46 protein-coding genes, 1 tRNA gene, 4 pseudogenes and 1 riboswitch are annotated in these 56688 nt (G+C 72.1%); of the genes and pseudogenes, 32 read left to right on the top strand and 19 right to left on the bottom strand.

Going from position 1 to position 56688, the window contains the following annotated elements:
* Positions 1-204 precede the first annotated feature (204 nt).
* A pseudogene (locus ABZZ79_RS21380) lies at positions 205-471 on the top strand (hypothetical protein); the annotation flags it as partial.
* A gap of 95 nt (positions 472-566) precedes the next feature.
* Here the strand turns inward: ABZZ79_RS21380 and ABZZ79_RS21375 are convergent.
* Entirely contained in the window at positions 567-764 is a 198-nt protein-coding gene (locus ABZZ79_RS21375) for an antitoxin (RefSeq protein ID WP_356690977.1), read from the bottom strand.
* A gap of 140 nt (positions 765-904) precedes the next feature.
* Here ABZZ79_RS21375 and ABZZ79_RS21370 point away from each other — a divergent pair, with 140 nt between their 5' ends.
* The gene (locus ABZZ79_RS21370) at positions 905-1666 is read left to right on the top strand and encodes an HNH endonuclease family protein (RefSeq protein WP_356690975.1); all 762 of its coding nucleotides are present in this window, start codon (positions 905-907) and stop codon (positions 1664-1666) included.
* A 53-nt stretch (positions 1667-1719) separates the two neighbouring features.
* Positions 1720-2463: an N-acetyltransferase gene (locus ABZZ79_RS21365; RefSeq protein WP_356690973.1), complete on the top strand. Its 744-nt coding sequence runs from the start codon at positions 1720-1722 to the stop codon at positions 2461-2463.
* A 15-nt stretch (positions 2464-2478) separates the two neighbouring features.
* On the opposite strand, the gene ABZZ79_RS21360 is transcribed toward ABZZ79_RS21365, so the two are convergent.
* Together ABZZ79_RS21360 and ABZZ79_RS21355 are read right to left on the bottom strand one after the other, a co-directional pair.
* A complete protein-coding gene (locus tag ABZZ79_RS21360) occupies positions 2479-3279 on the bottom strand; it encodes a hypothetical protein (protein WP_356690971.1) in 801 nt (266 codons plus the stop codon).
* A gap of 158 nt (positions 3280-3437) precedes the next feature.
* Positions 3438-4124 carry a hypothetical protein gene (locus ABZZ79_RS21355; protein WP_356690969.1) on the bottom strand — a complete coding sequence of 229 codons (687 nt, stop codon included), beginning with the start codon at positions 4122-4124 and terminating at the stop codon, positions 3438-3440.
* 218 nt (positions 4125-4342) lie between these two features.
* Between ABZZ79_RS21355 and ABZZ79_RS21350 the strand changes: the two genes are divergently transcribed.
* The 15 genes and pseudogenes from ABZZ79_RS21350 (at position 4343) to ABZZ79_RS21280 (ending at position 22622) form a co-directional block, all read left to right on the top strand.
* Positions 4343-6577 carry an N-6 DNA methylase gene (locus ABZZ79_RS21350; protein ID WP_356691174.1) on the top strand — a complete coding sequence of 745 codons (2235 nt, stop codon included), beginning with the start codon at positions 4343-4345 and terminating at the stop codon, positions 6575-6577.
* A 218-nt stretch (positions 6578-6795) separates the two neighbouring features.
* Entirely contained in the window at positions 6796-7485 is a 690-nt protein-coding gene (locus ABZZ79_RS21345; RefSeq protein ID WP_356690967.1) for a hypothetical protein, read from the top strand.
* Positions 7486-7523: 38 nt separating this feature from the next.
* Positions 7524-9008 (top strand): serine/threonine-protein kinase, encoded by a 1485-nt coding sequence (locus ABZZ79_RS21340; RefSeq protein WP_356691172.1) that lies wholly within the window; start codon positions 7524-7526, stop codon positions 9006-9008.
* Positions 9009-9178: 170 nt separating this feature from the next.
* Positions 9179-9826 (top strand): SurA N-terminal domain-containing protein, encoded by a 648-nt coding sequence (locus ABZZ79_RS21335; protein ID WP_356690965.1) that lies wholly within the window; start codon positions 9179-9181, stop codon positions 9824-9826.
* Between the two features lie 229 nt (positions 9827-10055).
* Positions 10056-11105 carry a nucleoside triphosphate pyrophosphohydrolase gene (locus ABZZ79_RS21330; RefSeq protein ID WP_356690963.1) on the top strand — a complete coding sequence of 350 codons (1050 nt, stop codon included), beginning with the start codon at positions 10056-10058 and terminating at the stop codon, positions 11103-11105.
* A 17-nt stretch (positions 11106-11122) separates the two neighbouring features.
* Positions 11123-12454 carry a cytochrome P450 gene (locus tag ABZZ79_RS21325; protein ID WP_356690961.1) on the top strand — a complete coding sequence of 444 codons (1332 nt, stop codon included), beginning with the start codon at positions 11123-11125 and terminating at the stop codon, positions 12452-12454.
* Between the two features lie 199 nt (positions 12455-12653).
* Positions 12654-12989 (top strand): annotated as a pseudogene (locus ABZZ79_RS21320) (transglycosylase family protein); the annotation flags it as partial.
* Positions 12990-13010: 21 nt separating this feature from the next.
* Positions 13011-13703 carry a LysM domain-containing protein gene (locus ABZZ79_RS21315; RefSeq protein ID WP_356691170.1) on the top strand — a complete coding sequence of 231 codons (693 nt, stop codon included), beginning with the start codon at positions 13011-13013 and terminating at the stop codon, positions 13701-13703.
* 184 nt (positions 13704-13887) lie between these two features.
* A riboswitch (cyclic di-AMP (ydaO/yuaA leader) is annotated at positions 13888-14066 on the top strand.
* 3 nt (positions 14067-14069) lie between these two features.
* Positions 14070-14780: a transglycosylase family protein gene (locus ABZZ79_RS21310; RefSeq protein ID WP_356690959.1), complete on the top strand. Its 711-nt coding sequence runs from the start codon at positions 14070-14072 to the stop codon at positions 14778-14780.
* Between the two features lie 985 nt (positions 14781-15765).
* Entirely contained in the window at positions 15766-17052 is a 1287-nt protein-coding gene (gene eno, locus ABZZ79_RS21305) for a phosphopyruvate hydratase (RefSeq protein WP_356691168.1), read from the top strand.
* Between the two features lie 136 nt (positions 17053-17188).
* Positions 17189-17665 carry a septum formation initiator family protein gene (locus tag ABZZ79_RS21300; protein ID WP_356690957.1) on the top strand — a complete coding sequence of 159 codons (477 nt, stop codon included), beginning with the start codon at positions 17189-17191 and terminating at the stop codon, positions 17663-17665.
* Between the two features lie 30 nt (positions 17666-17695).
* Positions 17696-18298 carry a DUF501 domain-containing protein gene (locus ABZZ79_RS21295; protein ID WP_356690955.1) on the top strand — a complete coding sequence of 201 codons (603 nt, stop codon included), beginning with the start codon at positions 17696-17698 and terminating at the stop codon, positions 18296-18298.
* Positions 18295-19236 (top strand): Ppx/GppA phosphatase family protein, encoded by a 942-nt coding sequence (locus ABZZ79_RS21290; RefSeq protein WP_356690953.1) that lies wholly within the window; start codon positions 18295-18297, stop codon positions 19234-19236. Before ABZZ79_RS21295 ends, ABZZ79_RS21290 begins: the two co-directional genes overlap by 4 nt.
* A 447-nt stretch (positions 19237-19683) precedes the next feature.
* On the top strand, positions 19684-21072 hold the full coding sequence (locus ABZZ79_RS21285; RefSeq protein ID WP_356690951.1) for an NAD(P)/FAD-dependent oxidoreductase: 1389 nt from the start codon (positions 19684-19686) through the stop codon (positions 21070-21072).
* Positions 21073-21326: 254 nt separating this feature from the next.
* A complete protein-coding gene (locus ABZZ79_RS21280) occupies positions 21327-22622 on the top strand; it encodes a cyclopropane-fatty-acyl-phospholipid synthase family protein (RefSeq protein WP_356690949.1) in 1296 nt (431 codons plus the stop codon).
* Between the two features lie 63 nt (positions 22623-22685).
* On the opposite strand, the gene ABZZ79_RS21275 is transcribed toward ABZZ79_RS21280, so the two are convergent.
* Positions 22686-25223, bottom strand: a complete 2538-nt coding sequence (locus ABZZ79_RS21275) for an FtsX-like permease family protein (RefSeq protein WP_356690947.1) — start codon at positions 25221-25223, stop codon at positions 22686-22688.
* Positions 25223-25993, bottom strand: coding sequence for an ABC transporter ATP-binding protein (locus tag ABZZ79_RS21270; protein WP_356690945.1), 771 nt, complete (start codon positions 25991-25993; stop codon positions 25223-25225). The genes ABZZ79_RS21275 and ABZZ79_RS21270 overlap by 1 nt, the downstream gene beginning before the upstream one ends.
* A 500-nt stretch (positions 25994-26493) precedes the next feature.
* On the opposite strand from ABZZ79_RS21270, the gene ABZZ79_RS21265 reads away from it, so the two are divergent.
* Both ABZZ79_RS21265 and ABZZ79_RS21260 read left to right on the top strand, forming a co-directional pair.
* Positions 26494-26576: transfer RNA gene (locus tag ABZZ79_RS21265), tRNA-Leu, on the top strand.
* A 401-nt stretch (positions 26577-26977) separates the two neighbouring features.
* Complete coding sequence (locus ABZZ79_RS21260) at positions 26978-27856, top strand: Bax inhibitor-1/YccA family protein (protein WP_356690943.1); 879 nt, start codon at positions 26978-26980, stop codon at positions 27854-27856.
* Positions 27857-27962: 106 nt separating this feature from the next.
* On the opposite strand, the gene ABZZ79_RS21255 is transcribed toward ABZZ79_RS21260, so the two are convergent.
* Positions 27963-28193, bottom strand: coding sequence for a DUF4287 domain-containing protein (locus ABZZ79_RS21255; RefSeq protein WP_356690941.1), 231 nt, complete (start codon positions 28191-28193; stop codon positions 27963-27965).
* 124 nt (positions 28194-28317) lie between these two features.
* Between ABZZ79_RS21255 and ABZZ79_RS21250 the strand changes: the two genes are divergently transcribed.
* Complete coding sequence (locus ABZZ79_RS21250) at positions 28318-28623, top strand: hypothetical protein (protein ID WP_356690939.1); 306 nt, start codon at positions 28318-28320, stop codon at positions 28621-28623.
* Positions 28624-28765: 142 nt separating this feature from the next.
* On the opposite strand, the gene ABZZ79_RS21245 is transcribed toward ABZZ79_RS21250, so the two are convergent.
* The 4 genes from ABZZ79_RS21245 to ABZZ79_RS21230 all read right to left on the bottom strand — a co-directional run bounded on the left by ABZZ79_RS21245 (position 28766) and on the right by ABZZ79_RS21230 (position 33497).
* On the bottom strand, positions 28766-29554 hold the full coding sequence (locus ABZZ79_RS21245; RefSeq protein ID WP_356690937.1) for a hypothetical protein: 789 nt from the start codon (positions 29552-29554) through the stop codon (positions 28766-28768).
* Positions 29555-29827: 273 nt separating this feature from the next.
* The gene (locus ABZZ79_RS21240; RefSeq protein WP_356690936.1) at positions 29828-31048 is read right to left on the bottom strand and encodes an acetyl-CoA C-acetyltransferase; all 1221 of its coding nucleotides are present in this window, start codon (positions 31046-31048) and stop codon (positions 29828-29830) included.
* A gap of 40 nt (positions 31049-31088) precedes the next feature.
* Positions 31089-32255, bottom strand: a complete 1167-nt coding sequence (locus ABZZ79_RS21235) for an acyltransferase family protein (RefSeq protein WP_356690934.1) — start codon at positions 32253-32255, stop codon at positions 31089-31091.
* Positions 32256-32462: 207 nt separating this feature from the next.
* Positions 32463-33497 (bottom strand): SGNH/GDSL hydrolase family protein, encoded by a 1035-nt coding sequence (locus ABZZ79_RS21230; protein ID WP_356690932.1) that lies wholly within the window; start codon positions 33495-33497, stop codon positions 32463-32465.
* 149 nt (positions 33498-33646) lie between these two features.
* Here ABZZ79_RS21230 and ABZZ79_RS21225 point away from each other — a divergent pair, with 149 nt between their 5' ends.
* On the top strand, positions 33647-35035 hold the full coding sequence (locus ABZZ79_RS21225; RefSeq protein ID WP_356690930.1) for a cystathionine beta-synthase: 1389 nt from the start codon (positions 33647-33649) through the stop codon (positions 35033-35035).
* Positions 35036-35506: 471 nt separating this feature from the next.
* Here ABZZ79_RS21225 and ABZZ79_RS21220 read toward each other — a convergent pair whose 3' ends face one another.
* A complete protein-coding gene (locus ABZZ79_RS21220; protein WP_356690928.1) occupies positions 35507-35941 on the bottom strand; it encodes a hypothetical protein in 435 nt (144 codons plus the stop codon).
* Positions 35942-36160: 219 nt separating this feature from the next.
* On the opposite strand from ABZZ79_RS21220, the gene ABZZ79_RS21215 reads away from it, so the two are divergent.
* Positions 36161-37003 carry a MurR/RpiR family transcriptional regulator gene (locus tag ABZZ79_RS21215; RefSeq protein ID WP_356690926.1) on the top strand — a complete coding sequence of 281 codons (843 nt, stop codon included), beginning with the start codon at positions 36161-36163 and terminating at the stop codon, positions 37001-37003.
* Between the two features lie 124 nt (positions 37004-37127).
* A pseudogene (locus tag ABZZ79_RS21210) lies at positions 37128-37680 on the top strand (hypothetical protein).
* A gap of 7 nt (positions 37681-37687) precedes the next feature.
* On the opposite strand, the gene ABZZ79_RS21205 reads toward ABZZ79_RS21210, so the two are convergent.
* From ABZZ79_RS21205 to ABZZ79_RS21185, 5 genes are all read right to left on the bottom strand, one after another.
* Positions 37688-38062 carry a hypothetical protein gene (locus ABZZ79_RS21205; protein ID WP_356690925.1) on the bottom strand — a complete coding sequence of 125 codons (375 nt, stop codon included), beginning with the start codon at positions 38060-38062 and terminating at the stop codon, positions 37688-37690.
* A 13-nt stretch (positions 38063-38075) separates the two neighbouring features.
* Positions 38076-38567 (bottom strand): roadblock/LC7 domain-containing protein, encoded by a 492-nt coding sequence (locus tag ABZZ79_RS21200; protein WP_356690924.1) that lies wholly within the window; start codon positions 38565-38567, stop codon positions 38076-38078.
* Between the two features lie 34 nt (positions 38568-38601).
* Complete coding sequence (locus ABZZ79_RS21195) at positions 38602-39423, bottom strand: transcriptional regulator (protein WP_356690922.1); 822 nt, start codon at positions 39421-39423, stop codon at positions 38602-38604.
* A complete protein-coding gene (locus ABZZ79_RS21190) occupies positions 39420-39821 on the bottom strand; it encodes a hypothetical protein (protein ID WP_356690921.1) in 402 nt (133 codons plus the stop codon). The genes ABZZ79_RS21195 and ABZZ79_RS21190 overlap by 4 nt, the downstream gene beginning before the upstream one ends.
* 168 nt (positions 39822-39989) lie before the next feature.
* Positions 39990-41390 carry a diaminopimelate decarboxylase gene (locus ABZZ79_RS21185; RefSeq protein ID WP_356691166.1) on the bottom strand — a complete coding sequence of 467 codons (1401 nt, stop codon included), beginning with the start codon at positions 41388-41390 and terminating at the stop codon, positions 39990-39992.
* A 736-nt stretch (positions 41391-42126) separates the two neighbouring features.
* On the opposite strand from ABZZ79_RS21185, the gene hutU reads away from it, so the two are divergent.
* The 4 genes from hutU to hutI all read left to right on the top strand — a co-directional run bounded on the left by hutU (position 42127) and on the right by hutI (position 47697).
* The gene (hutU, locus tag ABZZ79_RS21180) at positions 42127-43845 is read left to right on the top strand and encodes a urocanate hydratase (protein ID WP_356690920.1); all 1719 of its coding nucleotides are present in this window, start codon (positions 42127-42129) and stop codon (positions 43843-43845) included.
* A 62-nt stretch (positions 43846-43907) separates the two neighbouring features.
* Positions 43908-45110: an allantoate amidohydrolase gene (locus tag ABZZ79_RS21175; RefSeq protein WP_356691164.1), complete on the top strand. Its 1203-nt coding sequence runs from the start codon at positions 43908-43910 to the stop codon at positions 45108-45110.
* Positions 45107-46468, top strand: a complete 1362-nt coding sequence (locus ABZZ79_RS21170; protein ID WP_356690918.1) for a formimidoylglutamate deiminase — start codon at positions 45107-45109, stop codon at positions 46466-46468. Before ABZZ79_RS21175 ends, ABZZ79_RS21170 begins: the two co-directional genes overlap by 4 nt.
* A gap of 56 nt (positions 46469-46524) precedes the next feature.
* Positions 46525-47697, top strand: coding sequence for an imidazolonepropionase (gene hutI, locus ABZZ79_RS21165; RefSeq protein ID WP_356690916.1), 1173 nt, complete (start codon positions 46525-46527; stop codon positions 47695-47697).
* 33 nt (positions 47698-47730) lie between these two features.
* On the opposite strand, the gene ABZZ79_RS21160 is transcribed toward hutI, so the two are convergent.
* The gene (locus ABZZ79_RS21160; RefSeq protein ID WP_356690914.1) at positions 47731-49632 is read right to left on the bottom strand and encodes an RICIN domain-containing protein; all 1902 of its coding nucleotides are present in this window, start codon (positions 49630-49632) and stop codon (positions 47731-47733) included.
* A 384-nt stretch (positions 49633-50016) separates the two neighbouring features.
* Entirely contained in the window at positions 50017-50943 is a 927-nt protein-coding gene (locus ABZZ79_RS21155) for an RNA polymerase sigma factor SigF (RefSeq protein ID WP_356690912.1), read from the bottom strand.
* A 237-nt stretch (positions 50944-51180) separates the two neighbouring features.
* Between ABZZ79_RS21155 and ABZZ79_RS21150 the strand changes: the two genes are divergently transcribed.
* The 3 genes and pseudogenes from ABZZ79_RS21150 to ABZZ79_RS21140 form a co-directional block, all read left to right on the top strand.
* Positions 51181-51558, top strand: a complete 378-nt coding sequence (locus tag ABZZ79_RS21150) for an STAS domain-containing protein (RefSeq protein ID WP_356690911.1) — start codon at positions 51181-51183, stop codon at positions 51556-51558.
* A 172-nt stretch (positions 51559-51730) separates the two neighbouring features.
* Positions 51731-52234 (top strand): ATP-binding protein, encoded by a 504-nt coding sequence (locus tag ABZZ79_RS21145; RefSeq protein WP_356690909.1) that lies wholly within the window; start codon positions 51731-51733, stop codon positions 52232-52234.
* Between the two features lie 690 nt (positions 52235-52924).
* Positions 52925-53416: pseudogene (locus ABZZ79_RS21140) on the top strand (hypothetical protein); the annotation flags it as partial.
* 84 nt (positions 53417-53500) lie between these two features.
* Here ABZZ79_RS21140 and ABZZ79_RS21135 read toward each other — a convergent pair.
* The gene (locus tag ABZZ79_RS21135; RefSeq protein WP_356690907.1) at positions 53501-54997 is read right to left on the bottom strand and encodes an oligopeptide:H+ symporter; all 1497 of its coding nucleotides are present in this window, start codon (positions 54995-54997) and stop codon (positions 53501-53503) included.
* A 560-nt stretch (positions 54998-55557) separates the two neighbouring features.
* On the opposite strand from ABZZ79_RS21135, the gene ABZZ79_RS21130 reads away from it, so the two are divergent.
* Complete coding sequence (locus ABZZ79_RS21130; RefSeq protein WP_356690905.1) at positions 55558-56235, top strand: response regulator transcription factor; 678 nt, start codon at positions 55558-55560, stop codon at positions 56233-56235.
* The last annotated feature ends 453 nt before the right edge of the window (positions 56236-56688 follow it).

Genomic DNA, 56688 nt, shown 5'->3' with positions numbered 1-56688 from the left:
TCGGCAGGCCGGGGTTTCCACGGGCTGGCGGTTTCCACAGGCCGAGCGCTTTCCACAGGCCGGGGGTTTTCCACAGGCCGGAGATGCGGTCGGGGCCCTGTGGTTGGCTGAGGGAGCAGCGAACGGGGGTACGCCATGAGTGAGCACGTGGAAGTAGAGGGTGCCGGCGCCGAGGCCAATGGTGGCGGTGGGGCGGTCGGCGTGGGGCGCCCGCCGGCCGCGGCGAACGCGGCGCTGGCGTGGCCCGAGGCTCCGCACCTCCAGCACGCGGACGGCACGGCGACCGACGAGGGCCGCGAGTTGCGCCGCCGTGTGGACGAGGACACCGACCGCTTGGCCGCCGGGCCCTGGATATCGCTCGGCCCCCGGCACACCGACCGCCTCGCCGAACTCCTGGGCGACCACTGGGCCGCGGTGCTGTCGTCCGGGCTGCTGCCGTCGGAGACGACGCTGGGGATCGGCAGGGTGTAGCGGGCGCCGGGAGCGCGAGTGCCGCGGCGCCGCGGCCCGGAGCCCGAGGGCCGGGCCGTCCTGACGCCGACGGACGGATCCGTGAGGCTCTGCCCCTACGGCTGTTGCTGCTGGTCGGGCGGGTTGTCGCGGTCCATGCCGAGCCGCTGCTCCGCCTGCTGCTGAGCGGAGTCGACCTGACTCTCGTACTTGTTGCCCGTCCTCTCGTTGGCCTTGCGTTCGGCCGTGTCGGACATGTCCTTGGTCTTGTCCTGGGCCGACTTGTTGTGCTTGAACCTGTCGAAGATGCCCATCCAGAGCTCCTTCCGAGGGGGACTCAGAACCGACGATACGCCCGACTTGTTCGGTATGTGCACTTAGGGCGTATCTGGTCTGGACCTCTTGCCCGCTACGGTGGCGTGGCAGGCAAGGGTGTTCCAGGGGAGGGCGCACAGTGACACGTCCAAGGGGTGGAGGCGTCGCCGCGGCGGCGGTGGCGGCTGCCGTGTTCCTGGTCTCGGGGTGCGAGGGCCTCGGCGAGGACGGTTCTTCCGCCGGATCCGGATCGACCGCCTCGGACGGACGGGCCGTCACTCCGTTGAGGAACCCGGACGGCACGAAGTCAGGGCTGGCGCCCGTGACGACCGGGACGGACAAGGAAGCGGCCCGCCGGCTCATCGAGGAGCTGGTCACGAAGGGGCGGGGGCCGAAGACGGGATACGACCGTGACAGGTTCGGCTACGCGTGGATGGACACGGCGGACGGGGTGCCGCTGGCGAGGAACGGCTGCGACACACGGAACGACCTGCTGCGACTCCACGGACGGAACATCCGGTTCCGCGCCGGTTCCGACTGCGTGGTCGTGTCGATGGACCTGTACGACCCTTACACCGGCAAGGACATCGCCTGGAAGAAGGCGCACGCCACCGAGGTGCAGATAGACCATGTGGTGCCGTTGTCGTACGCCTGGCAGATGGGCGCCGCCCGCTGGGGCAAGGACAAGCGGCAGAGGTTGGCCAACGACGTACTGAACCTTCTGCCGGTCTCGGGGCCCACGAACTCCGCCAAGCGCGACTCGGGCCCGGCCGCCTGGCTGCCGCCGAACAGGGCGATCCGCTGCTCCTACGCGGTCCGCTTCGCACAGGTGGCCCTCAAGTACGACCTCGCCGTGACGGCGGCTGACAAGGCGATGATGCTTGGGCAGTGCCAGGACTGACGGCACCCGAAAATCCGTTTCCCGCCGCTCCGGCGCCTGCCTACCGTGGCCCCATGGACGTGAAGGTATCGAGTCTCGCCGACCGCCCCGAACTGCTGGAGCCGCTGTTCGAGATGGCGGACACCTGGCCGGAGTTCGTCACGCAGGACATGGTGGGGAACGCGCACTACGGGCGGGTCGCCACGGAGTTCCCGCGGTTCGTGCTGGTTGCCGAGGACGGGCGCGGTGAGGTGGTCGCGCATGCCTTCAGTGTGCCCTTCGCGCTGGACGCCGAGGGGCGGGGCGAACTGCCCGCGCGCGGCTGGGACCAGGTGCTCGTCTGGGCCTTCTCCGACCTGCGCCGCGGTGCCGAGCCCGACACGGTGAGTGCCATATCAGTCGTCGTCGCGCCCCACGCCCAGGGCACGGGCCTGTCCGGCCGGATGCTCACCGCGATGCACGACAACGCCCGCGCGCTCGGCTTCCGCCAGGTCGTCGCGCCCGTACGCCCCAACGCCAAGCACCTCGAACCGCGCATCCCGATGCGGGAGTACGCCTTCCGGGTGCGCTCCGACGGTCTGCCGCACGACCCCTGGCTGCGGGTGCACGCCCGCGCGGGCGCCGCCGTGGAGTCGGTGGCGCCCGCGTCGATGACCGTGGCGGCCTCGCTGGAGGAGTGGCGCCGCTGGACCGGCCTGCCCTTCGATGCGGAGGGCGAGGTGGAGGTGCCGGGCGCGCTGGCCCCGGTGCGCTGCTCGCTCACGCACGGGCACGCGGTGTACGTCGAGCCGAACGTCTGGATGCGGCGGGTGTTCTGAACCCGTCGGCGGCCTTCAGCCGAGGTTGTCGAGGTCGAGGATCTCGCCCTCGGGCTTCTGTGCCGCGACCGGCTTGTCGTAGTCGCTGAAGAGGAGGCTGCCCGCGTCGTCGGCGGACTGGTTGTCGAGGCGCAGGACGTACGGCTCGCCCTCGGTGGCGACGTACAGCGTGGCGCTCTCCTTGCCGTCCTTCTCCTGGAGGGCCAGAGCCGGGCTGCCGCCGACGGTGGTGGTGCCGCCCCTGGTGGCGGAGGAGGTCCCGCCGGCCGTGTCGGCGTCCTCGCCCAGAAGGGTGTCGAGGTCGCAGAGGTCGCCGATCTCCGAGGCCTCGGAGTCCTCGGCCGACGTGGTCCAGGTCCCGGCGAGCATGTCCACGGCCGCGTCGACGTCCTCCTCGGGCTCGCCCTTCATCTGGGCGCGCAGGAACGCCTCGTCGTAGCGCATGTACACGGTGTCGCCGGTCTTGATCAGGTCGGTCTTCCCGCCGTCGGCGCTCAGCGTGCCGGCGCAGTCGCCCCTCTTGTCCAGAGCGAGGTCGATGGTGAGCGGACCGCCGGTGGCGTCGTCCTGCATGTCGCCCTTCACCCGCACCGACCGGGCGCCCGTGGTCGCCTCGAAGGCCTTGTCCGCGATCTCGCCCGCGGAGAGCCCGGCGAACGGCTCCTTCGTCTCGGCCGCGGGGGAGGCGGACGAGGCGGACGGGGTACCGGCCTTGTTCGAGCTGTCGGCCTTGTCGCTGTCGCCGCCGGAGCAGCCGGTGAGGACGACGGCGGTCGTGGCGGCGAGGCAGAGGGCGGCAAGAGCGTTACGGGACATGGTTGTTCCTCGGGGGTGGGTGACGCGGTGTGCGGTGAAGCGGGGCGGGGCGGCGCGCGGTCGCGCCACGCCCCGCGTGCGGGTCGTGCTCCGGCCCCGCGTGCGGGCCGTGCTCCGACCCTCTGAGGGCCCGGATGCTCCGGGACCGCCGGGTCCGGTCAGGCCTTCTTCCAGTCCTGGCAGCCGGAGGTCTTGAAGTAGGCGTCCGAGGCGGCGATCGTCACGACGGCGGTGCCGGAGACGTTGTTGTTCGCGAGGATCGAGTCGATGGAGTGCTCGGCGTCCTTGGTGCGCTCCCAGTAGCACATGTCGTCCTTGTTGCCCGTGGACTTGTACGTGCCCGGGGCGATGTCGACGCCGACCTTGAACATGCCCCCGTCGCCGGCCATCGAGGTCGCCGCCTTCCCGCCCTCGGCGTTCGGGTCGACGGCCTCCCAGTCGCCGCAGTCGCTGGACGTGAACAGCTTGTCGGTCGGCTTGACGGTGACGTAGCCGGTGCCGCTGACGTTGTCGTTCGCCAGCAGGGAGTCCATCTCGCCGGAGGCGTCCTTGGCGCTCTCCCAGTAGCACATGGCGTCGGTGTTGCCGGTGCTGCGGTAGGTCCCGGGCTCGATGTCGCTGCCGACCTGGTAGTCGCCGTCGCCGTCGAGGGAGGGCTTCTCCGGCTCGGCGGCCTTCGCGCCGCCCGGCTTCTTCTCGGCGGAGGCGGAGGTGCCCTTGTCGTTGCCCTTGCCGGACGAGCCGCTGTTCCCGCCGGCCCCGCTGTCGCCGGCGTTCGCCGAGACGGCGCCGATGACGACGACACCGACGACCGCACCGAGCGCGATCTTGCCCTTCATGCCCATGGCTGTTCCCCTCCCGCAGCGGTGACCGCCTCCGATCGGCAGCCCCTCGTTCGCTGGGTCAATAAGAGCATGTGCTGTGAACCGAGTCAACAAAATGCATTGGGTTGGTTGTGTACACGGGCGTGAATCCTGCACTCTTGCGTATAGCTCGTGAATCGGGGGGTCTTGCGGACCTCGGTATGCTCGACGCCACACACGGACGAGGAGAGCGCATGCCGGTGCAGGACAACGCGACAGAGGTCACGGCCGCCGGGATCGCACGGCTCGCCGGTGTCGGCCGCGCCGCCGTGAGCAACTGGCGCCGCCGCCACACCGACTTCCCGAAGCCCGTCGGCGGCACCGAGACCAGCCCTTCCTTCGCCCTCGCCGAGGTCGAGACCTGGCTGCGCCGCCAGGGCAAACTCGCCGAAGTACCCCTGCGCGAGCGCGTCTGGCAGCAGCTCGCCGGCCACCCCGGGGGCCCGGTCGCCGCACTCGCGCACGCCGGCTGCGTCCTGCTCCTCATCCACGACCGGCCGACCGTCTGGCTGGAGGTGAGCGCGGGCTCCGACGAGCGCCTGGCGGCGATGCTGCCGGAGGCGCTGCGGCAGGTGCTGGTGGCACGGTTCGGGGCGGGCGCCGAGAACGCCGCTGTGAACGCCGCTGTGAACACCTCACCCTCACGAGGGAGTGCGACGGGTGTTCACACCGCGGTGGCGGGCACTTCCGGTGGCGGCCCGGCAGCCGCTGTGAACACCACACACCCTGTGAACGGTGGCCGGACTGTCGACACCGGTCGCCCCGGGAGCGGCGGCCGGCCCGTGAGCAGCGGCCGCCCCGTGAACACCGCGGGCGCCGTTCACATCCCCACCGGCCCGGAGATCCTCCCCTCCGCCCCCCTCCTGCGCGGCGCGGCCGAACTGGCCGCCGAGCTGGGCGCCCGCCAGACCTTCGAGTTCCTGCTCGGGCGCCACCTCGACGCCAACCCGCGCCAGTACACCCTCACTCCCGCAGAACTCGCCCGCCTGATGGCCGAGCTCGCCGGCCCCGCCCGCACCGTCCTCGACCCGGCCTGCGGCACCGGCGCCCTGCTGCGCGCCGTCGCCGACCGCCCGGACCAGGAGCTGTACGCCCAGGACAGCGCGCCCGAACTGGCGGCGCTCACCGCCCTCCGGCTCGCCCTGCACACCCACGCCGCCGTGCGCGGCGCCGCGGGCGACACCCTGCGCGCCGACGCCTTCGCCGAGCTGCGCGCCGACGCGGTCGTGTGCCACCCGCCGTTCAACGAGCGCAACTGGGGCCACGACGAACTCGCCTACGACCCGCGCTGGGAGTACGGCTTCCCCGCCCGCACCGAGTCCGAGCTGGCCTGGGTCCAGCACGCGCTCGCCCGGCTGCGTGAGGGCGGTACCGCAGTGCTGCTCATGCCGCCCGCCGCCGCCTCCCGCCGTTCCGGCCGCCGGATCCGGGCCGACCTGCTGCGGCGCGGCGCGCTGCGCGCGGTCCTCGCCCTGCCCGTCGGCGCCGCGCCGCCCTACAACATCCCCCTGCACCTGTGGGTGCTGCACCGGCCCGGCCGTACGCCCGCGCAGCCCGAGGTGCTGCTCGCGGACGCCGGGCAGTTCGCCGGCGAGGGGCGCGGCGGGCCCGACTGGCGCGCGGTGCAGGAGGCGGTGCTCGACGCCTGGCGCGCGTTCGACCGCGACGGCACCGTCGAGGGGCGGCCGGGCGTGGCCCGTTCGGTGCCCGTCATCGAACTCCTCGACGACGATGTCGACCTGGCCCCCGCCCGTCACCTCCCGCCCGCGGCGGCCGACGGCGCGGAGCAGCTCGGCGCCGTGCGCGAGCGCCTCGGCGAGACCCTGCGCCTGACGGCCGACCTCACCCCCGCGCCGTCCGGCGCCGCGCAGCCCACGCGCTGGCCGTTGACCACCGTCGGCGAACTCGCGCGCGGCGGCGCCGTGGCCCTGCGCGCGGGCGGAAACGGCGGCCACGCGCGCGTGCCCGTCCTCACCGACCACGACGTGCTGGCCGGAACGGCACCGTCCGGCACGCTGCCCGAGAGCGAGGAGGAGGCCGTGCTGACCGAGCCGGGCGACGTGGTCGTGCCGGTGCTCGGGGGCGGCGCGGTGGCGCGCGTCATCGACGAGGCGACCTCCGGAGCCGCCCTGGGGCGCAACCTCGTACTGCTGCGCCCCGATGCCGCGGCGCTGGACCCCTGGTTCCTGGCCGGCTTCCTGCGCGGCACCGCCAACAACCGCCAGGCCAGCAGCTACGCCTCCACCGCCACCCGGCTCGACGTACGGCGTCTGCAACTGCCCCGGCTCCCGCTGGACGAGCAGCGGCGTTACGGCGCGCGCTTCCGTGCCCTCGACGAGTTCGAGCGGGCGCTGCGGCTCGCGAGCCGCCTCGGGGACCAGCTCGTACGCGGGATGTACGACGGCCTGACGGACGGCTCGGTGACGCCGGACTGAGACCGCGCGCCCCGCCACCCCGCCCCCGGCGGCCTCCGCGCGCACCACCCGCCGCACGCCGCCGCCGTACGACGTGATCAGCACGACAACGGTTCGGTACAACCCGGGACCGGTTGTCCTTGTCGGCCTATACGCTCAAAGCGACAATCACCGGAACGGCGTTGCCCGACGCCGGCCGCTTCCCGTACGCCCGTCCCAGGGCACAGCAAGGAGCTGTCATGCATGGCCACGGCTACACGCAGCCGTTGAGGCAGCCGCCCCCGACCGGGTGGCTGGTCTTTCTGCGCGTGCTGTTCGTGGTGATCTCGGTCCTCAGTCTCGGGTTCCTCACGTGGACGATGCTGCTGCGGCTGGCGATCGTCACGCGCAAGTCGCTGGACTGGGGCCTGTTCGTGGCCGTGCTGGCCGTCGACATCCTGGCGGTCGTGCTGCTCGGCACGGAGCCCGGCGACGAGATCCACACGGCCGGCGGCTGGACCGGACTCGCCCTGCTGCTGGGCACCCTCGTGGTGGTGATCGCGTACTACCTCGCCGCGGACGTACGCCACTTCCAGCAGCCGCACTTCGGCACGTACGGCTCCCAGCCGTCTTACGGCTACCCGCCCGCGCCGGGGGCGTACGCCCCGGGTACGGCCACCACCGTGCAACACCCGCCCGTCACCCCGAGGACGCCGGGCCCGCCGGCCACGCCGATACCGAACGGGACTCCGGGTGTGCCCCCGGCCGGGAACACCCCCGGCGGCCCGCACACCCCGCCCCCGATGCCCGGCCCGGCCACCCCCGCGCCCCCGGCGCACACCCCGCCGGGTCCGGCCCGTATCGACCAGGTGCGCGCCGAGCTCGACGAGCTCAGCAACTACCTGCGCAACCACGACGGCCACGACGGCCGGCACGAGGGCGGAAGGTGAGTGTGACGGCAGGGCGAGTCGTCGCCGCCCGCTACCAACTGGCCACGCTCATCGGGCAGGGCGGCATGGGCCAGGTGTGGACGGCGTACGACCAGAGGCTCGACCGGCGCGTGGCGGTGAAGCTGCTGCGCCCCGACAAGGTGGCCGGCCAGGAGGCCGACGAACTGCGCCGCCGCTTCGTGCGCGAGTGCCGGGTGACCGCGCAGGTCGACCACCCCGGCCTGGTCACCGTGCACGACGCGGGCAGCGAGGGCGAGGAACTGTTCCTCGTCATGCAGTACGTGGACGGGGCCGACCTCTCCGACCACCTCGCCGAGCACGACCCCTATCCGTGGCCGTGGGCGGTGTCGGTCGCCGCGCAGTTGTGCGCCGTGCTGAGCGCCGTGCACGCCGTGCCGATCGTCCACCGCGACCTCAAGCCGCGCAACGTGATGGTGAAGCAGGACGGCACGGTCACCGTCCTCGACCTCGGCGTCGCCTCCGTCATGGACACCGACACCACGCGGCTGACCCACACCGGCTCGCCCATCGGATCGCCCGCCTACATGGCACCGGAACAGGCGATGGGCGGCGCGGTCGGCCCGTACACGGACCTGTACGCGCTCGGTGTGCTGATGCACGAACTGCTCAGCGGGAACGTGCCGTTCGCGGGCTCCACCGCGCTCGGTGTGCTGCACCGCCACCTCTACGAGCCACCGCTGCCGGTACGCCGACTGCGCCCGGAGGTGCCCGAGGCGCTGGAGTCCCTCGTCCTGCGCCTGCTCGCGAAGGACCCGCAGCACCGGCCCGGGTCGGCGCAGGAGGTGTACGAGGAACTCTCCGTGCTGCTGCCCGCCCGCGGCATGCCCACCGGTGCGCCCCTCGACCCCACGCGCCCCTTCCTGCGCCCGCACGCCCCCTGGCCGGACCGGGCACGCACGCCCGCGCCGCAGCCCGCCCCGGTCGCGCCCGTCGAGGAGCGGCCCGACGTCGCCCGCGCCGTCGACGAGGTCAAGCGGCTGCTGGGCGAGGGCCGCATCACCCAGGCCGTCGACATCCTCGGCTCGATCCTGCCGGCCGCCGCCGAACAGCACGGCGAGCACTCCCCGGTCGTCCGCACCCTGCGCAAGCAGTACGCCGCCACGCTCATGGACGACGGGCAGTACCGGCGCGCGCTGCCCGAACTGCGTCGCCTCGCCGACGAACGCGCCGCCGAGGCCGGCCAGGCCGACCCGCAGTCCCTGCGCTACCGCTACGACGCCGCCCAGTGCCTTGAACAGCTCGGCGAACCGGCCGCCGCGCTCGCCGCCTACCGCGAGCTGCTGCCGTACTACGAGAACCAGTACGTCTCCGGCGACCCCGAGCTCGCCCACGACGTCCGCCGCCGCATCGGGCATCTGCTGCTCGCCCTCGGTGACCGGGGGGCCGCGCACGACACCCTCGTACGGCTGCTGCACGACGTGGAACGGCTGCGCGGACCCGGGCATCCGCTGGCCGCGGACGTCCGCCGCACCCTCCAGTGGCTGGGACAGGTGCGCGGCTGACGCACCCCGCGCCTCTCGGAACACTCCCGTCCCGCACGCGCGCGTGTGCGGTGGTGCCCGAAGTCCTGGTGAATCGTTGGTCGAATGGGTTGGCCAGAGCTGTGCCGCTGCCTACCATCGATCATCGCAAGACTTTGTGCACCGCCGCACAATCTCCTCGGGAGGTTCCCTTGCACCGCCGCCGTCGCACCGCGCTCGTCCTCACCGCAGCGATCGTCGCCGCGGCCCCCCTGCTCACCGCCTGCGGAAACGACGCGCACCCCGGCGCGGCCGCCGTCGTCGGCGGCCAGCGGATCACCGTCTCGCAGCTGGAGAACCGGGTCGAGGAGGTCCGCGACGCCCAGCGCGCGGCCGTGCCGGACGAGGCGCAGTACGCCCAGGTCGTCGCCAAGACCGGCACCCTCACCCGCGACACCCTGCACGGCATGGTCCTCGACCGGGTGCTGCACCGCGCCGCCGAGGACGCGGGCATCACCATCAGCCGCAAGGAGGTCCAGCAGATGCGCGCCGGCCTCGAACAGCAGGCCGGTGGCGCCGAGGCCCTGCGGACGGCCTGGCTCCAGCAGTACTCCGTCGCACCGCGGCGCCTCGACGAGAACCTCCGCCTTCAGCTGGAGGCCCAGAAGCTCGCCGCGAAGCTGGGCACGGACACCAGCCAGCCCGCCTTCTGGAAGGCGCTGTCCGAGGCCTCCGAGGAACTCGACATCGACCTCAACCCGCGCTACGGCACCTGGGACACCCAGAGGGTGGGCCGAGTCGACGCGAAGACACCGTGGGTGCGGGACGTCACCGCCGGGGTGGCCCAGCAGCCCGCGTGACAGCGAGCGGGCGGCGGCCCTCCTCCCGCCGCCCTCCTCCCGGCCGCCTACCTCCCGGCCCCCCGGCCTCCCGGCCGCGGGCCCAAGCCCATGCGCCGGGGCGATCACCGATCCGCCCACGCCCCGAGGTGATCACCCATCCGCACAGACAGGCGGATGATGCGATGATCACCCTCACCCTGTGAACAACGCCCGCCGCCATTTCGACGGCGTGCGTTACGTTCGGATCGTGAACGCAACCAGCATCGAAGCCACCCCGGACCCCCGGGAGCCGCAGGAGTCCGAGGAGTCCCCGAAGCCCGACGACACCCCCGGCCGCATCGTCCTGCTCACCACCAGCCACCGCGTCGCCCCCGGCCTGCTGTCCTGGCCCGCCTGGCAGGCCCTGCGCACCGCCGACCAGGTGCTGTGCGCGGACGGCGGCCATCCGCAGCTGCCGTATCTGCGCGAGGCGGGTATAGCCGTGACCGAGGCGTCCCCGACCGCCGAGGAACTGGTGGACGCGTGCGCGGGCGGGCACAGCGTGGTCGTCGTGGCGACCGGAGAGGGCGAGCCGGCCCTCACCGACGGCCTGGCCCGCCTCGCCGGCTCGGGCCGGGTGCGGATGCCCGAGCTGGAACTGCTCCCCGCCTCCTACGACCTGCCCGGCGCCCGGCTCCTGGACCTCGTGCAGGTCATGGACCGCATCCGCGCCGAGTGCCCGTGGTCGTCCCGGCAGACCCACGAGGGCCTGACGAAGTACGGCATAGAGGAGGCGTACGAACTGGTCGAGGCGATCGAGAAGGGCGACCGCGACGAACTGCGCGAGGAGCTCGGCGACGTCCTGCTCCAGGTCGTCTTCCACGCGCGGATCGCGGAGGAGCACCCCGACACCCCGTTCTCCATCGACGACGTGGCCGGCGGCATCGTCGCCAAGCTCATCCACCGCCACCCGCACGTCTTCGGCGAGGAGACGGCCACGACGCCCGAGGAGGTCAAGGAGCACTGGCTGCGCACCAAGGCCGAGGAGAAGCGGCGCACCTCCGTGACCGAGGGCATTCCCCTGCACCAGCCGGGCCTCGCCCTCGCCGCGAAGCTGTCCTCCCGGGCCCGCACCGCCGGACTGGACGTCCCCCTGCCCCGCACCGACACCATCGGTTACGAGCTTCTCGCCCTCGCGGCGCGCGCCGAGTCCGAGGGAGTGGACCCGGAGGCGGCTCTGAGAGCGGCGGCCCGCGCCTACCGCGACGCGATACGCGAGGCGGAGGCGGTCGGGGGACCGGCCGGCGGGGAGGACTGACCCGATACCGTCGGCCGGTGACCAACCAGCCCCACCCCACCGGCCCCACCCCCGACGGCACGGCCCCCGCCGCACCCGAACTCTTCAGCTGGGAGTTCGCGGCCAACCCCTACCCTGCCTACGCCTGGCTCCGTGAGCATGCGCCCGTGCACCGGACGCGGCTGCCCAGCGGGGTGGAGGCCTGGCTGGTCACGCGGTACGCCGATGCCAAGCAGGCGCTGGCGGACGCGCGGCTGTCGAAGAACCCGGAGCACCACGACGAGCCGGCGCACGCCAAGGGGAAGACCGGTATCCCCGGCGAGCGCAAGGCCGAGCTGATGACGCATCTGCTCAACATCGATCCGCCGGACCACACCAGGCTCCGGCGGCTGGTGAGCAAGGCGTTCACGCCGCGCCGTGTCGCGGAGTTCGCGCCGCGGGTACAGGAGCTGACCGACCACCTGATCGGCCAGTTCGCGGAGCGCGGCTCGGCCGACCTCATCCATGAGTTCGCCTTCCCTCTGCCCATCTACGCCATTTGCGACATGCTGGGCGTTCCGCGGGAGGACCAGGACGACTTCCGGGACTGGGCGGGCATGATGATCCGCCACGGGGGCGGGCCGCGCGGCGGTGTCGCACGGTCGGTGAAGAAGATGCGCGGCTACCTGGCCGAGCTCATCCACCGCAAGCGGGAGGCGCTGCCGGAGACCGCGCAGGCGGGGGAGGACCTCATCTCCGGCCTCATCCGAGCCTCCGACCACGGTGAGCACCTCACCGAGAACGAGGCGGCGGCGATGGCGTTCATCCTGCTGTTCGCCGGGTTCGAGACCACGGTCAACCTCATCGGGAACGGGACGTACGCGCTGCTCACGCACCCCGGTGAGCGGGAGCGGCTGCAGCGGTCCCTCGCCGCGGGGGAGAGCGGCCTGCTCGCGACCGGAGTGGAGGAACTGCTGCGCTACGACGGCCCGGTGGAGCTGGCCACATGGCGGTTCGCCACCCGGCCGCTGACGATCGGCGGGCAGGACATCGCGGCCGGCGAGGCGGTGCTGGTGGTGCTGGCGGCGGCGGACCGGGACCCGGAGCGGTTCGCCGACCCGGACCTGCTGGACCTCGCCCGCCGGGACAACCAGCACCTGGGATACGGGCACGGCATTCACTACTGCCTCGGCGCTCCGCTCGCCCGGCTGGAGGGGCAGACGGCGCTGGCCACGCTGCTCACCCGGCTGCCGGATCTGCGACTGGCCGCGGATCCGCAGGAGTTGCGCTGGCGCGGCGGCCTCATCATGCGCGGCCTGCGCACACTGCCGGTCGAGTTCACGCCCACGGCGAAGCCGAACGATGCGGACCAGGCACGCCAACCCCGATAGACCGGGCAACCCGACCTCGCCGCTCACCGTGCGGAACTGACGTGGGCAAATGTGACACACCCTCAACCCTGTGATCTTCACGTGATCTGCGCGGCATGAACTTGTGACAAGTGATCGTCTGCCTATACGTTCACCGATCAGCGCGGCGCCTCGCAGTACACGCCGTGCCGGTCGATGCCGTCGCACGAAAGGTCTCCGCATGCTCTCCGGGAACGGTCGTCACCGTCGCCCCCGTCAGGCTCCGGCTCTTGTCGTCGCGGCCGGAGTGACTGGCTCCGCCATCGCCATCCCGCTGCTGGGCGCCTCGGGCGCGAGCGCGGCGGACGCTTCGACCTGGGACCGGGTCGCGGAGTGCGAGACGGGAGGGGCGTGGAGTGCGAACGACGGGTACGGGCAGTACGGGGGGCTGAGGCTGGGCCAGCTCGACTGGGAGAACTACGGCGGGCTTGAGTACGCCCCGGGTCCCGACCAGGCCAGCCGGCGGCAGCAGATAGCCGTCGCCGAGCGAGTCCTCGCGGACCAGGGTGTCTCGGCGTGGCCGACGTGCGGTCCGCTCGTGGGCCTCACGGCCGACGCCGGCCAGGCGGACGTCGACACCGGCGTCGGCGGGGACGATTCGGGACTTTCCGGATTGACCGACAGTTCTGATTCGTCTGGTTCATCCGGTTCATCTGGTTCGTCCGGTTCGAACTCCGATGACGGCTCCGGTGGCGACTCCGGCTCCTCGGACGCCGGTGCGGGCGATTCCGATTCGGGCAATTCCACCAAGGCGGACACTTCCACCACTTCGGACTCCGACTCCGAGGTCGACGGGGCCGGCTCCGCCTCTTCGGACCTGTCGCGGGAAACCGACGGCACCGGGACGGGCGATATCGATGACAACTCGGACAAGTCGCTACAGAGCGGCACCTCTTCGGACGGTTCGACCGAGGCCGGATCCGGACGGCACCGCGGCGTGAGCGCCGACGAAGGCGCGGGTGACAGCGGTGACGCGGCGACCGAGGACGGCCGTACGGGCGATTCCGCGGGCCGTCACGCCTCGCGCAGCGGCTCCGTCGCGCGGGACGCCGCCGACGGCGAGTACACCGTGCGGGAGGGCGACAGCCTCTGGGGCATCGCCGACTCGCTTGAGCTCCAGGGCGGATGGTCGGAGCTGTACGCCGAGAACCGCGAGACGATCGGCGTCGACCCGGACCTCATCGTGCCCGGTCAGAAGCTTGCGGTAGGGGTCGAACCGGGCGAAAAGTAGCGGGAGTTCACGTCATGGTTCGTGGGTTAATGTCCGTTTTGGCGAAAGTGTGGGATGAGTCTCAGACGCCCTGATCGTCTTTGATATTCCACCAATCGCGTGTCTACGGTCATGACCGCTCGCCAACGTGAGCCCCGGCCGCCGCAACGCCGAATCCTGCCAGTGGCCAATCCGGGAACAGTCGTCGCGTCAAGCGCCGTAGGCAGGAGCGGGGGACCCAAGGTAAGTGCCGGGCCCGGCGGTTGAGGTGACTCGACTCCGGAACCGGCTTGGGGTGAAGCCGCGCACCGAGAAGTGCGCGGCCGGGCAACTCAACCGGCCCGAACCCGACAGCTCACCTCGCAGGCGTCGGTGAGGGGATCCGCCATGCTGTTTTCCGGCAAGGGCAAGCACCGTCGTCCGTCCAAGGCCACTCGCGCCATCGCCATCGCCGGTGTGACCGGCGCCGCCGTCGCCGCCCCGCTGATCGCGGTCGGCAACGCCTCCGCCGCCACCGCCTCCGAGTGGGACGCCGTCGCCCAGTGCGAGTCCGGCGGCAACTGGTCCATCAACACCGGCAACGGTTACTACGGCGGTCTGCAGTTCTCCGCCTCCACCTGGGCCGCGTACGGCGGCACGCAGTACGCCGCCACGGCCGACCAGGCCAGCAAGACCCAGCAGATCGAGATCGCCGAGAAGGTCCTCGCGGGCCAGGGCAAGGGTGCCTGGCCGGTCTGCGGCGTCGGCCTGTCGAGCGCCGCGTACGACGGTGGCTCCGCCGCTCCGGCCGCCCCCACCGCCCCTGCCGCCCCGGCGCAGCCGGAGTCGCAGCCGAGCACCACCACCCGCTCGACCGAGCAGCAGAGCGCCTCCCGTTCGCAGGAGCGCCCCGCCGCGAAGAAGACCGTCACCACCCCGACCGGCAAGAAGGTCAAGAAGGGTGACGGCGAGTACAAGGTCGTCAAGGGCGACAGCCTCAGCGCGATCGCCGAGAAGCACAAGGTCAAGGGTGGCTGGCAGAAGCTGTTCAAGCTGAACCAGGACATCGTCGACGACGCGGACTTCATCTACCCGGGTCAGCAGCTGCACCTGAAGTAGTCCACCGGTGCGGCCCGGCCCGGCCCCCTCCGGGCCCCGGCCGCACCCGGCCCGCGGGCTGCTCCGCCCCCCACCGGACTGCCCCGGCTCCCGGCCGGTCCTGGCTCCCGTGCTGTTCCGGCCCCCACCGGACTGCCCCGGCTCCAGGCTGGTCCCGGCCATAGGGCTACCCCGGCTGTCGGCCAAGGGGCACACCCTGGCTGTCGGCCGGTCCCGGCCCCTGGCGGCTGTTCCGGCCCCCACCGGACTGCCCCGGCTCCAGGCCGGTCCCGGCCATAGGGCCACCCCGGCTGTCGGCCGCAGGGCCACCCCGGCCTCGGTCAACAGTTCACCCCGGCCCCCGGCCAAAGGTCCACCCAGCCCCCGGCCGGCCCGGACCCCGGGCCACGTCGATCCCCCTGGCCGCTCCCACCCCGGGCCCTTCCGGCCCCCGGGACGTCCTCGGCGCCACGAGGTCACCCCGCCCCCACGGACCCCCGGTCCGCGGGGTCACCTCCGACCCGCCTCCCCCACAGGCCGTCCCGGCCTGACGGGGTCGCCCTGTCCCCACAGGCCTCCCGGCCCACGGGGTCGCCCTGTCCTCACCGGCCTCCCGGCCCACGGCGTCGCCCCGACCCCACAGGCCTCTCGGCCTGACGGGGCGGCCGCCCCCGTCCCCCAGGCTCCCCGCCCCGGTGCGTATTCCCCCGTACGCGCCGGGGCGGGGTCGCGTCCGGACATGTTTCCCGCCCGAGGGGACCTCCTCCCGCGAGCCGCTGCACGCCGCCCGGCAGGCCCCTGCTCCGGGCGTCCACGCCCCCGGCCAGCCCCGTTTCCGGCAAGTTCAGAGACGCATCGGGGAAACCTTTTGTTCCGTTCGGAAACAATTTACTCTCGGTTCCGTCCACGTGATGAGCCATCGGCTGGCCGATCCCCCGGAGCCGGTTAGGCTCATCTCGCAGAGCCACACCCGCGGCCTGCCCACCGCGTCACATTCATGAAGGAGATGCTCGTGCCGTCCATCGACGTCGTCGTAGCCCGGGAAATCCTGGACTCCCGAGGCAACCCCACGGTCGAGGTCGAGGTCGGCCTCGACGACGGCAGCACGGGTCGTGCCGCCGTTCCGTCCGGCGCCTCCACGGGTGCCTTCGAGGCCATCGAGCTCCGCGACGGTGACCCGAACCGCTACCTCGGCAAGGGCGTCGAGAAGGCCGTCCTGGCCGTCATCGAGCAGATCGGCCCGGAGCTCGTCGGCTACGACGCCACCGAGCAGCGCCTGATCGACCAGGCGATGTTCGACCTGGACGCCACCGACAACAAGGGCTCGCTCGGCGCCAACGCCATCCTCGGCGTCTCGCTCGCCGTCGCGCACGCCGCCTCCGAGGCCAGCGACCTCCCCCTCTTCCGCTACCTGGGCGGCCCGAACGCGCACCTGCTGCCCGTTCCGATGATGAACATCCTGAACGGCGGCTCGCACGCCGACTCCAACGTGGACATCCAGGAGTTCATGATCGCCCCCATCGGCGCGGAGTCGTTCTCCGAAGCCCTGCGCTGGGGCGCCGAGGTCTACCACACCCTCAAGAAGGTGCTGAAGACCAAGGGCCTGTCCACCGGCCTCGGCGACGAGGGCGGCTTCGCCCCGAACCTGGAGTCCAACCGCGCCGCCCTGGACCTCATCCTCGAGGCCATCAAGGAGGCCGGCTACACCCCCGGCGAGCAGATCGCCCTCGCCCTCGACGTCGCGGCCTCCGAGTTCTACAAGGACGGCGTCTACACCTTCGAGGGCAAGGAGCGCTCCGCCGCCGAGATGACCGAGTACTACGCCGAGCTCGTCGCGGCGTACCCGCTCGTCTCCATCGAGGACCCGCTGTTCGAGGACGACTGGGCCGGCTGGAAGATCATCACCGACAAGCTGGGCGACAAGGTCCAGATCGTCGGCGACGACCTCTTCGTCACCAACCCCGAGCGTCTCGCCCGCGGCATCGAGGAGGGCACCGCCAACGCCCTGCTCGTCAAGGTCAACCAGATCGGCTCGCTGACCGAGACCCTGGACGCCGTCGAGATGGCCCAGCGCAACGGCTTCAAGTGCATGATGTCCCACCGCTCCGGCGAGACCGAGGACGTCACCATCGCCGACCTCGCCGTCGCCGTGAACTGCGGTCAGATCAAGACCGGCGCCCCGGCCCGCTCGGACCGTGTCGCCAAGTACAACCAGCTGCTGCGCATCGAGGAGATCCTCGACGACGCCGCGGTGTACGCCGGCCGCAGCGCCTTCCCGCGCTTCAAGGGCTGAGCCCGGCCCGGCCCTGGGCCGGACAGGCTCGACCCGGCTGAGCCACAGCCTCGTATGAGGCGTCGTACGTACGTCCCCGTACTCGGTCCCGTACCGTGTGCGGGGACGTACGCGCGTGAACGGGAGGCGGGCAAACATGGCCGTGAAGGACCGGGACCGGTTCTCCACCGCGACCCGGCTGAGGCTGCTCGGCGAGCAGACCGCGGCCCGTGTCTACCGCTCCCAGACCCGACGCCAGGCCCGCCGCTCCCGGCTGACCGGCCGGGCCGCGCTGCTCGCCCTGGTGGTCTGCACCCTGGTGGTGGCGCTCGCCTACCCGATGCGTCAGTACGTCGCCCAGCGCGCCGAGATCGCCGAGATGGAGCGACAGCGGCAGCAGGCGCAGGAGCGGGTCGAACAGCTGCGCGATCTCAAGGCGCGCTGGCAGGACGACGCGTACGCCGAGCAGCAGATCCGGCAGCGGCTGCACTACGTGATGCCCGGGGAGACCGGATACATCGTGGTCGACCCGGACGCGGCCAGGCAGTCCCGCGCCGACACGGGGGCGGCCGACCGCCCCTGGTACTCCAACGTCTGGGACGGCGTCGACAAGTCCGACGCCTCGGACCGATGAACCGATAGCAGAAAGACACCTTCAGGCCAGATGGAAACGCCCCCGCCGACCACCCCCCGCACCGAGCCCACCGACGCGGACGTCGAGGCATTCAAGCAGCAGCTCGGGCGGCCGCCGCGCGGGCTGCGCGCCATCGCGCACCGGTGTCCGTGCGGTCAGCCGGACGTCGTGGAGACCGCCCCGCGGCTGCCCGACGGCACGCCCTTCCCGACGCTGTACTACCTGACGTGCCCCAAGGCCAACTCGGCCATCGGCACGCTGGAGGCGAGCGGCCTGATGAAGGAGATGACCGAGCGGCTGCAGTCCGACGAGGAGCTGTCCGCGGCCTACCGGGCCGCGCACGAGGACTACATCCGGCGCCGCGACGAGATCGAGGAGCTGAAGAACTTCCCCAGCGCGGGCGGTATGCCGGACCGGGTCAAGTGCCTGCACGTCCTGGTCGCGCACTCGCTGGCCGCCGGCCCCGGGGTGAACCCGCTCGGCGACGAGGCCCTCGCGCTGCTGCCGGAGTGGTGGGCCAAGGGCGCCTGTGTGACCCTGCCCGGTCCGCCGGCCGGCGAGGGCCGGCGGACGGACGCGACGCAGGACGGCCACTTCGCCGTCAAGCCCCTTGACGAGGAGGACGACAAGTGACCCGCGTTGCCGCCATCGACTGCGGTACGAACTCCATCCGGCTGCTGGTGGCCGACGCGGACCCGGTGACCGGGGAACTGGTCGACCTGGACCGCCGGATGACGATCGTGCGGCTCGGCCAGGGCGTGGACCGTACCGGGCGGCTGGCGCCGGAGGCGCTGGAGCGGACCTTCGCCGCATGCCGCGAGTACGCGGCCGTGATCAAGGAGCACGGGGCCGAGCGGCTGCGGTTCGTGGCGACCTCGGCCTCCCGGGACGCGGAGAACCGCGAGGAGTTCGTGCGCGGGGTCCTGGACATTCTCGGCGTCGAGCCCGAGGTCATCACCGGCGACCAGGAGGCGGAGTTCTCCTTCACCGGGGCGACCAAGGAGCTGACCGGGCGCGTCGACCTGCACCGGCCGTTCCTGGTGGTGGACATCGGCGGCGGCTCGACCGAGTTCGTCGTGGGCGAGGAGCACGTCCGCGCGGCGCGCTCGGTGGACGTCGGCTGTGTGCGGATGACCGAGCGTCATCTGGTGCACGAGGGCCAGGTGACCGACCCGCCCACCGAGGCGCAAATCGCCGCCCTGCGCGCCGACGTCGAGGCCGCCCTGGACCTCGCCGAGCGGTCGGTCCCGCTGCGTGAGGCGCACACGCTGGTGGGCCTGGCCGGGTCGGTGACGACCGTGTCGGCGATCGCCCAGGACCTGCCCGAGTACGACTCGCGGGCCATCCACCACTCCCGGGTGTCCTACGACACCGTCCGCGAGGTCACCGAGCGGCTGCTGCGCTCCACGCACGCCGAGCGGGCGGCGATCCCGTCCCTGCATCCGGGCCGGGTCGACGTGATCGCGGCGGGTGCGCTGGTGCTGCTGTCGATCATGGAGCGGATCGGCGCCGCGGAGGTCGTGGTCAGCGAGCACGACATCCTCGACGGCATCGCCTGGTCGGTGGCCTGAAAGCGTCGCTCACCAGGGCGTTTCTTACCGCCCGGTAGCAATCGGCTGAGCGTTCCGCGTACCGTATGAGCGCGCCCGAGGGGCCTTCGCGGGCCCCTCCGGAGCGTCTCCGCGGAAAAGTTCGTGAAGTTCTTCACAAGGAATTCGGCTCCGAGGACCCCTGAGGGGCCTCCGATAGGCCGTTCCGGGGACCCAGAGGGCCTTCGAATGCGAGCCGGGGTCGTGTTCCGGTGGTTCGGTCACCGGTCCGTCGCGGGGTTCTCACGACGGTTTCCGAAGCCCGGAGAGCCAGCTCACGCGGCATTGACAACGGGTCGTAGCGGATCATGGTTCCCTGTCCGAGACGTGGCCTGAGTCACGTGGGTCGCGGAGTGTAACACGACCCCCGGAGAAGCTTGTGAAGGGGCGCACGAGCGACGGTCCAGGGGCGGGTGGATACTCGATGGCATGAGCACCACGGAGCGTCCCAGGATCCTCGTAGTAGGCGGTGGGTACGTAGGCCTGTACGCAGCTCGGCGCATCCTGAAGAAGATGCGCTACGGAGAGGCGACCGTCACGGTCGTCGACCCCCGGTCGTACATGACCTACCAGCCCTTCCTTCCCGAAACCGCCGCCGGCAGCATCTCCCCGCGCCACGTCGTCGTCCCGCTGCGACGCGTGCTGCCCAAGGCGGAGGTCCTCACCGGCCGGGTCACCACCATCGACCAGGACCGCAAGGTCGCCACGATCGCCCCGCTGGTCGGCGAGGCGTACGAGCTGCCCTTCGACTACCTGGTGATCGCCCTCGGCGCGGTCTCCCGCACCTTCCCGATCCCCGGCCTCGCCGAGCAGGGCATCGGCATGAAGGGCATCGAGGAGGCCATCGGCCTGCGCAACCACGTGCTGGAGCAGCTCGACAAGGCCGACTCCACCACCGACGAGGAGATCCGCCGCAAGGCGCTCACCTTCGTCTTCGTCGGCGGCGGCTTCGCCGGTGCGGAGACCATCGGTGAGGTCGAGGACATGGCCCGCGACGCGGCCAAGTACTACACCAGCGTGTCCCGTGAGGACATGCGGTTCATCCTCGTCGACGCCGCCGACAAGATCCTCCCCGAGGTCGGCCCCAAGCTCGGCCAGTACGGCAAGGAGCACCTGGAGAGCCGCGGCGTGGAGATCTACCTCTCCACCTCGATGGACTCCTGCGTCGACGGCCACGTGGTGCTGAAGAACGGGCTGGAGGTCGACTCCAACACGATCGTGTGGACCGCAGGCGTCAAGCCCAACCCGGCCCTCGCCCGCTTCGGTCTGCCGCTCGGCCCCCGCGGCCACGTCGACACCCAGGCGACCCTCCAGGTCCAGGGCACCGACTACATCTGGGCCGCCGGCGACAACGCCCAGGTCCCCGACCTCGTCGGCCGCAAGGCGGGCAACGAGAACGCCTGGTGCCCGCCGAACGCCCAGCACGCGCTGCGCCAGGCCAAGCTCCTCGGCGACAACGTGATCTCCGGGATGCGGGGCTTCCCGCAGAAGGACTACGAGCACGCCAACAAGGGCGCGGTCGCCGGTCTCGGCCTGCACAAGGGCGTCGCGATGATCGTCGTGGGCAAGATCAAGATCAAGCTCAAGGGACGTCTCGCCTGGTACATGCACCGCGGCTACCACGGTCTGGCCATGCCGACCTGGAACCGCAAGATCCGGGTCCTCGCGGACTGGACGCTCTCCACGTTCCTCAAGCGCGAGGTCGTCGCCCTCGGCGCCCTGGAGACTCCTCGTGAGGAGTTCTACGAGGCCGCCAAGCCGGCTCCGGCCCCGGCCGTCGCCGTGACGAAGACCGAGGAGAAGGCCAAGGCCTCCTGACCTCAGGTAATCGGAACATTCGAAGGACCTCCCGCCATCCGTGGTGCGGGAGGTCCTTCGGCGTTCCGGGGCAGGCCGCGCGGCCGTGCGGAGGACCCCGCCCGACTCCCTGCGGAGGATTTGCCCATACATGACGCGCGTGGGGGACTGCGCGCCGGGGACGCAGGTGTTTACGTGGTCTCAGACATCCGGGACCGCACTCCCCGGCTCTCCTCATCGCCGAGCCGGGGACGCCCCGATCGGAGGTGTGCGCCATGGCTGACGCCGCACCGCGGCTTCAGAGCCTTCTCGAACAGGTGCTGGGAGTTCCCCTCCCGGTCCGAATCCGCGCCTGGGACGGTTCGCAGGCGGGTCCGCCCCACGCGCCCGTGCTGGTGGTCCGCAACCGTCGCGCCCTGCGCCGGCTGCTGTGGAAACCGGGCGAACTCGGCCTGGCCCGCGCCTGGGTGGCAGGGGATCTGGAGGTCGAGGGCGACCTCTACACCGCGCTCGACCTGATGGCCGGCCTCGTCTGGGAGCGCGGCGAGGACGCCCGCACCCTTCTGCAGGCCCTGCGCGAGCCCGGCGTACGGTCGGCCGTCGCCGGGCTGTTCCGGCTCGCCGGGCCCGCGCTGCCGCCCGCCCCGCCGCCCGAGGAGGTGCGCCGCCCCGGCCATCTGCACACCCGCCGCACCGACCGACGCGCCATCAGCCACCACTACGACGTCGGCAACGACTTCTACGAACTCGTCCTCGGGCCCTCGATGGTGTACTCCTGCGCCTACTGGGGGGCCGCCGAGGGTGCGGGGACGTTGGAGGACGCCCAGCGCGACAAGCTCGAACTCGTCAGCCGCAAGCTCGGTCTGAGACCCGGTCAGCGGCTCCTCGACGTCGGCTGCGGCTGGGGCTCGATGGCGATCCACGCCGCCCGGGAGCACGGCGTGAGCGTCGTCGGCGTCACCCTGTCCCAGGAACAGGCCGCCTACGCCCGCAAGCGCGTCGCCGACGAGGGCCTCACCGACCGCGTCGAGATCCGCGTCCAGGACTACCGGGACGTCGACGACGGCCCCTACGACGCCATCTCCTCCATCGGCATGGCCGAGCACGTCGGCGCCGACCGGTACCTGGAGTACACCCGGCACCTGCACGCTCTCCTCAAGCCCGGCGGGCGCCTGCTCAACCACCAGATCGCCCGCCGCCCGCACAGCGACGAGACGGCCTACCACGTCGACGCCTTCATCGACGCGTACGTCTTCCCCGACGGTGAACTCCAGCCCGTCGGCACCACCGTCACACTCCTGGAGCGGGCCGGCTTCGAGGTCCGCGACGTGGAGTCGCTGCGCGAGCACTACGCCCTCACCCTGCGCCGCTGGGTGACGAACCTGGAGGCCGGCCGGGAACAGGCCGCGCGGCTCGCCGGACCCGGCCGGGCCCGCGTCTGGCTGCTCTACATGGCCGCCTGCGCGCTCGCCTTCGAGCACAACCGCATCGGCGTCAACCAGGTGCTCGCAGTGCGCACCCCCGAGCCGGGAGGCTCCGGGATGCCGCTGCGCCCGCGCACCTGGCACTGACGGCCGTACGCCGAAGGGGCCCCGCCCGTCACCCCGGGCGGGGCCCCTCGTACGCGGCTGCGCCTACTCGGACTTGATGGCCGTCAGCATGTTCAGGCGGGCCGCGCGGCGGGCCGGCCACAGTGCGGCCAGCACCCCGACCACCCCGGCCAGCAGCAGGAACAGGCCCATCCGGCCCCAGGGCAGGACCAGTTCGTACGTCGCCATCCGCGTGCCCAGCAGCTCACCGGCCGCCCAGCCGAAGAACACGCCCAGACCGATGCCGAGCACACCGCCGAAAAGGGAGATCACCAGCGACTCCAGCCGGACCATCCGCTTCACGCTGCGGCGGTCCAGGCCGATCGCCCGGAGCATCCCGATCTCCTGGGAGCGCTCGAACACCGACATCGCCAGGGTGTTGATGACCCCGAGGACCGCCACGATCACAGCCATGGCCAGCAGGCCGTAGACCATGTTCAGGATCAGCGTGAACATCTTCGCGATCTCGTTGGAGATGTCCTGCTTGTCCTGGACGCGGATCGCCGGATTGGAGCCGAGGGCCTTCTCCAGGCGGTCCTTGACGGCCTCCGAGGTGCCGTCGGACGTCTTGACCATGACCGTCATGTCACGCGGCTCGTCCTGGTGCGGGGCGAGCGCGGCGTTGTCCACCAGGATGCCGCTGATCATGTCGTTGCCCTGGTAGACGCCGGCCACGGTCAGCCGCTGCCGGGCGCCGTCCTCGAAGGCCACGGTGAGGGCCGAACCGGCCCGCCAGCCGCGCGACTCGGCCGTCAGGTCGTCGACGACGACCTTGGTTCCCGCGACCGTGAAGGAGCCGCTGTCGACGGTGAGGTCGGTGAGCGAGCCGATGGCGGAGCCGGTGACGCCGGTCAGGAACTCCGTCTCGCCGTCGATACGGGAGGGGGAGTTGCGCATCGGGCTGGTGGTGCTGACGCCCTCCACCTTCTTCAGCCGCTGCTCGACGTCCGGGGCCATGTCGTTGCCGTTGGCCATGGTGACGACGTAGTCGGCCCTCAGGGAGGACGAGGCCATCTCGTCGATCGACTTCTGCAGGCTGCCCGCCATCACCGTCATGCCGGTGATCAGGGTCAGGCCGATCATCAGCGCCGACGCGGTGGCGGCCGTACGGCGCGGGTTGCGCACCGAGTTCTGCCGGGCCAGCTTGCCGGAGACGCCGAACACGCGCAGCAGCGGGGCCGAGGCCGCGATCAGCGGGCGGGACAGCAGCGGGGTCAGGATGAACACGCCGATGATGAGCAGGACCGCGCCGAGGCCCATCGGGGCCTGGCCGTCGGAGCCGTCCATCGTCGTCGCGGCCAGCACGATGGCCGCACCGGCCGCGGAGAACAGCGCGCCGAGGGTGTTGCGCAGCACCAGCGACCTGGCCGTCGCCTTCGCGTGCACGCTGCTCATCGCCGCCACCGGCGGGATCTTCGCGGCCCGGCGGCCGGGCAGCCACGCGGCCAGCATGGTGATCACGACACCGACCGCGAGGGCGGTGGCGACCGTGCCGGGGGAGACGACCAGCGGGCCGTCGGGGACGGTCGCGCCGAGGGTGCCCATCAGCGCGCGCAGCCCGGCGCCGATCCCGATGCCCGCGAGAAGTCCGGTCACCCCGGCGACCGTGCCGACCACGAACGCCTCGATCAGCACCGACCGTGTGACCTGCCGGCGCGAGGCGCCGACCGCGCGCATGAGCGCCAGTTCCTTGGTGCGCTGGGCGACCAGCATGGTGAAGGTGTTGGCGATGATGAACGTGCCGACGAACAGGGCGATCCCCGCGAAGACCAGCAGAGCCTGCTTCAGGCCGCTCATCGAGGCGGAGATCATCTCCGCCTGGTCGTCGGCGAGTTGCCGCGCGGTGGTGGTCTCCACGAGGTTCTCGGGCAGGGCCTTGTCGAGGGCGGATTTCAGCGCGGCCTGGGAAGTGCCGGCGGCGGCCCTGACGTCGATCTGGTCGTAGGTGCCGGGCTTGCCGAACAGCCGCTGGGCGGTGGCGGTGTCGAACAGGGCGAGGCTGCCACCCGCGGCGACGTTGCCGTCGTCGGTGGTGAAGATGCCGGTGACCTTCGGCGTGAGCACGGGGCCGTCGACGGAGAGCCGTACGGTGTCGCCGACGCGGTAGCCGGCGCGGTCGGCCGTCCGGGAGTCGAGCAGCACCTCGCCCGCGCCATGCGGGGCGCGGCCCTCGGTCAGCGGGTAGCGCGGATCGGCCTTGCCCGAGACGTCCCAGTAGTTGCCGCCCTGGGACTGGAAGCCGCCGCCGACCAGCTTGCCGTCCTTGTCGGCGATGGCGGTGAAGCCGGTGACGACACCGGTCGCGGAGGCGGCGCCGGGGACGTCGGCGCTGGTGTCGAGCAGCGCCTCGGTCAGCCGGGGCGTCTCGCCGACGCGGTCGCCGAAGGCCGCCCGGTGCTCGGGTTCGACGGCCACGTCGACCTGGTCGTAGCCCTTGGCGGAGCTGTTCTGCAGGGCGTCGGAAAGGGAGTTGGTGAACACCAGGGTCCCGGAGACGAAGGCGACGCCGAGCATCACGGCGAGCACGGTCATCAGGAGCCGGGCCTTGTGCGCGAGTACGTTGCGCAGGGCGGTGCGGAACATCAGGAGGTGCGGCCCTTCGCGTCGAAGGCCTTCATGCGGTCCAGGACCGTGTCGGCGCTCGGGTCGTACATCTCGTCCACGATGCGTCCGTCGGCGAGGAAGACCACGCGGTCGGCGTACCCGGCGGCGACCGGGTCGTGGGTGACCATCACGACCGTCTGGCCCAGCTCTCGCACGGAGTTGCGCAGGAAGCCGAGCACCTCGGCGCCGGAGCGGGAGTCGAGGTTTCCGGTGGGCTCGTCGCCGAAGACGATGTCGGGCCGGGAGGCGAGCGCGCGGGCGACCGCGACGCGCTGCTGCTGGCCGCCGGAGAGCTGCGAGGGCCGGTGGCTGAGCCGCCCGGACAGGCCGACCATCTCGATGACGGTGTCCAGCCACTGCTTGTCCGGCTTGCGGCCGGCGATGTCCATGGGGAGCGTGATGTTCTCCAGGGCGGTCAGCGTGGGCAGCAGGTTGAACGCCTGGAAGATGAAGCCGATCTTGTCGCGGCGCAACTTGGTGAGCTGCTTGTCCTTCAGGGAGCCCAGTTCGGTGTCGCCGATGCGCACCGAGCCCGAGGAGAAGGTGTCGAGGCCGGCCACGCAGTGCATCAGCGTGGACTTGCCGGACCCCGAGGGGCCCATGATCGCGGTGAACTGGGCCTGGTGGAACTCGACGGAGACCCGGTCCAGGGCGACCACCTGGGTCTCGCCCTGTCCGTAGATCTTCGACAGCTCCGTGGCACGTGCGGCCACCGCGGTGGCGCGGCCGGCGAGGGGGGTCGTGGTCACGGGAAGGCGCTCCTGTCGGGACGGGATTTCGAAGGACGTGTCCATCGTCTCGGCGCGGGCGGCGTGTGTAGTCAGCCGCTGTTCCGGTTCCGGGGGCAGTCTGCGGTCGCACCGGGCGCCCGGCTGTCATACCTGGGGATGAGGGTCGACCCCTACTCAAGAGCCGCCACAGAAGCGGTCGCGGACTCGGCGCGAGATCCACTCAGGTTCCGGTCCAGAGCAACCGGAGGGTGAACGGGGTCCGGACGGAGTTCCGACGGGCTCCTGACGGAGTGACGGTCCGGACCTCACAGACTCCACCGGCCGAGACGGTGAAATTCCGTCATTCCGCATGCGTGGCACCTTGCCGCACGCAAGGCTATTGGCAAGTGCGGATGGCCCGTATCGTGGTCTGATGCCCCCTCAGACGTCAATAAAATAAGACAACATCGGGTCGTACGCCCGCTGTTCGGGGGACGCCTCCCGATAGGCTCGAACCTCGAAGCGGAGCCCAATGGCCTGCCCGGATGGTGGAATGCAGACACGGCGAGCTTAAACCTCGCTGCCCCTCGCGGGCGTACCGGTTCGAGTCCGGTTCCGGGCACCTCCGACGTTGTTCCACCCCCGAGAACGAACCTTCGTTCTACTGCCTCGAACGCCTCGGGGTCGGGGGCGACCCACTCCGGGGTCGGGGGTGCGATCCGCTCCCGGGCCGGGAGTCGTCCCGCCCCCGCGACAGGGTGCGTCGTCAGGCCGCTGCGACGGGGTGCGTCGTCCGGTCGCCGCGGGCGCTCCTCCCCGCGGCCGGGCAGACGGTCTCCGGCCGGTTCCGGATGTGTACCGGGTTCGTCATGACTGCGCCCAGGCAGTGGTGGGAATCACCGGGCCGCGTAGCGTGTTGCGCAGCACGGCAGGGGAAAGATCCTCCCCAGGCACTAGGGTCTTCCCTTTGCCTTTCCATTACTCTTGAGCCAAGGCCGCGCAGCGCGGCCATGGAGGAGTGAAATGAGGAGCAGCAACCCGGTCTTCTCGCGACGGGGGTTCAGCCGCGACAACGGCCACGCGGGCTTCAACACCGCGCCGCAGGCCGGGGCTGTCGGCACGCAGGGCAACCCGTACGCCCAGCCGGCGGGCGGCAACCCCTACGCACAGAACCCTTACGCGCAGCAGGACCTGCAGTACGGCACCCCGCCGCAGGCCCCGTCCACCACCGGCCGGATGACGATGGACGACGTCGTCATGCGCTCGGCCCTCACGCTCGGCACCGTCACGATCGGCGCCGTGCTCGCGTGGGTCCTGCTGCCGGTGTCGTCGACCAGCTACGGCCTCGCGATCGGCGCCGCGATCATCGCGTTCGTGCTGGCGATGGTGCAGTCCTTCAAGCGCAAGGCGTCGCCCGCGCTGATCCTGTCGTACGCCGCCTTCGAGGGCGTCTTCCTCGGCGTGATCAGCGAGATGTACAACAGCGTCTGGTCCGGCGCGCCCTTCCAGGCGGTGCTCGGCACCATGGCCGTCTCGGCCGCGACGCTCGTCGTCTACAAGGCCGGCTGGGTCCGGGTCACCGCTCGCTACGCCCGCATCGGCATGGCGATCGCCCTGGCCTTCATCCTGGTCATGGCGGTCAACCTGCTGCTGGTCGCCTTCGGTGTCGCCGAGGACGGCGGACTGCGCAGCTTCGGCCCGCTCGGTGCGATCGTCGGCATCATCGCCATCGTGCTCGGCGCCTTCTTCCTGACGCTCGACTTCAAGCAGATCGAGGACGGCATCGCCTACGGCGCGCCGCGCGAGGAGTCCTGGCTGGCCGCGTTCGGTCTGACCATGACCCTGGTGTGGATCTACGTCGAGATGCTGCGCCTGGTCGCCATCTTCAGCGGTGACGACTGATCGCCGGTGCCGCTGAGCACCTGATCGCGTGAAAGGGCCCCGGGTTGATCCCGGGGCCCTTTGCCGTCTCGTGCCGTCTGGGGTCGGTACTGTCCGTCCTGCGCGCTCAGAGCAGTTTGCGCGCGGCCCTCCTCAGGTCGTACTCATGGACGATCGCCTTGGCGTGGCCGTACGCGAGGTTGTACTCGTGGCGCAGCCAGCTGACCTTCTCCTCGAAGCGGAAGAGGGAGGGGCCTTCTTCGACGGTGCGCAGCCAGTCGGAGACCTCACGACCGGTGCAGTGGGGGATGCGGGCGAGCATATTGCGGTGGGTCTCCTCGGAGAGGACGTGGGACATCGGCGCCTCCGGATGCAGGGGATGTAAGCCGGTCCTTCAGGTCACCGTGCCTGAGCGTTCGCGTATTGGCAACAGTGCGCTCGCGTATTGGCGACTGTCCCGTCGCGGCGCGTACTCTCGCGGGGTGGTTGATACAACGGGGCTCATCCAGGCCGTGGATCACTTCGCCGACCGGCTCAGGGCGGCGCCGCAGAGCAGGTTGCAGCGCAGCGGTGCCACGGAGGCTTTGCAGTTGGCGAGGTCCCTGGCCCGGTGGGCGCAGGAACTGGAGGGGCTTGAGCCCCGGGAGATGCCGGACGCGGGGATGTTCGCCGCCGCGGACCAGGTGACGGTGGCCGCGCGGGATCTCGCGGTGGTGCTGCGCACCGAAGGCGAGGTCGCCTCGGCCGTGCGGATGGTCGAGGAGGCGCAGGGGCGGGCCGGAATCTGAGCGTCGGCGGCCGCTCGTTGCCGGGGCCTGTGCGCTGCCGGCGGGACGCCCTCCGCGGGACGCGCGCGGTGACCGGGGCGCCCTCAGGGGGACGCGCGCGGTGACCGATGCCCCTCAGGGAGACGCACGGTGACCGGCGCCCTCAGAGGGACGCTATGACCCGGTCGGCCAGGACGTAGACGTTCTCCTCGCCGCACACGAACGTGAGCGTGTAGGCGCCCGAGATGCCCGAGCCGCCCAGGAGATGGGGCTTCTCGCCGGCACCCAGGGCCGAGGCGAGACGCTCCGCGGTCTCCCGGTGACCCGGGGTCATGCACAGGGTCGTGCCGTCGGCGAAGACGTAGACGTCGAGGGTGCCGAGCGGCCCCGGGCGGACGTCGGTCAGTTCGGTCTCGGAGGCGGCGAGGTCCTCCAGGGTGGTGAGGGTGCGCTCGTGGTCGTTGACGACGGGCGAGGCCACCGGGACGAAGTCCGGGTGGGAGGGGTGACGGCGGCGGGCCGCGGACAGTTCGGGGGACTCCCCGGCGAACTCGTCGGCCTCGGCGCCCGGCTCGGTCACCGGCTCCAGCGGCTCCAGGCCCACGAAGTCGGACTGGCGGGGCAGGAACAGATCGTTGTCGGCCAGACCCAGCAGCGAGGGCGCGTCGGAGGCGTCACGGGCCTCCTGGGCGGCCCAGAAGGCACGGGCCTCGGCCAGCTCGCGCTCGCGCTCCTCGGCCAGGGCCTCGGCGACGGCGGCGCGTATCTCGTCGGCGTCGGCGTTGCCGCGGGCAGCGGGCACGAGGGCGCGCACCGAGGCGCGGCCCTCAGCGAGCTCGGTGCGCAGGGCGGCGACCTGACGACGCAGCCCGGCGAGGCTGCGCAGGACGGCGACGCCCACGGCACCCGAGGCGGCCGTGGTGACCAGCAAGGCGATCGGCATGGCGCTCACTGACGTACTCCCGGTTCAAAGTCGACCCCCGACTTCCTACAACAGCTTGAAGGGCGGACTAAGCAGCTGTCAGTGCGTAACATCACGAAACGGACAGGTCTTTGAGTCCGGGGCCTGGTACGAAACGGCTCTGAGCTGTGAGTTTCCTTTTCTGGAGGGAGAAAGGTCACATCCTGAGGGAGATTGGATCACAAAACGGCCCGGAGTCCGAGGGGTTCTCGGACTCCGGGTCGTAGCGTGACGCTGGGTGCCTTCGCGGTCACCCCAAGTCGGTCAGCTCAGGCGCTCGATGACCATCGCCATGCCCTGGCCGCCGCCGACGCACATGGTCTCCAGGCCGAACTGCTTGTCGTGGAACTGGAGGGAGTTGATCAGTGTGCCGGTGATGCGGGCGCCGGTCATGCCGAAGGGGTGGCCGACGGCGATGGCGCCGCCGTTGACGTTGACCTTGCCGAGGTCGATGCCGAGGTCGCGGTAGGAGGGGATCACCTGGGCGGCGAACGCCTCGTTGATCTCGACCAGGTCGATGTCGTCGACCGTCAGGCCGGCGCGGGAGAGGGCCTGCTTGGAGGCCTCGATCGGACCGAGGCCCATGATCTCCGGGGAGAGGCCTGAGACGCCGGTGGAGACGATGCGGGCGAGCGGGGTCAGGCCCAGCTCGCGGGCCTTGGTGTCGGACATGATCACCAGGGCGGCGGCACCGTCGTTCAGTGGGCAGCAGTTGGCGGCGGTGACCAGTCCGTCGGGGCGGAAGACCGGCTTCAGACCGGAGACGCCCTCCACGGTGACTCCCGCGCGGGGGCCGTCGTCCTTGGCTACGACCGTGCCGTCGGGGAGGGTCACCGGCGTGATCTCGCGCTCCCAGAAGCCGTTCTTGATGGCTTCCTCGGCGAGGTTCTGCGAGCGGACGCCGAACTCGTCCATGTCCGCGCGGGTGATGCCCTTGAGGCGGGCGAGGTTCTCCGCGGTCTGGCCCATCGCGATGTAGGCGTCCGGCACCAGGCCGTCCTCGCGCGGGTCGTGCCAGGTGGAGCCGGTCGACGCGGCGACGGCCTCGGTGCGGGCCTCGGCCTCGGCGAAGAACGGGTTGTGTGTGTCGGGCAGGCTGTCGGAGTTGCCCTTGGCGAAGCTGGAGACCACCTCGACACCGGCCGAGATGAAGACGTCGCCCTCGCCGGCCTTGATGGCGTGCAGGGCCATGCGGGAGGTCTGCAGCGAGGAGGAGCAGTAGCGGGTGATCGTGCAGCCCGGCAGGTGGTCCATGCCCATCTGCACCGCGACGATCCGGCCCAGGTTGTTGCCCTGTTCGCCGCCGGGCAGGCCGCAGCCGAGCATCAGGTCGTCGATGTCGCGGGGGTCCAGCTCGGGGACCTTGGCGAGGGCGGCCTGGATGATCGTGGCGGTGAGGTCGTCCGGGCGCAGGTCTTTCAGGGAGCCCTTGAAGGCGCGGCCGATGGGGGAGCGGGCGGCAGAGACGATCACGGCTTCGGGCATCACGGCTCCAGACGACGTCGGATGGGCTACCCGGGCGAAATTACCGGTACGTAGGCTGCCGGTCACCGGAATCGCCGTGTGATGAGGGCCTCTTTTCCAAGCGCTTGCTTAGGGCCATTGTGTCGTCGGACAGCGCCGGGGCGGGCGCGGGCTGGGGTGCCGAGGCGGCCAGCGGCGCGAACAGCCGGCCGATCGGCGGCCGGGTCAGCGGCTGGACCAGCCTGCGCACCCACGGCGAGCCGAGCACCGCCGCGAGCAGGACCCCGCCCGCCATCAGCCCGAGCAACTCCAGCCGGGTGTCGGCCCGCGCGATGAGCCCCTTCTCCCGCAGCGGCAGCAGGACCAGCGGATGCAGCAGGTAGATGGTGAAGCCGCCCGAGCCGAGCAGCGAGACGAACGGCAGCCGCCGCCTGGGCATCAGCCGCAGCAGGCACAGCACCAGCCCCGCCGCGCCGGCCAGTACCGCCAGCCGGACCACCCAGGCGCCCTCCAGGCCCAACGGGGTGTCGGTGGCGGCGGTGTAGGGGTGACGCATGGACAGCCAGGTGCCGGAGACGTCCTCGTGCCACAGCAGGCCCACCGTGAACGAGGCGGCGATGCCCGCGACCGCCACCGGCAGGCTCCACCGGGCCTCGAACCACTCCTTGAGCATGCCTTGCCCCAGGCTCCAGCCCAGGTAGAACAGCGGCATGTAGACCAGGGTCCGACTGGCCGAGAACTCCATGCCGAAGGTGTCCACGTAGCCGACCGCCAGCGACACCGCCGTGGTGACCAGCAGGGGGTGCCGCAGCTGCACCACCAGCGGCAGCAGCAGACGCCAGAAGAACAGGGACATCAGGAACCACAGCGTCCACGGCAGTTGTGTGATGTGCAGCGTGAACGCACCGCCGAGCGCCTTGACCTCCAGCGAGTACAGCAGGCTGAAGATCAGGGCGGGCACCACGATGCTCTGCAGCAGGGTGCGCAGACGGCGTGGACCGAGCGGGTCGCCGCTGCTGAACACCCCGGCCAGCACGACGAACAGCGGCACACGGAAGGCCCAGGTGCCGACGTGGTAGATGCCGAGACCGTCGTAGCGGCTGATGAGGCTGCCGATTGTGTGCAGGACCACGATCAGCGCGGCCGACACGAACCGGGTGTTGTCCCACCAGGGGTCCCGCGCCTTGTCCGGCGCGGGGGCGGCGGGTCTCGGAAGCGGCTTTTCCATCGCGGCCACGGACTCCTGACAGCAGCATGACATTGAAGGCGATCACCATCGCCGCCGTCGGTTACGCCGCGGCCGTCGGGGGGTGAACGGGGCGTGTACGCACGGAGGCGCCCGTCTGTGGCGGGGGCCGCGGGTCGTGCGGCCCGCGGGCTCGGTGTGGTCGGACGCGCGGTTTCGCGCGGGCCTCAGGTGCTGTCGCCCGCCCTTCTACGAAGGGTTCACCGGCGCCGGCGTCGGTGCGGGCTCCGGCTCCTGCACCCGGCGCCTGCGGCGGCGCTTGAGCAGGGCCCACGGGCCGCGCGGGCCGGTCGGCATGGCCGCGGCGACCTCCGTGCCGGCCTCCGACGCCGCCTCGGCCGCGGCGCGGGCCACCGGCAGGAAGCCCTCGTTGCGCGACAGGTCCGGACGCTCGTCCTCGGTCGGCCACAGGGCGAGGGCCGCGCAGACCGTCGGCAGCACCGCCATCGCGGCGGTGGCGTACCCCTCGGCGGAGGGGTGGTAGTTGTCGGGGCCGAACAGCTCGCGCGGGTTGGCCGCGAACTCCGGGCCCAGCAGGTCGCCGAGCGACACCGTGCGGCCGCCCTGCTCGACCACGCCGATCGTCTGGGCGGCCGCGAGCTGCCGTGAGGCGCGCTTGGCCAGCCAGCGCAGCGGCTGCTGCACCGGCTCGATCGTGCCCAGGTCGGGACAGGTGCCGACCACCACCTCCGCGCCGGCCGTACGCAGTCGCCGTACCGCCGTGGACAGACAGCGCACCGAGCGGGTGGGCGGCATGCGGTGGGTGACGTCGTTCGCGCCGATCATGATCACGCAGACGTCCGGGACCCGGTCCTGGTCGGCCAGGGCGAGCGCCACCTGCCGCTCCAGGTCGTCGGAGCGGGCGCCCGGCAGCGCGACGTTGCGCAGCCTCACCGGCCGTTCGGCGACCGCGGCGAGCCCGGACGCCAGCAGCGCGCCCGGAGTCTGCCCGGCGCGGTGCACGCCCTGCCCCGCGGCCGTGGAGTCGCCCAGCATCGTCAGCCGCAGCGGAGGCTCACCGCGCACCGCGTACGAGATGCCGTACACGCCCTGCGCGTTCGGCACCTGTGGACTCACGCCGTTGCCCACATGCCGTTTCGCCAGCCGCATCTCCGCCAGCAGTAACCCCACCACGGCCACGCCCGCCAGCCCCGCCCCGCCGCCGCCGTACGCGGCGCCGGCCGCGATGCGCCGGGCCACTCTCGCCCTCGACATCCTGGTCATGCGTTGCCGCCACCTCCTCGTACCCGTACAACCACTCCTTGCCCCGTACGGACCGTCGGTCAATCTCAACAGGGAGTGAACGACCCCTCGGGGCCGTAGGCTGGCGGAACCATCACGACCACATCTTTTTGCAGCATCCGGAGACAACGGTGCAATTCCACGACTCGATGATCAGCCTCGTCGGCAACACCCCGCTGCTGAGGCTCAACAGCGTGACCCAGGGCATCAAGGCGACCGTCCTTGCCAAGGTGGAGTACTTCAACCCCGGCGGATCGGTGAAGGACCGCATCGCCCTGCGCATGATCGAGGCGGCCGAACAGAGCGGCGAGCTCAAGCCCGGCGGCACGATCGTCGAGCCGACCAGCGGCAACACGGGCGTGGGCCTGGCCATCGTGGCCCAGCAGAAGGGCTACAAGTGCATCTTCGTGTGCCCCGACAAGGTGAGCACCGACAAGATCAACGTGCTGCGCGCCTACGGGGCGGAGGTGGTCGTGTGCCCGACCGCAGTGGACCCGGAGCACCCGGACTCCTACTACAACGTCTCCGACCGTCTCGTGCGTGAGACGCCCGGCGCGTGGAAGCCCGACCAGTACTCCAACCCCAACAACCCTGCCTCGCACTACTACTCGACCGGTCCCGAGCTCTGGGAGCAGACCGAGGGGAAGATCACCCACTTCGTGGCGGGCGTCGGTACCGGCGGCACCATCTCCGGCACCGGCCGCTATCTGAAGGACGTCAGCGACGGCAAGGTCAAGGTCATCGGCGCCGACCCGGAGGGCTCGGTCTACTCCGGCGGCTCCGGCCGCCCCTACCTCGTCGAGGGCGTCGGCGAGGACTTCTGGCCGACCGCCTACGACCGCACGGTCGCCGACGAGATCGTCCCGGTGTCCGACAAGGACTCCTTCCAGATGACCCGCCGCCTCGCCAAGGAGGAGGGCCTGCTGGTGGGCGGCTCCTGCGGCATGGCCGTGGTGGCCGCGCTGGAGGTCGCCGAGCGGCTCACCGAGGACGACGTGGTGGTCGTGCTGCTCCCGGACAGCGGCCGCGGCTACCTCAGCAAGATCTTCAACGACGAGTGGATGGCCGACTACGGCTTCCTTGAGGACGAGGGCCCGAGCGCCCGCGTCGCCGACGTGCTGAGCGACAAGGAGCACGGCGCCATGCCGTCCCTCGTCCACATGCACCCCGACGAGACGGTCGGTCAGGCCATCGAGGTGCTGCGCGAGTACGGCGTCTCGCAGATGCCGGTCGTCAAGCCCGGCGCCGGTCACCCCGACGTGATGGCCGCCGAGGTCGTCGGCTCCGTCGTCGAACGCGAGCTGCTGGACGCCCTGTTCAACAAGCGCGCCTCGCTGGACGACGCGCTGGAGCAGCACATGTCCTCCCCGCTGCCGCAGGTCGGCTCCGGTGAGCCGGTCGGCGACCTGATGAACGTGCTCGGCAAGGCCGACGCGGCCATCGTCCTCGTCGAGGGCAAGCCGACCGGAGTGGTCAGCCGGCAGGACCTGCTGGCCTTTCTGGCCAAGACGGGCAAGTGACGGCGAACCTCCGATGAACCGCCTGTGTCCATGGCGAACTTGTGGTGTCCTGCCGTGGGCACGGCTTCGCGGAAGTGGTACGAGCGTGTCACGTCCGCGCAGCACCCGCTTAACACGCGTCCGGCACATTAGTGGATGTCGGCAGGGCGGGAGCGGCTCCCCGCCCCGGCCGACGCCGAACGGCGTCAAGGACCTCCGGAGCGGCTCCCGGACCTCCACCGACGCCACGGACGCGTTCGCCCGGCCTGACCCGGCCCGCGTCCCTCGCGGGGACCGCCGTCGTCCCGCCCCCCGGCAACGGGGGTGCGGCGGTCCCCGCGCAAGATCTCTCCCCCCTTTGCGCCTGAACCGGCGCCGATCTCGCGGACCGGGTTGCCCGCCGTCGGGGGCGCTCGATCGACGGTTGCGGCTGTCGTCGCTTGACGGGACGTCAATCCGCCCAGGGCGGGCGACACTTCGTCCAGTGGACCGTCAGTCCTCCCAGGCGTCGCTCTGGTCCGGCTTGCGGCGGCGTCGGAACAGGCCCGGGTTCACCCGTACCGCCTGCACCACGTTCACGCCGACGATGCCCGCCCAGGCGATCAGCAGGCCGGGCAGGTGGGCGATGCCGCCACCGATCGCGGACAGCGGGATCGCCAGCACCAGCGAGACGATGCCGAATCCGTAGCGCTCGCCCCAGGAGTCGGTGTCCCCGGGCGTCCGGCGGCCCCGGGCCGAGGCCATCTGCTGCTCGGCGAGCTGCCGCCGCACCCGGCGCTCCACCGCGCCGTCGATCCGCTGGTCGACCTTCTCCAGGAACGACTCGACCAGTGCGGACTCGTACTCCTCGCCCAGGTCCCTGCGGGCGTGCAGGGTCGCGTCGAGTTCCTTCTTCAGGTCGGTGTCCCGCTCGTGCGTTCCGCTCATACCCTCCACGGTAGGAACCGGCGGGGCCCGGCGCAGTGGGGCTAGCCCCCCGGTTGTTCCTCGGGCGGCCCGGGGGTGAGACGGCCCGGGGCGGGGCGGCCCGGGGGCGACACGGCACGGGCCGGGGCCTGGAGGTGAGACGGCACTTGCCCGGCTGCATAGGAACATGCAGAGTTCTTGGCAGCTGAATAGTCCGGACCTCTGGAGGGGGAGCACGTCATGAGCGTGACCGACAGCCCTGCGGCCCGCCTGCAGTCGCTCTTCGAGGGGCACCGGCTCACGCCCACCCAGCGGCGCATCGCGCACAGCATGGTGCGGCGTGCCGCCGACGTGCCGTTCCTGTCCAGCGTGGAGCTGGCCGAGCTGGCCGGGGTCAGCCAGCCGTCCGTGACCCGCTTCGCCGTCGCCCTCGGCTTCGACGGCTACCCGGCGCTGCGCCGCCATCTGCGCGAGGTGGCCCCGGCCGAGCCGCCCGCGGACACGGCCGTCGCCAACGAGTACCAGCAGGCCGTCGAGGCCGAGATCGAGAATCTGCGGCATCTCGCCGAGGCGCTCGCCGACCCCGCCCCGGTCGCCCGCGCCGGACGCGTGCTCGCCGCCTCCCGCCCGCTGCCCGTCCTCGGGCTGCGCGCCGCCGCCGCACAGGCCTACGGCTTCGCCTACTTCGCCGCCAAGGTCCATCCCGACGTACGCCTCCTCGACGAGGGCGGCACGATGATCCACGACCGGATCGACGGCGCCGTGCGCGCCGGGGCGAGCGCCCTGCTGTGCTTCGCGCTGCCCCGCCACCCCCGTGAGGTCGTCGACACCCTCGCCTACGCCCGTCAGGCCGGACTGACCGTGGTGACCGTCGCCGACTCCGCCTTCGCGCCCGTCGCCAAGGTCTCCGACCTGCTGCTGCCGGCCGCCGTCGGCACGGGACTGGCCTTCGACACCGCCTGCGCGCCGATGCTGCTGGGACGGGTGCTGCTGGAGGCGATGTGCGACGACCTGCCCGAGGCGCAGTCCCGGCTGGAGGAGTTCGACGCCAGGGCCGCGGCGCGGGGGCTGTTCGTCGACTGAGAGCCGGGCCGCGCCCTCTCAGGTTCGTCTCACCTTCGCCCGCTAGCGTGCTCCGCCGACAGGACTGCGCCGAGGCGAGAAGGAGGCGGACGTGACGCGTGGTGGAGGTCGGGGACTGGCCCGGGTGGCCGTCGTCGTACGGGCCGGAGCCGCCCCGCTGTGGTGGCTCGGGGTGCCCGCGGCGGGCCTCGGGGCGCTGGTGCCGGGGCTGACGGGCCGGCGGATCGGGGTGCTCGGCGGGGCCGCGCTGTTCCTGGTGGCGGCGGCCGTGGCCACCCGCCTGCGACGGCGGCGGTACGACGCGCTGGCCCGGTCCGTCGCACGGGCCGGGCGGCATGACGCGCCAGGACCGGGCGGTGACGACACGCGACTGGCGCCATGGCCACCGCTGGTGGTCGGCGCTCGCCTTCCTCGTCGCGCTCGCGAGCTCCTTCGCGGTGCCCGCGGCCGGCGGCATGCTGCTGGCCGGATGCGGGACCGGGCTGTGGCTGAAGGCCGCCTGGCTGGGGCGGCGCGAGCGGGAGCTGGACACCCTGCTGTGGGTGCGGGTGGACTGGCTGGACGGGCGCGGCGGCGGCCCGGCGGGCAAGGCCGTCGAGGCGTACCGCGGCACCGGTGTCTCGGCCGGCGACGCGGCCCCGGGCGGGGCCCGCCGCCGTACCGCGGCGCCGGGCTGAGCCCGGCTCAGACCTCCAGCGTCGCCTCGATCCTGCGCAGCTGGTGGCGGGCCATCGCCAGGTTGGCCCGCTTGGCGTCCAGCACGAGGTAGAGGAACAGGCCGTTGCCGGCGCGGCCGCTGAGCAGCCGGATCAGGTGGTACTGGTCGGACAGGGTGATCAGGATGTCCTCGATCTCGGCCTTGAGGCCCAGGTGTTCCATCGTGCGCATCTTGGCGCGGATCACGTCCGTGTTGCCGGCGGCGGCGACGTTCAGGTCGAAGCTCTTGCTGCCGCCCATGGTGCCGAGCGCCATTCCGCTGGTGTAGTCGACGAGCGCGACGCCGGTCGCGCCCTCGATGGAGGCGAGGGCTTCCTTCAGCGCGGTCTCGGTGTTGGCCATGACGTGGTTCCTCTCAACGGTCCGTGGTACTTGCGGAGTCGGTGGTGGTCGTGGTGCGGGTCGGCGCGGGCCGGGTCGGGAGCCGGGCGGTGGACCTCGCGGTGGTCCGTGGGGCGGGCCGGGCGGGCGGTGCGACGGCGGCGGCGACGAGGTCGCCGATGTGCGCGCCCGACCGGCGGCCCTCCAGATGCAGCCGGCCCACGCTCACCCCGTCCGGGGCGAGCAGGGTCAGTACGGCGGTGTCGCCCGCCGCGTAGGTGGCGATATAGCCGTAGCGGCCGCGCACGAGCAGTTCGCGCAGGTCGCCCCGCCCGGTGGCGTCTGCGGTGCGCACGGCGACGCCCAGGGCGGCGGCTGTCAGCGCGGCCACGCCCTCCGGCTCCACGCCGGGTGTGTCGTGGGCGAGGACGAGTCCGTCCACACTCGCCGCGAGCACGCCGGTCAGTTGCGGCATCCGGGCGCGCAGCCGCCGCAGCTCGTCGAGTATCTCGGCCTCGGCGGCCATCAGGTCTCTCCTCTCGCCGAGCGGTCGCTGCCGCTCAAAGGGCCTCCAGCGCATCCCTGAGCCTTTTCAGCAGGGTGATGTCGGGGTCGTCGGTAGGGGGCAGGGCCAGGCTCTGCCGGGGGTCGGGGGCGGGTGGCGGGACACCCGCGGTGATCAGGCCGAACGCGGCGAGCCGGCGCACGTCCACCAGGGTGTGGAAGGTGTGCCGCCCCAGCTCGTGGGCGATCTGCGGCGCGGTGCGCACCCCGTCCACCAGGTCCAGCACCGCGCGCTGCCGCGCGGTGGCGCCGGCCCCCGGTCCGGCCGTGTCCGCGCGCAGCAGGGGAGCGCTGTCGGCCCGCGGATCGGGCCACAGGCTCTCCAGCAGCGAGCGGCGGCGCAGCGTCTCGCGCTCCAGCGCCGCCACCGACACCGGCCGTACGGTCCCGAGCCAGTGCCCGGTGCCGTAGCGGAAGCGGCCCGGGGAGCGGCTCGGGCAGAGCGCGAAGTACCCCGCGTCGAACAGCGTGCCGGTGTGGCACACCTCCAGCGCGCCCCGGCCCAGACACCCCGCCTCCAGCAGCAGCCCGGCGGCGCCGTGGTGTTCGTCGGCCCGTTCGACCGCCGCCCGCCAGACCTCCGCCTCCAGCGTGCCGTGGGCCGGGAGCAGCACCCCGAGGCCGGGGGCGAACGGGCTCTCGGCGTGCACGACCTGCCCGTCGGCCAGGTGCAGGGAGCCGTGCTCGCGCTCCAGGGTCCCGGTGGCCCGCTCCGCCGCCAGCCGGGTCAGCATCGGGGACAGCCCGCCGGCCTGCCGCCGGGCGGATCCCTCTCGCACCGGCAGCGGAGCCGGCCGGGCAGCTTCCTTCACGGTCATCCCAGCTCCAGCCGTCCGGCCATCTCGCCCAGCCGGATCCGGGCCAGCGCGAGGTTTCCGTCCGCGCGGCCGAGCCACACGTGCAGGAACACGCTGCTGTCGAAGGACGTCCGCAGGAACCGCAGCAGGTGGTAGCTGTCCCGGTTGCTGATGATCAGGTCCTCGACCGGAGGGCCGGCCTCGTCCTCGTCGTCCTGTTCGTTCTCGGGCGCGAACGCCCGCTGTTCGGCGGCCAGCCGGGCGACCTCGGCCGCCTCGGCGGCGGCCGCCTCGTGGTCACCGCCGGGGAACTCCCCGACCGTGCCCAGGGCGAGCCCGCTCGTCCAGTCGACCAGCGAGGCTCCCTTGGCGCCGGGCAGGCGCATGGCCTCCAGCAGACATTCGTCGATTCCGGGCACCCCGGCTCCCCTCCCACCCCGTCCGGCTGAGTGAGGGAGACGCTACGCACCGTGTGCGACAGCAGTGAGGGTTCCGGCATTTTCCGGTGGAACATGCGGCGAGAGGACTAGGGTGGGTCAACTGGGCATGTGTTCATGCCTGTTGAACACCCTGGCCACTGGGGTGCGTCAACGGCGCACGGATGTGAACCCCATGGTCAGCGCGTCCGCGTGCGCCCCTCCCGACTCCGCCACGATCTCCGCGAGCGTCTGCGCCTCGCGTACGGTCGCGAAGGCCACGGAACCCGAGCCGCCCGGCGCGAAGCCGTAGACCGCCGGGCGTGCCAGGGAGTTGTAGCCGTAGTGGTGGGCGAAGTAGTACGCGCCCGTGTCCAGGGCCGCCGCGAAGTCGCCCTGCTCCAGCCGGGGCAGGGCATGGCCGCCGGCCAGCAGGTCGCCCGCGAAGCAGGCCGGTCCGGCCACGTCCTGGACGAGCGCGGGGCCCTCCTTCGGGCGGCCCTCGGCGTCGTACGCGGCGATCCGCAGGGGCCAGGAACCGGGGGCGTAGACCGTGCGGGTCGCCACCTGCACGCCCGCGTGCGTCACGGCGACGGGCCGCCCGCCCGCGGACTTGGTGTACTCCACGCGGGCCAGGATCGTGCCGTGCCTGGCGAGCAGCGAACGCCCGAACTCGGTGACCAGCCCGTAGCGCCCGTCGAACAGACCGGGAACCACCTCGCGCAGCAGCCGGGCGTACTGCGCGTAGGTCGGCGTCGTCGCGTCGGAGGCGAAGTTCACCGGCAGGCCGCCGCCGATGTCGATGGTGTCGATCTGCCGCCGCCCGAGCACGTGGTTGATCTCCTCCGCCAGGCCGTACGTCTCCGCCACGCCCTCGGCCATCAGGGACAGCGGGATGCCCTGCGACCCGGTGTGCGTGTGCAGCCGGGTCAGCCAGGGCCGCTCCCGGCAGGTGCGGATCAGCCAGTCGCGGGCGCCCTCGTCACGCAGCGCCACGCCGAACTTCGAGGTGGCCGTCGCCGTGGACAGCGCCTCGATCGCCCCCGCGCCGACCTGCGGGTTGACCCGGATGCCGAGAGGGGAGCGGCTGGGCGCGGAGCGCATCAGGGCGTCGACACGGTCCAGTTCCTGCGGGTTGTCGGCGTTGACCGCGATGCCGAGTGCGAGCGCCTCGCGCAGCTCGGCCGGGGTCTTGGCGGGGGAGTCCAGCACCATCCGCCGGGGCGGTATCCCGGCCGCACGGGCCAGCGCCAGCTCGCCGGGGCTCGCCACCTCCGCGCCCATGCCCTCCGTGTGCAGCAGCCGCAGCACCGGCACCAGCGGGGTGGCCTTCACCGCGAAGGCGTGCAGCACGGGCGTCCCCGGCGCGACGACCGCGTCGAAGGCCCTGCGCAACTCGGCCACCGACTCCCTGATCCCGACGACGTCCAGCAGCGCCACCAGGGGTGAGCCGGGCCCCAGCAGCCCCTGCTCCACGACGGCCCGCACGGCCCGGTCCCGCCGTGCCGCACGCCCCTCGTCCGGTCCGGCGCCCCGCTCGTCGTCGTCACGCCGGGCCGCGCGCTGCTCCAGGGGCGGGCCGGTCTGCTCCTCGTCGTCCCGTCGGCCACCCCACCCGCCGTCCACGCCGGGCCGCTCCGGGCGGGTGGCCCGTCCGTCGCGCCGGGCGGCCGGTTCGCCGTCGATGCCGGGCGCGCCCCGGCGGGTGGCCGGCTCCTGGCCGCCGGGCCGGTCCCGGTGGGTGGTTCGTGCGTCTCGGTCGGCGGCCTGCTCGTTCCGGCGGGTGGGCGGCTCGCCGCTGGGCCGATCGCGGTGGGTGGCCTGTTCGGGGTGGGTGGCGGGCGTGCCGTCGCCGGGCCGGTTCCGGTGGGTGGTCTGTCCGTCCGGGCCGGTGACCTCTTCGTTCCGGCCGGCGACCCCTTCGTTCCGGCCGGTGACGCGCTCGCCGTGCCGGGCGGCTCGCCTGCCGTCTACGCCGGGCTCGTCGCCGGTGGCCCGTTCGTCCCGGCTGGAGGCCCGTTCGTCCCGGCCGGTGGCCTGCGTGTCCCGGCCGGGGGCCCTCTGGCTGTCCTCGTGACCGCCCATCGCCACCTCGCCCCCGTGCTGTCGTTGTCGCTGTCTCCGGCTCCCGCTCTGTCGCCGTGCCCCGGAATCCCTGCCCCGCCGGTGCCTGGGTTCATACATCCAGCCAAACACCCCCGGCGCGGCCACGCCGGGGGGCCGATGTATTGACTAGCTCTATTCAGAGGTTCAGGATGTGAATAACGGCAGAAACATTCCGCTGGGAGCAAGCCCAAGGAGGCAGACCATGTCAGGACCCCGCCCGCCCGTCTCCCTCGGCCACCCTCAGACGAGGTCCTACGGGCCGCCCCCTGGTGGTGTCCGAGCGCCGCGCGGTACGGAACTGAGCGCCCTGGGATGGCAGCAGGAGGCCGCCCTGCGCATGCTCCAGAACAACCTGGACCCCGAGGTCGCCGAGCACCCCGACAAGCTCGTCGTCTACGGCGGCACCGGCAAGGCTGCCCGCGACTGGCGCTCCTTCGACGCGATGGTGCGCACGCTGAGGACCCTCAAGCAGGACGAGACCATGCTGGTCCAGTCCGGCCGCCCGGTCGGCGTCATGCAGACCCACGAGTGGGCCCCGCGCGTCCTGATCGCCAACTCCAACCTCGTCGGCGACTGGGCCAACTGGGAGGAGTTCCGCCGCCTGGAGGCCCTCGGCCTGACCATGTACGGCCAGATGACCGCCGGCTCCTGGATCTACATCGGCACCCAGGGCATCCTCCAGGGCACCTACGAGACCTTCGCCGCCGTCGCCGCGAAGAAGTTCGGCGGCACCCTCGCCGGGACGATCACCCTCACCGCCGGACTCGGCGGCATGGGCGGCGCCCAGCCCCTCGCAGTCACCATGAACGACGGCGTCGCGATCTGCGTCGACTGCGACCCGCGCGCCATCGAGCGCCGCATCGAGCACCGCTACCTCGACGTCAGGGCCGACAGCCTGGAGCACGCCCTCCAGCTCGCCACCGAGGCCCGCGACCAGCGCAAGCCGCTGTCCATCGGCGTCCTCGGCAACGCCGCCGAGCTGGTGCCCCAGCTCCTCGCCATGAGCGCGCCCATCGACATCGTCACCGACCAGACCTCGGCCCACGACCCGCTGGCCTACCTGCCGGTCGGCGTCGCCTTCGAGGACATGGCCGACGCCGCGGCGAAGGACCCGGCCGGCTTCACCCAGAAGGCCCGCGAGTCGATGGCCCGGCACGTCGAGGCCATGGTCGGCTTCATGGACGCCGGAGCCGAGGTCTTCGACTACGGCAACTCCATCCGCGGCGAGGCCCAGCTGGCCGGATACGACCGCGCCTTCGCCTTCCCCGGCTTCGTCCCCGCCTACATCCGCCCCCTGTTCTGCGAGGGCAAGGGCCCCTTCCGCTGGGCCGCCCTGTCCGGCGACCCCGCCGACATCGCCAAGACCGACAAGGCCATCCTCGACCTCTTCCCGGAGAACGAGTCCCTGGCCCGCTGGATCAAGCTGGCCGGCGAGCGCGTCCACTTCCAGGGCCTGCCCGCCCGCATCTGCTGGCTCGGCTACGGCGAGCGCGACAAGGCCGGCGAGCGCTTCAACGACATGGTCGCGAGCGGCGAGCTGGCCGCCCCCCTCGCCATCGGCCGCGACCACCTCGACTGCGGCTCCGTCGCCTCCCCCTACCGCGAGACCGAGGCCATGCTCGACGGCTCCGACGCGATCGCCGACTGGCCGCTGCTCAACGCCATGGTCAACGTGGCCTCCGGCGCGTCCTGGGTGTCCCTCCACCACGGCGGCGGCGTCGGTATGGGCCGCTCCATCCACGCCGGCCAAGTGACGGTCGCCGACGGCACCAGGCTCGGCGGCGAGAAGATCCGCCGCGTGCTCACCAACGACCCCGGCATGGGCGTCATCCGGCACGTGGACGCGGGCTACGACATCGCCGAGTCCGTCGCCGACGACAAGGGCGTACGCGTGCCCATGCGTGAGGGTGACCAGGCGTGACGGTCGGCGCCCGGCGGAACGAGAGCCCGCGGCCCGTACCGGGCGGGCGTTCCTTCCACGACATGTGGGCGGAGCTGCTCCCCGTCGGCCGGCACCCCGGCTCCGGCGGCTACCGCCGCCACGCCTGGACCGGCGCCGACGCCGACTGCCGGGCCTGGTTCGCCGACCAGGCCCGCGCCCGCGGACTGGCCTACGAGGTCGACCGCAACGGCAACCAGTGGGCGTGGCTCGGCGACCCCGCGGCCGGGGACGCCGTCGTCACCGGCTCGCACCTCGACTCCGTGCCCGACGGCGGGGCCTTCGACGGGCCCCTCGGCGTGGTCTCCTCCTTCGCCGCCCTGGACGAACTCCGGGGCCGGGGCGTGGAGCTCGCCAGGCCGCTGGCCGTCGTCAACTTCGGGGACGAGGAGGGCGCCCGCTTCGGCCTGGCCTGCGTCGGGTCCCGGCTCACCGCGGGAGAGCTGACCCCCGAACAGGCCCACCGGCTCACCGACGGCGACGGGATCACCCTGCCGCGCGCCATGGAGGCCGCCGGCTACGACCCCGACGCCATCGGGCCCGACCCCGAACGGCTCGCCCGCATCGGCGCGTTCGTCGAACTGCATGTGGAGCAGGGCCGGGCGCTGGACCTCAGCGGGGACGCCGTCGGCATCGCCAGTGCCATCTGGCCGCACGGACGCTGGCGCTTCGACTTCCGGGGCGAGGCCAACCACGCCGGGACCACCCGGCTGGTGGACCGCCGCGACCCGATGCTGTCGTACGCCGAGACCGTGCTCGCCGCCCGCCGCGAGGCCGAACTCGCCGGAGCCGTCGCCACCTTCGGCAAGATCTCCGTCGAGCCAGGCGGCGTCAACGCCATCCCCTCCCTGGTGCGCGGCTGGCTGGACAGCCGGGCCGCCGACCAGCGGACCCTCGACACCGTGGTCGACGGCATCGAGAAGGCCGCCCGGGAGTACGCCGACCGGCACGGCGTCGACCTCGCCGTCATCCGGGAGTCCTTCACACCGGTCGTCGAGTTCGACCACGCCCTGCGCGACGAACTGGGCCGCGTCCTCGGCAAGGACACCGGCCTGACCGTCCCCGTCCTGGGCACGGGCGCGGGACACGACGCCGGGATCCTCTCCGGGTGCATCCCGACCGCCATGCTGTTCGTGCGCAACCCCACGGGCGTCTCGCACTCCCCGGCCGAGAACGCGGCCGAGGACGACTGCCTGGCCGGGGTGACCGCCCTCGCCGACGTACTGGAAGGACTGGCCTGCCGGTGACCAAGGGGACCTACTGGTTGGAGCACGCCTGGCTGGGCACCCATGTGGAGCCCGGTGTCGTCGTCACCGCGTCCGTCAGCGGCTCCGCCGCGGGCGCGGACGGCCGGATCACGAGCGTCCGCACCGGCGTCGACGCCCCGCCGCCCGGCGCGGAGATCCTGCGCGGACTGACCCTGCCGGGCCTGGCGAACTCCCACTCGCACGCCTTCCACCGCGCCCTGCGCGGCACCGTCCAGGTCGGCAGCGGCACCTTCTGGACCTGGCGGGAGGTCATGTACTCCGTGGCCGACCGGCTCACCCCGGACAGCTACCGCGACCTCGCCCGCGCGGTCTACGCCGAGATGGCCCTCGCCGGCATCACCTCGGTCGGCGAGTTCCACTACGTCCACCACGCCCCCGGCGGCACGGCCTACGCCGACCCCAACGCCATGGGCGAGGCACTGATCGCGGCCGCGGCCGAGGCGGGCATCCGGATCACCCTCCTCGACACCTGCTACCTCTCCGCCGGCTTCGGCAAGGAGCCCGACCGGCACCAGCGGCGGTTCTCCGACGGCAGCGCGGAGGCCTGGGCCGAACGCTGTTCACTTCTCAAGGAACACGATCACGCGCGGATCGGCGCGGCCGTCCACTCCGTACGGGCCGTGCCCGCGGACCAGTTGGCGACCGTGGCGCGCTGGGCCGAGGAGCGGCGGGCCCCGCTGCATGTGCACCTGTCCGAGCAGACCGCCGAGAACGACGCCTGCCAGGACGCCCACGGGTGCACGCCGACGCGGCTGCTCGCCGAGCACGGGGTGCTCGGGCCGCGCACCACCGGCGTCCACAACACCCACCTCACCGACGAGGACATCGCCCTGATCGGCGACAGCGGCACCGGCACCTGCATGTGCCCGACCACCGAACGCGACCTTGCCGACGGCACCGGACCCGCCGTCGCCCTCCAGCGGCAGGGCTCCCCGCTCTCCCTCGGCTCCGACAGCCACGCCGTGATCGACCTGCTCGAAGAGGCACGCGCGATGGAGCTGAACGAGCGGCTGCGCACCCGCACCCGAGGCCACTGGACCGCCGCCGCCCTGCTGCGCGCGGCCACCGCGGACGGCCACGCCGCCCTCGGCTGGGACGAGGCCGGACGCATCGAGCAGGGCGCGCTCGCCGACCTCACCACCCTCGCCCTCGACTCGGTCAGGACCGCGGGCCCGCTGCCCCGGCTCGGCGCCGAGACGGCCGTATTCGCGGCGACCGCGGCGGACGTACGGCACACCGTCGTGGGCGGACGGCACGTCGTCCGGGACGGGGCGCACACGCTCGTGCCCGATGTGCCGGCAGCCCTCGCCAGGGCCGTCGCGGCCCTGCGCGCCTGACGGACGGCCGCCCCACGCCCACCGACTCGACACCCACCGACGCCCACGAGGACACGATGAGCAGCACCGTCATCACCAACATCGCCACGCTGGTCACCAACGACCCCTCCCTCGGTGACTGCTCCCCGCTCGGCCTGATCCGCGACGCGGCCCTGGTCGTCGACGGCGACCGCGTCGTCTGGGCCGGTGAGTCAAGCAAAGCACCCGCCACTGACAACCGGGTCGACGCCCGCGGCCGGGCCGTGATCCCGGGGTTCGTCGACTCCCACTCGCACCTGGTGTTCGCGGGCGACCGCACCGAGGAGTTCAACGCCCGTATGTCCGGGCGGCCGTACAGCGCGGGCGGTATCCGCACGACCGTCGCCGCCACCCGCGCCGCGAGCGACGCCGAGCTGGAGGCGAACCTCACCCGGCACCTCGCCGAGGCGCTGCGCCAGGGCACGACCACCTTCGAGACCAAGTCGGGCTACGGCCTCACCGTCGAGGACGAGGCCCGCGCCCTGCGCGTCGCCGCCGCGCACACCGACGAGGTCACCTACCTCGGCGCCCACATCGTCTCCCCCGACTACGCCGACGACCCGGCCGGCTATGTCGCCCTGGTCACCGGCGAGATGCTCGACGCCTGCGCCCCGCACGCCCGCTGGATCGACGTGTTCTGCGAGAAGGGCGCCTTCGACGGCGACCAGGCCCGCGCGATCCTCACCGCGGGCAAGGCCCGGGGCCTGCACCCGCGCGTGCACGCCAACCAGCTGTCCTACGGCCCCGGCGTGCAGCTCGCCGTCGAGCTCGACGCGGCCAGCGCCGACCACTGCACCCACCTCACGGACGCGGACGTGGACGCCCTCGCGGGCAGCCGTACGGTCGCCACCCTGCTGCCCGGCGCCGAGTTCTCCACCCGCGCCGAATGGCCCGACGCCCGGCGCCTGATCGACGCCGGGGTCACGGTCGCCCTGTCCACCGACTGCAACCCGGGCTCGTCGTACACCTCGTCCGTGCCGTTCTGCATCGCGCTCGCCGTACGGGACATGGGCATGACCCCGGACGAGGCCGTCTGGTCGGCCACCGCGGGCGGCGCCGCGGCCCTGCGCCGCGACGACATCGGCCGCCTCGCCCCCGGCGCCCGCGCCGACCTGGCGTTCCTGGACGCGCCCAGCCATGTCCACCTGGCCTACCGGCCGGGCGTGCCGCTGGTCGGCGAGGTGTGGCGGAGCGGCGCGAAGGCCGTCTGACCGGGCGGGGACCGGCGCGGGGGCCGGGTTTCCTCAGCCGGTCCGCCCGGCGTGCCACCGCTGGGTGGCGCTCCCGCCGTCCTCGCCGGTCCAGTCGAACCACAGGCCGTCGTCCGAGCCGTACGCGGTGAGCGCCGTGTAGGGCGCGACGTACGGGCGGACCACGCCGTCGTCGTCCACCGCGAACATCAGGTTCCGGCCGTTGCTGCCGTAGACCGAGTCGCAGGTCCAGATGCCGGCGCCGCGGTCGTCCGAGCCTCGGCTGTCCAGGCAGAAGTCGTCGTCGGCGTAGGCCTGGAGGACCTGGCGCTCGGCGTCGTAGCGCCACAGCTGGGTGTCGGAGCCGGAACACGGGGCCGCGATCACGTCGTTGCCCTTGTCGAACCAGCCGTCCGCGATGTCCAGGCAGCGGCCGGTGGCGTCGTTGACCACCTGGGCGTAGGTGCCGTTCGGCGCGTGCGCGGGCGGCGGCGGGGGAGGCTTCGGCGCGGCGGTCGTCGGCCGCGGACGCGCGGAGGTGGGCGACGGGGTCGGGGTCGGCTTCGGCGACGGTGACGTGCGGGTCTTCGAGGGAGTGGGCGAGGGCGACGGCGAGGGGGTCACCGACACGGTCGCGGTCACCGTCACCGCGGGTGCCGGCGGCGGCGTGTACCTGGTGTGCGCGGCGGCGTTCTGCGCGGGCGGATCACCCGGCGAGAGCAGGAACAGCAGCAGCGGCGCGAGCGCCACACCCAGCGCGGCCGAGGCGAGCGCGAACCGCCGCGAGGCCGGCCAGGCCCGGGCGGCCTCCGCCACCGACCCGCGACCCGCGGGACCCTTCCCGGCCGCCGGCCCGCGACCGGCCCTACCCGCCCAGGCCGCCGGCCCGGGAGCAGTACCCCAGCCGCCCCGGCCCGCGCCGGACGTCCCACCGGAGGCTGAACCGGAGCCCGCGGCGGATGCGCTCCCCGGGCCGTCCCAGCCGGACGCGCTGTAGGCGCCGAGCGCGCCCGCCCCGGCCGCCCGACCCGCGCCGTGCGCGGCCCGCCGCCCGGGCATATGTGCCCGGCCGCCCGCCTCCACCGAAGTCCCGGCCTGCGCCCCGGTCGTGGAGGCCGCCCCGAAGGCGTCCCTCCCACCGCGCTCCGCCGCGCCCGCGTACGCCGCTCCCCACCACGGCAGCAGCCCCTCCGCCAGCGCCGCCCGCGGAGTGTCCCGCAGCGCGCACTGCTCCTCGTAGGCCATCGTGCAGTGCGGGCACTGCGTCATGTGCGTGGCGAGGTCGAGGCTGTGGCGGGGGGAGTCCGGGCGTACGGACTCCTCGATCAGACGGCGGAAGTCCTGGCAGTCGGGGTCGTGGGAGTCGGCCAGGCGGGTGCGCAGGGCGGCTCCGGCCAGGGCCGGGATTGCGCGTTCGACGCCCCAGACCATGTCGGCGCGGCTCATCCCGAGCAGCAGGGCGGTGCGCTCCTCGGCCTCCCGCTCGACGAGCCCGTACCAGATCAGGCCCTGGGTGCGCGGCGGCAGCGAGTGGAACGCCCTGAGCAGGGGCGGTACGGGTCCGTCCGGTCCGGCCGCGTCGAGCACGAGCCGCAGGGCCGGGTCGAGCCCGACCGCGCGCTCCTCGGCCGCCCACTGCCCGGCGACGTGCGCGGCCAGGAGCAGCAGCCGGTGACGTACGGGCGTACCGGAATCGGCGCCCTGCGCGGTCTCGCGGGCGGCCGAGGCGAAGGCGTGAGCGGCGAGTTGGCGGGCGACGGCGTCGCTGACGGTGCTCAGACGGGCGTAGGCGAGCACGGACTCGCGATGGCGGGCGCGCAGTTCGCGCAAGGCCGGGTACGCCGTCGTGCTGCCGGTGCGCAGCAGTTCCGTCAGCCGGGCGTCCTCGGCGCCCGCGTACTCGCTCCCGCTGTCAACGGCCCCGGCCTCGTTGCCGGTTCCCTCGGCCCGCGCCATCACCAAGCCTCCTCGCGTCCCCGTCCCTGGAGTGCACACCCCGCCCATAACTGACTTACTGGCCAGTCGGTTTGGGGGTGCCCATAGTGGTGGACCCGCTCGGGCGGGAAAAGAGGTTTCCCCGGGTAACCGGGGAGAACAAGGATGCGGTCCGATAACGGCCCCGGGGGCGGTCCGACCGATCGAACCACCCCCGAGAACCCGTACACGCAACGCTTCCGCGGTGCTGGCGCGCGAGCCCCGACACGGCAGATCCGGACACGCGGGCCCGCCGCGGGCGGGCCAGGACACGCGAGGTCCGGCACGGCGGACCCGGACACGAGACCCGGACGCGAGGCCCGGACGCGAGGCCCGGACGAGGACCGCCCTCCGGCCGGAGAGAGGTCAGTCCTCGACCGTCAGCCCATTGCGCAGCCGCCCCAGCGTCCGCGACAGCAGCCGGGACACATGCATCTGCGAGATGCCCAGTTCCTCGCCGATCTCCGACTGGGTCATGCCCGCCACGAACCGCAGGGACAGGATCTTCCGGTCGCGCGGCGGCAGTTCGGCGATCAGCGGCTTCAACGACTCGACGTACTCGATGCCTTCGAGTCCGTGGTCCTCGTAGCCGATGCGGTCGGCGAGCGCGCCCTCGGAGTCGTCCTCCTCGGGCTGGGCGTCCAGCGAGCTGGCCGTGTAGGCGTTGGAGGCGGCCATGCCCTCGACGACCTCGTCGTGGCTCAGCCCCAGATGCTCGGCGAGCTCCGCCACCGTCGGCGCGCGGTCCAGCCGCTGGGCCAGTTCGTCACCGGCCCTGGCCAGGTCGAGCCGCAGTTCCTGAAGGCGGCGCGGGACGCGCACGGACCACGAGGTGTCGCGGAAGAAGCGTTTGATCTCACCGATGATGGTCGGCATCGCGAAAGTGGGGAACTCGACCCCTCGGGTGAGTTCGAAGCGGTCGATCGCCTTGATCAGACCGATCGTGCCGACCTGGACGATGTCCTCCATCGGCTCGCTGCGCGAACGGAAGCGGGAGGCGGCGAACTTGACGAGCGCGAGGTTGAGCTCGACCAGGGTGTTGCGGACGTACGCGTGTTCGTGCGTGCCCTCTTCGAGGGACTCCAGCCGCTCGAAGAGGGTCTTGGACAAAGCCCGCGCGTCCACCGGTCCCACCTCGTCGTACGGGGGGATCTCCGGAAGACCGGCGAGCGCGTCGTCGCCCGCGTCGGTCGTGGGGGTGATGGGTTCCAGGTGTTCCGGAGCGGGTGTCGACGTCGCCGTGGCCGTGGGGGTGTGCGATGCGTCGAGCCGGGGTGACATGGTGTCCTCCATCGTTCTCGGCATAAGGCTGCCGGAGCCAGAGAGTGCACTGCGGTGTGCGGCGCCTCCAAAGCCGGCCGTGTCGGTTGCGTGTCTCTACTAGCCCTACCCGCTTTTCGATGGCCGCCGCAAGTGTGTTACGTGGGGTTATGTCCTTTTCGTTGCGGTTGTTCGGGTGTCAGAGAGTGTGAGGAAGGCGTAGTGTTCGAGGGCGTCAATCGGCAGCGACGACCTCGGGAGAGAGACGGCATGGACCACGGGACGGTCGGCAGTGCGCAGTCGGGCCGGCTTCTGGTGGAGGTGCGGCAGGAGGGCTCCAGCGCGGTCGTGACACCGGCGGGTGAGCTCGATCACCACACCGCCGACCTGCTGCGCGTACCCCTGGAGGACTGCCTGGACCGGGGCCTTGGTCGGCTGGTCGTCGACTGCTCCCGGCTGGAGTTCTGCGACTCCACCGGGCTGAACGTCCTGCTCGGCGCCCGGCTGAAGGCCGAGGCCGCCGGAGGGGGCGTCCATCTCGCCGGGATGCTGCCCGTGGTCGCCCGGGTCTTCGAGATCACCGGCGCGGACGCGGTCTTCACTGTCCATGACACGCTCGACGCCGCGCTGGCCGACGAGTCCGGCTGAGCCGGAGGGCGCGGCCGGGCCGGAATATCCGGTCGGGCCGGAAAGTCCGGGTGTTCCGCCGCGCCGCCCGGGCAGGAGACCCCTTGAACATGACGGCGGCAACCGCGCAGCCGCGGGTTTTCTGTAGGGACTTCTGAATCGTGATCTGGTGAATCGGTGAGGTGAAGCGCTGATGAGCACCACCCGGCCGTACTCGCCGGGCTCCGAAGAGCCCAGCGGCGCTTCCGGCGCGTCCGCGGTGTCCGGTGAGCCCGGGGTCGTCGAGGGCCGACAGGTCCGCCGACTGGGCTTCGAGGGGCAGGCCGGCGTCGTGCCGCTGGCCCGTGACTTCGCCCGCCAGGCGCTGTACGCGTGGGGCTGGCTGCCGGCCGCGTCCGCGGACCGGCGGGCCGTCGCGGAGGATGTGCTGCTCGTCGTGTCGGAACTGGTCACCAACGCGTGTCTGCACGCGGAGGGACCGGACGTGATGTGGATCGCCTGTGACGACAAGGTGATCCGCGTCGAGGTGTCCGACAAGGGCACCGGCCAGCCGGCACCCCGCACGCCCCACCGCGCCGGGCGGCCCGGGGGCCACGGCATGTTCATCGTCCAGCGGCTCTGCCTGGACTGGGGCGTCGTACGCACGCCTGGAGTGACGGGGAAGACGGTGTGGGCCGAGCTGGGAGCCCCTGCCTGACGCCCGTGAGGGCGCGGGCCGCGCGGCCTGACTCCTGTGTGGGCGCGGGACGCCCGGTCTGACTCCTGTGGGTGTGTAAGCCCGCCCGGTCTGACCCCTGTGTGTGCGCGGTTCGCCCGGTCTGACCCCTGCGGGTGTGTAAGCCTGCCCGGTCTGACTCCTGTGTGTGCGCGGTTCGCCCGATCTGACCCCTGCGGGTGTGCAAGCCCGCCGTGTCCGACCCCGGTGGGCGCGCACGCTGTCCGCTCCTGCGCCTGTCGGCGCGCACGCTGTCCGGTCTGGATCCCCGTGGGTGCGCGAGCCGCCCTCCTGTGGGCCCGCACGCCATCCGCCCTGGCCCCTGCGGGTGCGTACGCCCGTCCGCTCTGACTCCCGTCGGTGCGCACGCCCGTCCCCCACGACTCCTGTGGGCGCGCAAGCCCCCGGCGGGCCCCGCTTGTGCGGGTGGTGCCGTCGCGCGAGCCGGCCTCCCGCGCGGGCGCGGGCCGTCCCGACATCTCCCCGCCCCACGTCCCCGAGTGCGCTTCTCTTCCCTCTTGTTGCCCGCGGGCGTACCTTGACAGCCGATCTGATGCTCCATCAGGAATGGGGGTACGCCCATGTCGTACCGGAAGGGAATCGTCGCGGTCCTGGCCGGATCGGCGGTGCTGGTGGGCGCTCCCGGCGCCCGGGCCGAGGTCGTCGACGTCACAGAAGTCGGTCATGGACAGCCCCGCCGAGATCCCCGCGAACTCGGTGGAGCCGTCGATGGACGTGGTCCTCGGCGGCGCCGACCGGGGCACGGTCCATGTGACGGGTCCGGCCGACTCCGAGGCGGTCAAGGCCGGCGAGCCGATCGAGATCCCCGACCTGAAGGGCACCTACAAGCCCGGCGCGAGCGGCGAGTCCACCCTCGCTCCGGGCGTGCTGGTCATCAAGGCCCTCGGCACGACGACCACCTGCACCCCGCGGAAGACCGAGGTCTCCCTGACCCTGGACACCGCGGCCCAGCCGGGCGGGGCCTCAGGAGGCGGCGGTTCTGGTTCCGCGAGCGGGGGTTCGGCCGCGGGCACGGCGACCGGCGGCGGCCTGGCGGAGACGGGGGCGAGCGACCACGGCGCCCTGAAGGCCCTCGGCCTGGTGGCGGGCACGGCCCTGCTCCTCGGTGCGGCCACGTTCACCTTCCTGCCCAGGCGCGGGTGACCGACCGGGCGCCGGGCCGGTCAACGGCGGAGGGCCGCCGTATCCCCCTCGGATACGGCGGCCCTCCGCTCAAGCGAGCCCGGACTAGCGAACGCTGCCCATGAGCTCCTTGACCTTGTTGCGGTACATCCACACCGCGACACCGGCGACCACGGCCAGGGTCGCCTCCAGCGCGACGACGCCCGTCTTGTTGAGGTCGACACCGGCGATGGAGAGCAGACCGGTCGTGGCGTCACCCGCGGTGACGGCCAGGAACCAGACACCCATCATCTGCGAGGCGTACTTCGCGGGGGCCATCTTCGTCGTCACCGACAGGCCGACCGGCGAGAGCAGCAGCTCACCCACGGTCTGCACGAAGTAGATCGCCACCAGCCACATCGCGGCCGCCTTGTGACCGCCCTCGGCGATCGACAGCGGGGCGAGGAAGACGAAGAAGGACGCGCCGACCAGGACCAGACCCGAGGCGAACTTCACGATCGTGCTCGGCTCCTTGCCGCGCCGGTTCAGCGCCAGCCAGATCCAGGCGAAGACCGGGGCCAGGGCCATGATCAGGACCGGGTTGACCGACTGGTACCAGGAGACCGGGAACTCCCAGCCGAAGACGGTGTTCTCGGCGGAGGAGTCGGCGAAGATCGACAGGGTCGAACCGCCCTGGTCGTAGATCATCCAGAAGACGGCGGCGGCGACGAAGAACCAGATGTACGCCGACATCGACTTCTGCTCGGTGCCGTCGAGCTCCTTGTCGCGCTTGATGCGGACCAGCACCAGCGTCGGGATGATCACGCCGAGCAGGGTCAGCGGGACCAGGATCCAGTTCAGCGTGTAGGAGCCGGAGAAGCCGACGATGGCGTAGAAGACCACGGCGATGCCGGCCCAGATGGCGGCCTTGCGCAGCGTGGACGCCTTCTCCTGGGCGGTCAGCGGCTTCGGCACGACGCTGGAGCGCTCGGCCAGGTTGCGGCTGCCCAGCAGGAACTGACCCAGGCCCAGGGCCATGCCGAGCGCGGCGAGGGCGAAGCCCAGGTGCCAGTTGACGTTCTCACCGATGGTGCCGATGACCAACGGGGCGGCGAAGGCACCGAGGTTGATGCCCATGTAGAAGACCGTGAAGCCACCGTCGCGGCGCGGGTCGTCCGGGCCGTCGTAGAGGTGGCCGACCATCGTGGAGATGTTGGCCTTCAGCAGACCCGAGCCGATGGCGACCAGGCCGAGACCGGCGTAGAAGGTGCCGGAGGCGGGGAGGGCCAGGGTGAGGTGGCCGAGCATGATGACCGCGCCGGCGACGGCGACGGTCTTGCGCGGGCCCCAGACCCGGTCGCCGAACCAGCCGCCCGGCATCGCCAGCAGGTACACCAGCGAGACGTACACGGAGTAGATCGCCGTGGCCGTGGCCGCGTCGAGGTGCAGGCCGCCCGGGGCGACGAGGTACAGCGGGAGCAGTGCCCTCATGCCGTAGTAGGAGAATCGCTCCCACATCTCGGCCATGAAGAGGGTGGCCAGGCCGCGGGGGTGGCCGAGGAAGGTCTTCTCGGAACCGGGGGTGCCCGGACGGACCGAGTCCTTCGTCAGGCTGGACGCCATGGGTCGTTCCTTGCTTGCTCGGGGCACGTGGGTGGTGGGGGTCCCCCCGGCCCGAGCGAATGCGAGGGCTGGGGGAGTTGCGCGCCCGGTGGGGCGGCCGGCACCGGCGTGATCGGGCCGTCCGCCCCCACGCCCAGGGGGAGTCCGCCCCGGGTCACGGGACGGTGGACGGTGACCACCGGGATCCACGCCTCTCGCACGCTGTCGCGCTGTGAGGCCCGGCCACAGGTCATTCCTTTCAAGGCCGGCGCGAGCCGACCCGCACACAAAAGAGACCCTCGGCGTCAAGTCGGCGCCAAAGGTCCCTGCGGTGCTACAGGCGTTGAATCACCATACGGCAGTGCAGTGCCGGATATGAAAGGACTTGAGATATGGATCACAGGCGATCATGGAACCGTGGGGCCCCATTCGAATGCGATCGGAGGGATGCGAGTCTCAATCATAGGTTCGTACCATGGTGACCAACGGCGTGAATCCGTCATGCCGGACAAGTCGGAGGGTAAGAATCCGACGTGGCGATCTCACCTCGGCGGCCCCGCCAGGCGGACTACCATCAGGTCATGACCCGTGTACTGCTCGCCGAGGACGACGCGTCCATCTCGGAGCCCCTGGCCCGCGCGCTGCGCCGGGAGGGGTACGAGGTCGAGGTGCGTGAGGACGGCCCGACCGCGCTCGACGCGGGCATCCAGGGTGGTATCGACCTGGTCGTCCTGGACCTCGGACTACCCGGCATGGACGGTCTGGAGGTCGCCCGCCGGCTGCGTGCCGAGGGTCACACCGTGCCGATCCTGATCCTCACCGCCCGTGCCGACGAGGTGGACACGGTCGTCGGGCTGGACGCGGGGGCGGACGACTACGTCACCAAGCCGTTCCGGCTCGCCGAGTTGCTCGCCCGGGTCCGGGCCCTGCTGCGGCGCGGTTCCGCGGAGCCGCAGCAGCCGCCTGCGACGCATGGGGTGCGGATCGACGTGGAGTCGCATCGGGCGTGGATGGGGGACGAGGAACTCCAGCTCACGGCCAAGGAGTTCGATCTGCTGCGGGTGCTCGTGCGGGACGCCGGACGGGTTGTCACGCGGGATCAGCTGATGCGTGAGGTGTGGGACACGACGTGGTGGTCGTCGACCAAGACGCTCGACATGCACATCTCCTGGCTGCGGAAGAAGCTGGGGGATGACGCGGCGAACCCTCGGTACATCGCCACTGTGCGGGGTGTGGGGTTCCGCTTCGAGAAGAGCTGAGTGCCGTCGGCGGTTGCCGGTGGTGCGTCTGCGGGGTTGGTGTGCGTGCGCGGCCGCGGGTCGCCGTCGACTCGTCGCCCCCGCGCGGCGGTAGCGGTAGATCGATGCGGCCGGCCCCGCGCCCCTGGGGTAGCTGTTGCCATCGTTCGGCTGCGGGCCCTCGGGAGCCTCGCACGGCAGAGGCCAACCGCCCAAGGGGCGCGAGGAACTGCGCGACAAGCCCGTGACGACCTGCGGCCGATCGGCGACGGCAACCGCCTGAGGGGCGCGGGGAACTGCGCGACAAGCCCGTGACGACCTGCGGCCGATCGGCGACGGCAACCCCTTCAGGGGCGCGGGGAACTGCGCGACAAGCCTGTGACGACCTGCGGCCGATCGGCGACGGCAACCCCTTCAGGGGCGCGGGGAACTGCGCGACAAGCCTGTGACGACCTGCGGCCGATCGGCGACGGC

The organism is Streptomyces sp. NPDC006458, assembly GCF_040612135.1.
Taxonomy (GTDB): domain Bacteria; phylum Actinomycetota; class Actinomycetes; order Streptomycetales; family Streptomycetaceae; genus Streptomyces.
Note: the sequence above shows the minus strand (reverse complement) of the source record. Positions and strands in the feature narration are given on the sequence as shown.

What these genes read in the sequence shown, in the direction of transcription:
- ABZZ79_RS21145 (WP_356690909.1), top strand. Translation starts at nt 51,731, where the DNA reads ATGAGCACCACCCGGCCGTACTCGCCGGGCTCCGAAGAGCCCAGCGGC.
- ABZZ79_RS21310 (WP_356690959.1), top strand. Translation starts at nt 14,070, where the DNA reads ATGCTGTTTTCCGGCAAGGGCAAGCACCGTCGTCCGTCCAAGGCCACT.
- ABZZ79_RS21275 (WP_356690947.1), bottom strand. Translation starts at nt 25,223, where the DNA reads ATGTTCCGCACCGCCCTGCGCAACGTACTCGCGCACAAGGCCCGGCTC.
- ABZZ79_RS21360 (WP_356690971.1), bottom strand. Translation starts at nt 3,279, where the DNA reads ATGTCCCGTAACGCTCTTGCCGCCCTCTGCCTCGCCGCCACGACCGCC.
- ABZZ79_RS21135 (WP_356690907.1), bottom strand. Translation starts at nt 54,997, where the DNA reads ATGGCGTCCAGCCTGACGAAGGACTCGGTCCGTCCGGGCACCCCCGGT.
- ABZZ79_RS21200 (WP_356690924.1), bottom strand. Translation starts at nt 38,567, where the DNA reads ATGGCCGCCGAGGCCGAGATACTCGACGAGCTGCGGCGGCTGCGCGCC.
- ABZZ79_RS21205 (WP_356690925.1), bottom strand. Translation starts at nt 38,062, where the DNA reads ATGGCCAACACCGAGACCGCGCTGAAGGAAGCCCTCGCCTCCATCGAG.
- ABZZ79_RS21240 (WP_356690936.1), bottom strand. Translation starts at nt 31,048, where the DNA reads ATGCCCGAAGCCGTGATCGTCTCTGCCGCCCGCTCCCCCATCGGCCGC.
- ABZZ79_RS21235 (WP_356690934.1), bottom strand. Translation starts at nt 32,255, where the DNA reads ATGGAAAAGCCGCTTCCGAGACCCGCCGCCCCCGCGCCGGACAAGGCG.
- ABZZ79_RS21365 (WP_356690973.1), top strand. Translation starts at nt 1,720, where the DNA reads ATGGACGTGAAGGTATCGAGTCTCGCCGACCGCCCCGAACTGCTGGAG.
- ABZZ79_RS21175 (WP_356691164.1), top strand. Translation starts at nt 43,908, where the DNA reads ATGTGGGCGGAGCTGCTCCCCGTCGGCCGGCACCCCGGCTCCGGCGGC.
- ABZZ79_RS21195 (WP_356690922.1), bottom strand. Translation starts at nt 39,423, where the DNA reads ATGACCGTGAAGGAAGCTGCCCGGCCGGCTCCGCTGCCGGTGCGAGAG.
- ABZZ79_RS21215 (WP_356690926.1), top strand. Translation starts at nt 36,161, where the DNA reads ATGAGCGTGACCGACAGCCCTGCGGCCCGCCTGCAGTCGCTCTTCGAG.
- ABZZ79_RS21345 (WP_356690967.1), top strand. Translation starts at nt 6,796, where the DNA reads ATGCATGGCCACGGCTACACGCAGCCGTTGAGGCAGCCGCCCCCGACC.
- ABZZ79_RS21160 (WP_356690914.1), bottom strand. Translation starts at nt 49,632, where the DNA reads ATGGCGCGGGCCGAGGGAACCGGCAACGAGGCCGGGGCCGTTGACAGC.
- ABZZ79_RS21155 (WP_356690912.1), bottom strand. Translation starts at nt 50,943, where the DNA reads ATGGAGGACACCATGTCACCCCGGCTCGACGCATCGCACACCCCCACG.
- ABZZ79_RS21295 (WP_356690955.1), top strand. Translation starts at nt 17,696, where the DNA reads ATGGAAACGCCCCCGCCGACCACCCCCCGCACCGAGCCCACCGACGCG.
- ABZZ79_RS21130 (WP_356690905.1), top strand. Translation starts at nt 55,558, where the DNA reads ATGACCCGTGTACTGCTCGCCGAGGACGACGCGTCCATCTCGGAGCCC.
- ABZZ79_RS21260 (WP_356690943.1), top strand. Translation starts at nt 26,978, where the DNA reads ATGAGGAGCAGCAACCCGGTCTTCTCGCGACGGGGGTTCAGCCGCGAC.
- hutU (WP_356690920.1), top strand. Translation starts at nt 42,127, where the DNA reads ATGTCAGGACCCCGCCCGCCCGTCTCCCTCGGCCACCCTCAGACGAGG.
- ABZZ79_RS21220 (WP_356690928.1), bottom strand. Translation starts at nt 35,941, where the DNA reads ATGAGCGGAACGCACGAGCGGGACACCGACCTGAAGAAGGAACTCGAC.
- ABZZ79_RS21255 (WP_356690941.1), bottom strand. Translation starts at nt 28,193, where the DNA reads ATGTCCCACGTCCTCTCCGAGGAGACCCACCGCAATATGCTCGCCCGC.
- eno (WP_356691168.1), top strand. Translation starts at nt 15,766, where the DNA reads ATGCTCGTGCCGTCCATCGACGTCGTCGTAGCCCGGGAAATCCTGGAC.
- ABZZ79_RS21280 (WP_356690949.1), top strand. Translation starts at nt 21,327, where the DNA reads ATGGCTGACGCCGCACCGCGGCTTCAGAGCCTTCTCGAACAGGTGCTG.
- ABZZ79_RS21150 (WP_356690911.1), top strand. Translation starts at nt 51,181, where the DNA reads ATGGACCACGGGACGGTCGGCAGTGCGCAGTCGGGCCGGCTTCTGGTG.
- ABZZ79_RS21355 (WP_356690969.1), bottom strand. Translation starts at nt 4,124, where the DNA reads ATGGGCATGAAGGGCAAGATCGCGCTCGGTGCGGTCGTCGGTGTCGTC.
- hutI (WP_356690916.1), top strand. Translation starts at nt 46,525, where the DNA reads ATGAGCAGCACCGTCATCACCAACATCGCCACGCTGGTCACCAACGAC.
- ABZZ79_RS21230 (WP_356690932.1), bottom strand. Translation starts at nt 33,497, where the DNA reads ATGACCAGGATGTCGAGGGCGAGAGTGGCCCGGCGCATCGCGGCCGGC.
- ABZZ79_RS21285 (WP_356690951.1), top strand. Translation starts at nt 19,684, where the DNA reads ATGAGCACCACGGAGCGTCCCAGGATCCTCGTAGTAGGCGGTGGGTAC.
- ABZZ79_RS21300 (WP_356690957.1), top strand. Translation starts at nt 17,189, where the DNA reads ATGGCCGTGAAGGACCGGGACCGGTTCTCCACCGCGACCCGGCTGAGG.
- ABZZ79_RS21375 (WP_356690977.1), bottom strand. Translation starts at nt 764, where the DNA reads ATGGGCATCTTCGACAGGTTCAAGCACAACAAGTCGGCCCAGGACAAG.